General features: G+C 37.4%; 51 protein-coding genes (1 of these 51 running past the window's edge). 27 read left to right on the forward strand and 24 right to left on the reverse strand.

Annotated elements, in window-relative coordinates; translation table 11 throughout:
- Positions 1–49 precede the first annotated feature (49 nt).
- The 7 genes from H3Z82_RS11005 to H3Z82_RS11035 form a co-directional block, all read right to left on the reverse strand.
- The gene (locus H3Z82_RS11005; RefSeq protein ID WP_182205565.1) at positions 50–1,216 is read right to left on the reverse strand and encodes an acyl-CoA dehydrogenase family protein; all 1,167 of its coding nucleotides are present in this window, start codon (positions 1,214–1,216) and stop codon (positions 50–52) included.
- A 16-nt stretch (positions 1,217–1,232) separates the two neighbouring features.
- Entirely contained in the window at positions 1,233–2,120 is an 888-nt protein-coding gene (locus tag H3Z82_RS11010; RefSeq protein ID WP_182205566.1) for a ComEA family DNA-binding protein, read from the reverse strand.
- Between the two features lie 8 nt (positions 2,121–2,128).
- On the reverse strand, positions 2,129–4,201 hold the full coding sequence (locus H3Z82_RS11015; RefSeq protein WP_182205567.1) for an amino acid carrier protein: 2,073 nt from the start codon (positions 4,199–4,201) through the stop codon (positions 2,129–2,131).
- A 294-nt stretch (positions 4,202–4,495) separates the two neighbouring features.
- Positions 4,496–4,723: a PspC domain-containing protein gene (locus tag H3Z82_RS11020; RefSeq protein ID WP_129016647.1), complete on the reverse strand. Its 228-nt coding sequence runs from the start codon at positions 4,721–4,723 to the stop codon at positions 4,496–4,498.
- A 39-nt stretch (positions 4,724–4,762) separates the two neighbouring features.
- Positions 4,763–6,079, reverse strand: coding sequence for a DUF2851 family protein (locus tag H3Z82_RS11025; RefSeq protein ID WP_317172448.1), 1,317 nt, complete (start codon positions 6,077–6,079; stop codon positions 4,763–4,765).
- 41 nt (positions 6,080–6,120) lie between these two features.
- On the reverse strand, positions 6,121–6,303 hold the full coding sequence (locus H3Z82_RS11030) for a CPXCG motif-containing cysteine-rich protein (protein ID WP_182205711.1): 183 nt from the start codon (positions 6,301–6,303) through the stop codon (positions 6,121–6,123).
- Positions 6,304–6,310: 7 nt separating this feature from the next.
- Positions 6,311–8,218 carry an ABC-F family ATP-binding cassette domain-containing protein gene (locus tag H3Z82_RS11035; protein ID WP_182205568.1) on the reverse strand — a complete coding sequence of 636 codons (1,908 nt, stop codon included), beginning with the start codon at positions 8,216–8,218 and terminating at the stop codon, positions 6,311–6,313.
- Between the two features lie 182 nt (positions 8,219–8,400).
- Between H3Z82_RS11035 and H3Z82_RS11040 the strand changes: the two genes are divergently transcribed.
- Positions 8,401–8,706, forward strand: coding sequence for a DUF983 domain-containing protein (locus H3Z82_RS11040; protein WP_394368108.1), 306 nt, complete (start codon positions 8,401–8,403; stop codon positions 8,704–8,706).
- Positions 8,707–8,750: 44 nt separating this feature from the next.
- On the opposite strand, the gene H3Z82_RS11045 is transcribed toward H3Z82_RS11040, so the two are convergent.
- The 8 genes from H3Z82_RS11045 to H3Z82_RS11080 form a co-directional block, all read right to left on the reverse strand.
- Positions 8,751–9,791: an NAD(P)/FAD-dependent oxidoreductase gene (locus H3Z82_RS11045; protein WP_182205570.1), complete on the reverse strand. Its 1,041-nt coding sequence runs from the start codon at positions 9,789–9,791 to the stop codon at positions 8,751–8,753.
- Between the two features lie 252 nt (positions 9,792–10,043).
- Positions 10,044–10,943 (reverse strand): type IX secretion system ring subunit PorN/GldN, encoded by a 900-nt coding sequence (gene porN, locus H3Z82_RS11050; protein WP_182205571.1) that lies wholly within the window; start codon positions 10,941–10,943, stop codon positions 10,044–10,046.
- A 69-nt stretch (positions 10,944–11,012) separates the two neighbouring features.
- Positions 11,013–12,551, reverse strand: a complete 1,539-nt coding sequence (gene porM, locus H3Z82_RS11055) for a type IX secretion system motor protein PorM/GldM (RefSeq protein WP_182205572.1) — start codon at positions 12,549–12,551, stop codon at positions 11,013–11,015.
- A 50-nt stretch (positions 12,552–12,601) separates the two neighbouring features.
- Complete coding sequence (gene porL, locus H3Z82_RS11060) at positions 12,602–13,246, reverse strand: type IX secretion system motor protein PorL/GldL (RefSeq protein ID WP_182205573.1); 645 nt, start codon at positions 13,244–13,246, stop codon at positions 12,602–12,604.
- 62 nt (positions 13,247–13,308) lie between these two features.
- A complete protein-coding gene (gene porK, locus H3Z82_RS11065) occupies positions 13,309–14,679 on the reverse strand; it encodes a T9SS ring complex lipoprotein PorK/GldK (RefSeq protein WP_182205712.1) in 1,371 nt (456 codons plus the stop codon).
- 171 nt (positions 14,680–14,850) lie between these two features.
- Positions 14,851–16,017 (reverse strand): formimidoylglutamase, encoded by a 1,167-nt coding sequence (locus tag H3Z82_RS11070; RefSeq protein WP_182205574.1) that lies wholly within the window; start codon positions 16,015–16,017, stop codon positions 14,851–14,853.
- A 3-nt stretch (positions 16,018–16,020) separates the two neighbouring features.
- On the reverse strand, positions 16,021–18,522 hold the full coding sequence (gene topA / locus H3Z82_RS11075) for a type I DNA topoisomerase (RefSeq protein WP_182205575.1): 2,502 nt from the start codon (positions 18,520–18,522) through the stop codon (positions 16,021–16,023).
- 484 nt (positions 18,523–19,006) lie between these two features.
- Positions 19,007–19,789 carry a hypothetical protein gene (locus tag H3Z82_RS11080; RefSeq protein WP_182205576.1) on the reverse strand — a complete coding sequence of 261 codons (783 nt, stop codon included), beginning with the start codon at positions 19,787–19,789 and terminating at the stop codon, positions 19,007–19,009.
- A gap of 165 nt (positions 19,790–19,954) precedes the next feature.
- Between H3Z82_RS11080 and miaB the strand changes: the two genes are divergently transcribed.
- The 7 genes from miaB (at position 19,955) to groL (ending at position 26,734) form a co-directional block, all read left to right on the forward strand.
- Positions 19,955–21,397, forward strand: coding sequence for a tRNA (N6-isopentenyl adenosine(37)-C2)-methylthiotransferase MiaB (miaB, locus tag H3Z82_RS11085; RefSeq protein WP_182205577.1), 1,443 nt, complete (start codon positions 19,955–19,957; stop codon positions 21,395–21,397).
- 68 nt (positions 21,398–21,465) lie between these two features.
- On the forward strand, positions 21,466–22,737 hold the full coding sequence (locus H3Z82_RS11090) for a sigma-54 interaction domain-containing protein (RefSeq protein WP_182205578.1): 1,272 nt from the start codon (positions 21,466–21,468) through the stop codon (positions 22,735–22,737).
- Between the two features lie 28 nt (positions 22,738–22,765).
- Positions 22,766–23,272 carry an LPS assembly lipoprotein LptE gene (gene lptE, locus H3Z82_RS11095; RefSeq protein WP_182205579.1) on the forward strand — a complete coding sequence of 169 codons (507 nt, stop codon included), beginning with the start codon at positions 22,766–22,768 and terminating at the stop codon, positions 23,270–23,272.
- Between the two features lie 9 nt (positions 23,273–23,281).
- Complete coding sequence (locus tag H3Z82_RS11100) at positions 23,282–24,229, forward strand: tetratricopeptide repeat protein (protein ID WP_182205580.1); 948 nt, start codon at positions 23,282–23,284, stop codon at positions 24,227–24,229.
- 3 nt (positions 24,230–24,232) lie between these two features.
- Positions 24,233–24,583, forward strand: a complete 351-nt coding sequence (gene secG / locus H3Z82_RS11105; RefSeq protein ID WP_182205581.1) for a preprotein translocase subunit SecG — start codon at positions 24,233–24,235, stop codon at positions 24,581–24,583.
- A 170-nt stretch (positions 24,584–24,753) separates the two neighbouring features.
- Positions 24,754–25,029, forward strand: a complete 276-nt coding sequence (locus tag H3Z82_RS11110) for a co-chaperone GroES (protein WP_182205713.1) — start codon at positions 24,754–24,756, stop codon at positions 25,027–25,029.
- A 73-nt stretch (positions 25,030–25,102) separates the two neighbouring features.
- On the forward strand, positions 25,103–26,734 hold the full coding sequence (groL, locus tag H3Z82_RS11115; RefSeq protein WP_182205582.1) for a chaperonin GroEL: 1,632 nt from the start codon (positions 25,103–25,105) through the stop codon (positions 26,732–26,734).
- Between the two features lie 173 nt (positions 26,735–26,907).
- On the opposite strand, the gene H3Z82_RS11120 is transcribed toward groL, so the two are convergent.
- From H3Z82_RS11120 to xrtF, 5 genes are all read right to left on the reverse strand, one after another.
- Positions 26,908–27,270, reverse strand: coding sequence for a heavy-metal-associated domain-containing protein (locus tag H3Z82_RS11120; protein ID WP_182205583.1), 363 nt, complete (start codon positions 27,268–27,270; stop codon positions 26,908–26,910).
- Positions 27,271–27,425: 155 nt separating this feature from the next.
- Complete coding sequence (locus tag H3Z82_RS11125) at positions 27,426–29,678, reverse strand: TonB-dependent receptor (RefSeq protein WP_182205584.1); 2,253 nt, start codon at positions 29,676–29,678, stop codon at positions 27,426–27,428.
- A gap of 217 nt (positions 29,679–29,895) precedes the next feature.
- Positions 29,896–30,336, reverse strand: a complete 441-nt coding sequence (locus tag H3Z82_RS11130) for an HYC_CC_PP family protein (RefSeq protein ID WP_317172449.1) — start codon at positions 30,334–30,336, stop codon at positions 29,896–29,898.
- Positions 30,337–30,349: 13 nt separating this feature from the next.
- Positions 30,350–30,787 (reverse strand): exosortase F system-associated membrane protein, encoded by a 438-nt coding sequence (locus H3Z82_RS11135; protein ID WP_182205585.1) that lies wholly within the window; start codon positions 30,785–30,787, stop codon positions 30,350–30,352.
- The gene (gene xrtF / locus H3Z82_RS11140) at positions 30,787–31,332 is read right to left on the reverse strand and encodes an exosortase family protein XrtF (protein WP_182205586.1); all 546 of its coding nucleotides are present in this window, start codon (positions 31,330–31,332) and stop codon (positions 30,787–30,789) included. Before xrtF ends, H3Z82_RS11135 begins: the two co-directional genes overlap by 1 nt.
- A gap of 90 nt (positions 31,333–31,422) precedes the next feature.
- Between xrtF and H3Z82_RS11145 the strand changes: the two genes are divergently transcribed.
- The gene (locus tag H3Z82_RS11145; protein ID WP_182205587.1) at positions 31,423–31,881 is read left to right on the forward strand and encodes a GAF domain-containing protein; all 459 of its coding nucleotides are present in this window, start codon (positions 31,423–31,425) and stop codon (positions 31,879–31,881) included.
- An 80-nt stretch (positions 31,882–31,961) separates the two neighbouring features.
- Here the strand turns inward: H3Z82_RS11145 and H3Z82_RS11150 are convergent, their stop codons facing one another.
- Complete coding sequence (locus H3Z82_RS11150) at positions 31,962–33,212, reverse strand: ABC transporter permease (RefSeq protein WP_182205588.1); 1,251 nt, start codon at positions 33,210–33,212, stop codon at positions 31,962–31,964.
- Between the two features lie 206 nt (positions 33,213–33,418).
- Between H3Z82_RS11150 and purH the strand changes: the two genes are divergently transcribed.
- The 6 genes from purH to rodA all read left to right on the forward strand — a co-directional run bounded on the left by purH (position 33,419) and on the right by rodA (position 40,680).
- Positions 33,419–34,948 carry a bifunctional phosphoribosylaminoimidazolecarboxamide formyltransferase/IMP cyclohydrolase gene (gene purH / locus H3Z82_RS11155; protein WP_182205589.1) on the forward strand — a complete coding sequence of 510 codons (1,530 nt, stop codon included), beginning with the start codon at positions 33,419–33,421 and terminating at the stop codon, positions 34,946–34,948.
- A 148-nt stretch (positions 34,949–35,096) separates the two neighbouring features.
- Positions 35,097–36,125 (forward strand): rod shape-determining protein, encoded by a 1,029-nt coding sequence (locus tag H3Z82_RS11160; RefSeq protein ID WP_182205590.1) that lies wholly within the window; start codon positions 35,097–35,099, stop codon positions 36,123–36,125.
- Positions 36,126–36,134: 9 nt separating this feature from the next.
- Positions 36,135–36,959 (forward strand): rod shape-determining protein MreC, encoded by an 825-nt coding sequence (mreC, locus tag H3Z82_RS11165; RefSeq protein ID WP_182205591.1) that lies wholly within the window; start codon positions 36,135–36,137, stop codon positions 36,957–36,959.
- Entirely contained in the window at positions 36,952–37,458 is a 507-nt protein-coding gene (locus H3Z82_RS11170; RefSeq protein WP_182205592.1) for a rod shape-determining protein MreD, read from the forward strand. The genes mreC and H3Z82_RS11170 overlap by 8 nt, the downstream gene beginning before the upstream one ends.
- The gene (gene mrdA, locus H3Z82_RS11175) at positions 37,455–39,398 is read left to right on the forward strand and encodes a penicillin-binding protein 2 (protein ID WP_182205593.1); all 1,944 of its coding nucleotides are present in this window, start codon (positions 37,455–37,457) and stop codon (positions 39,396–39,398) included. The genes H3Z82_RS11170 and mrdA overlap by 4 nt, the downstream gene beginning before the upstream one ends.
- 4 nt (positions 39,399–39,402) lie before the next feature.
- Positions 39,403–40,680 carry a rod shape-determining protein RodA gene (rodA, locus tag H3Z82_RS11180; protein ID WP_182205594.1) on the forward strand — a complete coding sequence of 426 codons (1,278 nt, stop codon included), beginning with the start codon at positions 39,403–39,405 and terminating at the stop codon, positions 40,678–40,680.
- Between the two features lie 419 nt (positions 40,681–41,099).
- Here rodA and H3Z82_RS11185 read toward each other — a convergent pair whose 3' ends face one another.
- Positions 41,100–43,730, reverse strand: a complete 2,631-nt coding sequence (locus tag H3Z82_RS11185) for a valine--tRNA ligase (RefSeq protein WP_182205595.1) — start codon at positions 43,728–43,730, stop codon at positions 41,100–41,102.
- A 190-nt stretch (positions 43,731–43,920) separates the two neighbouring features.
- Between H3Z82_RS11185 and H3Z82_RS11190 the strand changes: the two genes are divergently transcribed.
- On the forward strand, positions 43,921–44,346 hold the full coding sequence (locus H3Z82_RS11190) for a DUF1573 domain-containing protein (protein ID WP_182205715.1): 426 nt from the start codon (positions 43,921–43,923) through the stop codon (positions 44,344–44,346).
- Positions 44,347–44,394: 48 nt separating this feature from the next.
- Here H3Z82_RS11190 and H3Z82_RS11195 read toward each other — a convergent pair whose 3' ends face one another.
- The gene (locus H3Z82_RS11195; RefSeq protein WP_317172450.1) at positions 44,395–45,582 is read right to left on the reverse strand and encodes a PDZ domain-containing protein; all 1,188 of its coding nucleotides are present in this window, start codon (positions 45,580–45,582) and stop codon (positions 44,395–44,397) included.
- A gap of 263 nt (positions 45,583–45,845) precedes the next feature.
- Between H3Z82_RS11195 and H3Z82_RS11200 the strand changes: the two genes are divergently transcribed.
- The 11 genes from H3Z82_RS11200 (at position 45,846) to H3Z82_RS11250 (ending at position 57,310) form a co-directional block, all read left to right on the forward strand.
- On the forward strand, positions 45,846–47,036 hold the full coding sequence (locus H3Z82_RS11200) for a pyridoxal phosphate-dependent aminotransferase (RefSeq protein WP_182205596.1): 1,191 nt from the start codon (positions 45,846–45,848) through the stop codon (positions 47,034–47,036).
- The gene (gene murB, locus H3Z82_RS11205; protein WP_182205597.1) at positions 47,036–48,049 is read left to right on the forward strand and encodes a UDP-N-acetylmuramate dehydrogenase; all 1,014 of its coding nucleotides are present in this window, start codon (positions 47,036–47,038) and stop codon (positions 48,047–48,049) included. Before H3Z82_RS11200 ends, murB begins: the two co-directional genes overlap by 1 nt.
- Positions 48,050–48,273: 224 nt before the next feature.
- Positions 48,274–48,801 (forward strand): RNA polymerase sigma factor, encoded by a 528-nt coding sequence (locus tag H3Z82_RS11210; RefSeq protein WP_182205598.1) that lies wholly within the window; start codon positions 48,274–48,276, stop codon positions 48,799–48,801.
- 24 nt (positions 48,802–48,825) lie between these two features.
- Positions 48,826–49,629, forward strand: coding sequence for an anti-sigma factor (locus H3Z82_RS11215; protein WP_182205599.1), 804 nt, complete (start codon positions 48,826–48,828; stop codon positions 49,627–49,629).
- 394 nt (positions 49,630–50,023) lie between these two features.
- Entirely contained in the window at positions 50,024–50,227 is a 204-nt protein-coding gene (locus tag H3Z82_RS11220) for a membrane or secreted protein (RefSeq protein WP_182205600.1), read from the forward strand.
- A 6-nt stretch (positions 50,228–50,233) separates the two neighbouring features.
- Positions 50,234–51,346 (forward strand): glycosyltransferase, encoded by a 1,113-nt coding sequence (locus tag H3Z82_RS11225; RefSeq protein ID WP_182205601.1) that lies wholly within the window; start codon positions 50,234–50,236, stop codon positions 51,344–51,346.
- A complete protein-coding gene (locus H3Z82_RS11230; RefSeq protein ID WP_182205602.1) occupies positions 51,337–51,882 on the forward strand; it encodes an RNA polymerase sigma factor in 546 nt (181 codons plus the stop codon). Before H3Z82_RS11225 ends, H3Z82_RS11230 begins: the two co-directional genes overlap by 10 nt.
- A 2-nt stretch (positions 51,883–51,884) precedes the next feature.
- Complete coding sequence (locus H3Z82_RS11235; protein ID WP_182205603.1) at positions 51,885–53,099, forward strand: Nramp family divalent metal transporter; 1,215 nt, start codon at positions 51,885–51,887, stop codon at positions 53,097–53,099.
- 52 nt (positions 53,100–53,151) lie between these two features.
- Entirely contained in the window at positions 53,152–54,030 is an 879-nt protein-coding gene (lipA, locus tag H3Z82_RS11240) for a lipoyl synthase (RefSeq protein WP_182205604.1), read from the forward strand.
- Positions 54,030–55,025 (forward strand): type I glyceraldehyde-3-phosphate dehydrogenase, encoded by a 996-nt coding sequence (gene gap / locus H3Z82_RS11245; RefSeq protein WP_182205605.1) that lies wholly within the window; start codon positions 54,030–54,032, stop codon positions 55,023–55,025. Before lipA ends, gap begins: the two co-directional genes overlap by 1 nt.
- Before the next feature lie 50 nt (positions 55,026–55,075).
- A complete protein-coding gene (locus H3Z82_RS11250) occupies positions 55,076–57,310 on the forward strand; it encodes an ATP-binding protein (protein ID WP_182205606.1) in 2,235 nt (744 codons plus the stop codon).
- Here H3Z82_RS11250 and lpxK read toward each other — a convergent pair.
- A protein-coding gene (gene lpxK / locus H3Z82_RS11255; RefSeq protein ID WP_317172451.1) for a tetraacyldisaccharide 4'-kinase crosses the window boundary here: on the reverse strand, positions 57,303–57,671 show its end. Its footprint extends 639 nt past the window's final position; only the last 369 of its 1,008 coding nucleotides appear in the window; its start codon lies beyond the right edge, outside the window — the gene reads right to left on this strand; the stop codon is at positions 57,303–57,305. The two genes, H3Z82_RS11250 and lpxK, sit on opposite strands and share 8 nt — an antisense overlap.

The following is a 57,671-nucleotide window of genomic DNA, read 5'->3' on the forward strand; positions in this document are numbered from 1 at the left end:
TTTTGGCGCAATTGGAATGAATTTTCGCCAAAAATGCTGATCAATATAGTTACGTGGCCGGTTTATAGTCCTTTTTATCAATCACCATTTTGGCGATGATTTCTCTCAAAATCTCAGAAGTGCCGCCTCCGATGGGGCCCAATCTGCTATCTCTAAGCAATCGCGCCATCGGATAGTCTTCCATATACCCATATCCACCCAAAAACTGAAGACAACCATATATCACCTCATCAGCCATTTTGGTAGAATGCAACTTGGACATTGTGGCTTCTTTCACCATATATTCTCCTCTGTTTAAGCGATATGCTACAGAATAATTGAATTCTTTGCATATTTCCATATCGGTATAGAAATCCGCTACTTTATGGCGTAAGGCCTGGAATTTATCTATGGTTTTACCAAAAGCAGTGCGTTCAGACATATACTGAACGGCATATTCGAGTGCAAATTCTGCTCTTGCATGAGAATTGATTCCCATAATTAATCTTTCCAAAGCAAAATGTTGCATGATGTACGGAAACCCTTTACCTTCTTCTCCCATAAGTTGATTGGCAGGAACAATGACATTGTCAAAGGCAATTTCTCCAGTGTCAGACGCTCTCCATCCCAATTTATCCAGTTTGGTAGCTGAGATGCCTGGCGTATCTCTATCCATAACAAAAATACTCATACCATTATGGCCAGCCTCAGGATCAGTTTTAGCAGCAACGACTAAATAATCACTATAAATACCGTTGGTGATAAAAGTTTTAGAACCATTAACCACATAAGTATCTCCTTTCTTTTCAGCTGTGGTCCGCATGCCTGCAACATCACTTCCTCCAAATGGTTCCGTAATACATAAACAGCCAATCTTATCTCCTGTAATACTTGGTGCTAAATATTTTTCTTTAATTTCATGACTACCTTCTTTATTGAGATGCGTCATAGCAAGATATGCATGTGCCCACATGGCCGCTGCAAAGCCACCAGAATTAATTTTTTGTAACTCTTCAAGAAAAATTACAGTGTAGAACAAATCGAGATCCATACCTCCATAAGCCTCAGGGTAGTTGATTCCGAAGAAGCCCATGTCACCAAATTTTTTCCAAATAAAGCGCTCAATGGTGCCTGTCTTTTCCCACTTATCAATATGAGGAACGACTTCCTTCTTTAAAAAATCCTGTAAACTTTGTCTAAAAAGTTGATGTTCTTCGGTGAAGTACATGCTGTTCATATATTTTCTTTTTCATTTAATTTAGGGTCAAATATAACTTAATTATCTCGAATTTTCGGATTGGGAACTTTTTAACTTTCAATAGTTCATCAAATGATTTGAATCCATCTCTCAAGGTTCTTTGCTCAATGATATAATGTGCAATCTCATAATCAATATGCTGAATTGTAACCAGTTGGTCTCTTGTAGCAGTATTAAGATCTATCTTTTCTACATGTCGAGGTGTTTTTACTGCAAAATCATTGGTGATACGCTCTATCACTTCTGGTGTTAACCCGTAGATATCCTGGAGTTGGATTTCAGAAATAAATCCTCCGTTAAACTTATTTCGATATTTGACGATATTATCAGATAGTCTTTCACCAATGCCATTGACCTTTTGCAATTCTTGGGCTGAGGCTTTATTTAGGTCGATTTTTTGGTCATACGTTTTAGGGCTATCTCCTGATGGATTCTTAGAATTATCTGACCAATTCATTTTAGGCTTTGGATCGGTCACCCAGTCTGGGAATTGAAATAATGGCGAAATAACATCCAGTAAAGAATCTGAAACTCTGGTCACCTCTTGAAATTGTTGGACTGAATTGATCCATTGTTCTTTTTCCCTAAATTGCAATAAGCGGTCAATCTCTTCTGTAGTCATCCCGAGCGTGTAACCTTTAAAATCAGTGATGAAATTTGGATTGAACGGATAGACTTTCGGGGTGTTCTTATCTATCTCTGCTCTTTTTAGCGAATCGACTTGTTGTCGAAACCTTTCCAAAGCTATTTTATCAGCCTGTACGCTTTCCGAAGAAAAATCGACAAAAGCGTAAATACACTGAAAAACAATGATGAGTATGGCCAACAAAAAAATCCCATTCCGTTGACTGTTAGAAAACTTGAAATGGGACTTATATGCCATATTGTTTTTTATTTATTAGGCTCCTGCCTTTTAAAAAGCAAATTTGCTTTTAGTTTTTTAACATAAGAATCTAAATCAATCCTGACTTCTTTTGACATAATGTACAATCCGATAATATTAGGAAAAGACATAGCAAGAATCATCATATCAGAGAAATCAAGAACGGCACCTAAACTAACGGAAGCACCAATGACCACAAAAACCAAGAACAACATTTTATAAATGAATTCGATTCTTTTACTTTTTCCGAATAAGTAAGTCCAGGCTCTCATACCATAATATGACCATGAAATCATGGTTGAAAAGGCAAATAAGAAAACGGCCAAAGCCAACACATAAGGGAACCAGGAAATTTGGCTTCCAAAAGCGTCAGAGGTCAATTGCGCACCAGCCATACCTTCCACTTCGTGCATACCAGTAAATATCAACACCAAGGCGGTTAACGTACACACCACCACTGTATCAATAAATGGCTCTAATAAAGCGACAAATCCTTCTGATGGCGGATGATTGGTCTTTGCTGTACTATGAGCTATTGCTGCCGATCCAACACCGGCCTCATTAGAGAATGCCGCACGTTGAAATCCAATAACTAAAACACCAATGACTCCTCCCTTTAGGGCTGATGCATTAAAGGCGCCGTCATAAATAGCAGCAAATGCAGGACCTACATTTTGAATGTTCATGATAATAACGGCTACTGCTGCAATAATATATATAGAAGCCATAATAGGAACTACCTTACCTGTTACTTTAGCAATACTGCTAATTCCACCAATAATTACCACACCTACCAAAATAGCTGTTACGATTCCAAACCAAAAACCCTGACCTGCCAACATTGGAAATTGACCAGCCAATTGTTCAAAAGATTGGTTGGCCTGAAACATGTTGCCACCTCCAAAAGAGGCACCAACAGCTAAAACTGCAAACAATCCAGCCAGAACTTTACCAAGACCTTTCATTTGTCTCTTTTCAAGCCCATATCGTAAATAGTTCATCGGACCACCAAACACGCGGCCATCGGGTAAGATATCTCTATATTTTACACCTAAAGTACATTCCACAAATTTGGTGGACATTCCTAACAGCCCACAAACAATCATCCAAAATGTTGCTCCTGCTCCACCCAACGAGACTGCAACTGCCACTCCGGCAATATTACCAAGACCCACCGTACCTGAAACCGCTGTAGCCAAAGCCTGAAAGTGTGTGACTTGACCGGGCGCTTCAGGATCGTCATATTTACCTCTCGCCAAATCAATAGCGTGTCTGAACCCTCTAAAATTGATAAAACCCATTCTCAGAGTAAAAAACAAAGCTCCTAAAACCAACCATATAACAATAAAAGGTATTGGTTTTGTCAAAGGATCACCATTAGGGTGTGTTAAAACCAAAGGCTTATCATAAACAATTTCACCAAAAAAATGGGCGCCTTGCTCAATCACATGCTTTTGATTTTCAGAGTTATAAATTACTTGGCCTTCAGCAGTGAGATGTTTCAAAGATCCTCTTGCAGAAGCGTTTACGGTAATTTCATTTTGATTTTTGTCTGTTATAATTGCAATGGGCGTGTCCTTAGTTACATGAGCCCCCTCTGCTTGAAGCCATTTTTTAAGAATATATTTATTATCTACTTCGTTGGACCAATCCGGAACACCAATTGGCTTAACATCCGCATAGACAACAGGGTCATAAATTCCGACCGTGGCAAATGGGTCCCAAAATAAAACGGCCCCTAAAGTAGCTACTGCAGGGGTCATTGTACCATTAAACACTTCGGTTATTGCTTGGGTCTTTACCGTGTATACCACTGTTTTTGTATCCCCTATTGCATCCGTTACGACAACCGAGTATGGAATTCCCTCAGTTAACCCAGTAGCTTCATTGGAGTTTAAAGGTGTACTCTGATTACTCCATCGGTAAGAGTAAGGTGGAACACCGCCGGAGACAGTTACTTTAATAATTCCATCATTAATATTGTCAGATGGATTAAATGCCTCTCCTTTTATCTCAAAATCTTGGGCGAAAAATAAAATTGGCAATAATGTACTAAATAGGGTAAGAAGATACTTCTTCATAAGTGGATTTTAGTTAGTTAATAATACGTGGTCAAAAACCATCACAAGATGCTAAAAAAAAATGATTTTATAAAGATTTGGTTGTTAAAATGAAAACAGAACCATCTATGTATAAGTTTATATTCTCGATATAAATCTCAATGGTTGATGAATAGACGGTTCCAAGAATCGAGAATCTGTAAGAATTAAAACCTACTGACAGAAATAAAAACGAATTTCAACTGCGCTTCAGTCATGAAATATCATAAAAGGTAGTGTGCTATTTGGAAGGGTCAGCTTCAAGCTGAATCTCAATTATAGGTCAAAGACAGAAGAACGCTTGGTATAAATCAAATCTTTAATTCGCATCCAGAAGGCGATAAATAGATAAAGGGCAAATCCAAAACCGAGTGTTACAAAGGTGAGGTACATAAACGACGTTCTAACCACTTTGGCCCTAATCCCCAATCGGTCTGCAATACGTTGACATACGTAATAGCCTCGCTTCTGAAAATACAATAAAGACCTATAGAAAATGTTCATGCTGCAAATTACTGATTTTTTATCTAATAAACTTAGTTGTTATTTTACTAAAAGTGAATTGCCAATGGCGCAACTCATACACCGATTCTTGTCACAATACTCTGTTTTAAGTTGAATCAATGCCTGAGAGGTCAAGGCAGAATCTGAAACAGGTTTCAAATTATTAAAAGCTTTGATGATTGAATTTTGTTCTGAAGCAATTGCTCGGGCCATCATCAGACAAGATTCCGAAGCATTTTTACCTTGATGTTGCAGATAAGAAAATCTTAATGGAAGGACGGTATTGATCAACAATAAGTCAATGAAGTTTTTAGTTAACGGTTTTTTTCTATCGTGCGATGATTTCTCAAAAGTGAAATGTGATTGCCAAAATTCAGACGTGCTAACTTGAAATAATCTGTATAAATCCTCAATGGTTTCTGCAGTCATTAATTTTGTAAACAAGTTAGCGTGTTCGTAATATAGCATCGCCAATTGCGACAATCTGATAGTGGGAAAATTTGGGGGTCTCAACCTGAAAAACTTTAGCGGAATGACTTTCATATTAGAAAGATTGAATTTTTGTTTTAGAAATTGATATTGATTGGATAGACTCTGAAAGTAACCATTTTCGACCTCGACATCCAACAATCCACATTGCCCAAAAAACAAGGCTTCCAACTGAAGCGGTTGCGATTGTATTTTTCTGACCACTGAAAAATCGAAAGAAGTGGCCATACTGAAAAATGCTTCTCCGTTTACTTTTAGTCCAAAGTTTTTAGCCAATAGTTTAAACAACACGCCTTCCCAATCGTTTTTTGACGACATTAACAAGCTCTCAATGCCACTTGATTTTCGCTCAAGCCGCTCAATATAAAGCCGTTCCAGCCAATTGGAAATCAGAAAATCATCAACCTCAGCAAAATCAGGTTCGCATTTGATCCATTTATGTGGTGACATTAGGAGCTTTTGATAATTTCTGAACACATTGTCGTGGATCACATGCTTCAATTCCAAAGTGGGAATAATGGTGTTATTCTTTCTAAAAACATTTGTATCATGCTCAAACACTACGTGTAAGATGACATTATCGTACGCGGCATCCACTTCATGATTATGCACATACCAATCACTTGACTTTATGTGGATTTCAACGTTGCCCGCCCATAATTGGCCATCTATTTCAAGTTGTGCATTAAAAAAATCTGGGCCGCTATTTAAATTATGCTGCCCGTTGTTATGCAATATAATAGCCTCCCCAGCCGTTGTTTTCAACTTTGCGGTATCAAACTTTTTAAATTGCCAAACATAATGTAGAAAAGCCTCTTGCATATCCCTAAAAATAAGACATTTACGCATCACTTTAACATGTAACACACTGAAATTTTTAGACGGAAGAAGTGGCGATTAAAAAAAAGTTACTGTTCAATATTTTCTGCATTGAAATCTACGAGTTCACCCTCAGAAATCGATAGGGTTACTTGAATCGGATTACAGCATACCTCACAATCTTCCACATAGCTTTGATGTGGCACGGAGTAATCAATAAGCATTGAAATAGCTTCCCAGCAATATGGGCATTGAAAAAAATGTTCTTCCATGATCTTTTTAGCCCAATGCTTCAAGTTCTTCATGTACAGATTCCCACTCGGTCATCAACTTGGATAGTTTTTTCTTTTTTGTTTCGTAATGTTCAAAAAACTTAGGGTCAGCAACTGTTTTATCATAATCAGTAGCAAGCGCAACATCCATCGTTTTGATATCCTTTTCGTGTTGACTGATCTTGGCTTCGACATTGCTCAATCTATTATTCAAGGATTTTAATTTCCTTTGATCTTCATAAGACTGCTTATTGGTTTCTTTAGGTTCAACTTTAACCACATCGCGTTTTTCTACCTCTCTCAAGTTTTCAACATTACGCTGATCTAAATAAAAATCGATATCTCCTAAATACTCCTTGATTTTCTGATCCTTAAACTCATACACACTTTTAGTTAAGCCCTGAAGAAAATCTCTATCATGGGATACTAAAATTAAAGTCCCTTCAAATCGTTTTAAGGCTTCCTTCAAAACATTCTTAGATTTGATGTCAAGGTGGTTGGTAGGCTCATCCATTACCAGAACATTAAAAGGTTGCAATAACAATTTGGCCAGCGCCAAACGGTTGCGCTCACCTCCTGAAAGGACACGCACGTATTTTTCAGCCTCCTCACCTCTAAAAAGAAAAGATCCTAAAATATCACGTACTTTACTCCTATTCTTCTCATTGGCGGCATCAATCATGGTATCTAATACCGTTTTGCTCCCATCTAGATATTCTGCTTGATTTTGCGCAAAATATCCGATTTGCACATTATGGCCGAGTTTTAAATGACCTTCATGTTTCAATTCGCCTACGATAATCTTGGCTAAAGTGGACTTTCCCTGTCCGTTCTGTCCAACAAATGCAATTTTGCTACCGCGCTCAACACTCAGGTCTATATTTTTAAGCACTTGTAAATCGCCGTATTTTTTTGAAATTTGGTGCGCTTCAACCACTACTTTACCAGGAACCACTGAAACTGGAAAGTTCAGAGTCATCACACTGTTGTCATCCTCATCTACTTCAATCCGGTCCATACGGTCCAATTTCTTTATGAGCGATTGGGCCATAGTTGCCTTGGAAGCCTTAGCCCGAAATTTTTCAATAAGCTTTTCAGTCTGCTCAATCTGCTTTTGTTGATTTTTTTGCGATGCCAATTGCTGAGTCTTCAGTTCATTCCGAAGTACTAAATATTGAGAATACGGCTTTTTATAATCATAAATTCGGCCAAGAGAAATTTCAATAGTACGGTTGGTCACATTATCCAAAAACATTTTATCGTGCGATACAATAACTACCGCTCCAACATAATTCTTTAAAAAACTTTCGAGCCATATAATGGATTCAATATCCAAATGGTTGGTAGGCTCATCCAAAAGTAGGATGTCATTATTTTGAAGTAATAATTTGGCCAGTTCAATCCGCATACGCCATCCACCTGAAAAAGTATCGGTCAGCTTATTAAAATCCTCCCGTTTAAAACCTAAACCTTGAAGAATCTTTTCAGTTTCTCCTTGATAATTATAACCGCCGTTAATTTCATATTGATGCTGTATGTCACTTACATCTACCATGAGTTGATGATAAATGTCGCTTTCATAATCGGTGCGCTCCACCAATTGATGGTTGATATCCTCCATCTTAGCCTCCAACTCTTTAATTTCCTTGAAGGCTTCATAAGCCTCTTCAAGAACAGTTCTGCCTAAAACGAAATCGATGTCCTGTTTCAAAAACCCAATACTTAGACTTTTATCAGCAGCAATTTGCCCAGAATCTGGTTCCATTTCCTTTGATAGAATTTTAAGCATGGTCGATTTACCTGCGCCATTTTTGCCGATAAGTCCAATTCTGTCGCCAGCACCGAGCATGAATGTAAGATCTTCAAAAAGGTATTCGCCCTGAAAAGAAATAGAAAGATTGTGTACGTTGAGCATTATTTGTAGGATTGTTACAAAACATTGGTTTTAAAAACCTTAATTTTGTTTTTTATTTCAAAATGCAAAAGTAATCAATTACCATGATAAAAAAAGGAAGTAAGTTGTATAGTGTTTTAACTGGTACCTGTCCTAAATGCCATGAAGAATCTATGTACGTTAACCCAAACCCTTTCGCTTTAATGGACATCTTAAAAATTCGTGAAAGGTGTAGTAATTGCAATACCAGATACCGTATGGAACCTTCATTTTTCTTTGGTGCTATGTATGTCAGTTACGGGGTTGGAGTTGCTTTTTCAGTCGCAGCATTTATCATCAGTTTTCTAATTCTGGGATTGAGTTTGACCACTTCATTTATTGTCATCATAGTGACGCTTATTATTTTTATGCCTTTTATTATGCGAGTTTCACGTAATATATGGATAAACCTATTCATGAATTATGACGAGAGGTTGGCTAAAAAACAAGATTCAAAAGACCGTGTTTAACCTTTCTGATGTATTTGTGACGTCCAATTTTGGAGTGTCTTACATTAAAATCGTTTGATATCAACTTCGGCATCCAATAGCCCACCTCTTTCCAAATGTTGATAGAGCTGTTTAGCTACATAAGGGCCAATCATAACACCACGAGTTCCCAATCCATTCAGGATGGCCACGTTTTTATGCTCTGAATGTGTACCAACAAGCGGCCTTCTGTCTTTAACCGTCGGCCTAATACCTGCTACCTGATTGACAACCTCATAATCACAAGTAATAACGCTTTTTAATTTATTGAGTAGTTCGTTTTTGGCGTCTTCTGTTATATTTTGGGTCTTGTCTTCCCAATTATAAGTAGCGCCCACCGAATAGCAATCATCAAGTTCTGGAACCACGAATACGGAGGATTTTAGAATGAACTTCATTTTTAAATCAGGTGCTTTGATGGTCAACACCTCACCCTTTGCTACGTTAAGTGGAAGGATTTTGAAAAAAGGATTGTTAACCATCCCGAAGCCCTCGGCAAAAACAATATATTTAGCGTTAATGTTTTTATAACATACCTGATCTTCTTGAATGGACATTAAAGAGTAATCAAATGTTTCTTGACTATAGCTATTGATAGTTTTTAACAATAGTTTATAATGTTTTAGCAATTTTGCTGTATCAATACGACCGGTGTCGTGGACTTCTCCAAATCCATAAGGTGCATCAATTGCGGCGTTTTTATTTTTAATGAGTGTTGAAGACAAGAAATTTGTCAGTGCTGGTTTGTCAGAGGCATTGAACCAATCATTCTGTTCTTCAATTGAAGCAAACCTTCTATAAACAGGCAATTTATAATCTAATTGAACGCCCAATAGTTTTTCCAAGCTCGCATAGAATGCCTCCGCCATATCTAACTGCTCATCAGCTTTCCAGACGCCCGTAAAACGTTTCAAAACTACGGGATTATACAATCCTGCTGCAACTACTGACGATTGCTGAGATTGGTCGTCAAATACCACAAATGATTTCTCATGAGTCCGCAGTTCTTCACAAAAAGAAACTCCTGCCAAACCGCAACCAACAATTATATAATCGACTTTTTTCATAATATCAAATAAGGATGATTTAAGTATTATAAACAACTTTAATCCGTTAAACACGCTTAACCTGATCTCTTTTTAGAGATCAAGAATGTTGTAATTAGATAGTTAAGCCCATTTCTCACATCAAATTGATGGACCACTCAGGACTTGATGCGTTCAGGAATCAGGAAGCTCAATCTAAAAATAGCCACTAATGGGAATAAAAAACGCCCACTGTTAAAAAGTGAGCGTTATATTTATATGACTGGCCATTTTTTAGTAAGCCCACATATCTTGTTCAAAGTCTCTAATCTTATCCTTGATCCGATCAGATTCCAAGAGCTGCATAAGTGCATTATCAGCAACGTAAGTACTGACTTCTCTATCGCCATAAACGTTTTCTTCTTTATACATATAACCATTGAAACGTCTTGAGTTTAACAAGTGGTCAAACGAAAACGGCATCGCGCTATTTTTGTTATTAAACGCTTTTGCTTCGTGCAGAATATTTCTAGCTTCTGGATAAAACACCCAGAACAATGCAATAGGCTCTTTATTGGCTTCGTCATCAGAGTCAATAAAGTTAACATCAGGTGCCGCTGGTGCGATACCTAAAAGTCTGTATTTTAATTCGCCTTGACGTTTATCAAAGTACCATAATCCCTTTATAAGGTATGCCGTGATATCATAAGATTGAATATCTCTTTTGATAATATATTCTGGAGATACAAATCCTTCTGAATTGTATTGCTGGTACCCAATATCCAAAGTGTCCACTTTTGACATGATGGATTGAATATCTCTTGGTTGACGTTTAGTGGTAAAATAAGAATCGTCATAAACATTTTCAATTTTACCTTCTCTTACGTTTTTCCAAAGAACGTCAAATAAGGAACGTCTATTGGCGCCTATATTATTGGTATCGATTGGATAGTAGAGTGGAAAATTGACACGCTCATCAAGAACAACTTTTTCCCAAGTCATTTTTGAAAACATGATATCCCTATCATCAACATAACCGTATTCAAGCGGTCTGTCATTATCCAATGCTTTTTGGGCTTCAGATTTTACCCCAATTTCATCAGGTGTCTTTGCGTTGAGCAAATTGGTCTGACCAACTGAACTCATTGCCAACCCTATACTTAAAACGGTTAATAAACAATATTTTAATTTCATCTTTTTAATTATTATTTGGGACATCAATATCTTGATGTATGTAACGTGATAACTGTTCCTAAATTATATTTAGTTTGATATTTCTATAAATACTGGTGATGCAGGGAGTAATTTAATACTGCTATTTCCTTTTATCTCCGACTTAATATCAAAGATCTGCACGCCATCACCTCTGGACGCCTTACGTAATGCGCTTCTTGCTTGATCATTCATTCTATTCCCGTTAACGGTTACGGTTGGTTGACCAGGGACCTTAATCTTAAATGAGGTCACATTGATATCTAAATCGAAATCAAAATCGAATAGTTTAGCGTTGACCGTGGCTATTTCCACATTGGATTTTGGTAAGCTAATATTATCAGCTTGTCCCGCAATGGTACCCGATGGTTTAGGAATATCCTTGATTCTGAATGATGCTTTATCATTTACAGGAGAACCATCTGGAAGTTTACCATTAACATTAATGGTTACCTCTTTTCCAGATCCAGGTCTCATCACATATTTACCAACACCTGATCCTTTTCTCAATCCTGGTGCAGTAGCAGTAACATTATTATCAGAAACACCAGCAAATGAAATAGTCATTGGGTTATCAACACCTCTATAGACCACATTCATCTTATCGGCTGAAATAGTAGCAGAGTTTGGCTTTGGCACTACAGCGTATTTACTGGTAATAGGAATTTCAACAATCTCGTCACCTTCCTTAAATTGCATTGTTCCAGAAATATCACGCTCACCTACAGCACCTGCCGGAAAATCGAGCACGACTGATCCTTGTTCAATATTATCCAATTCTCTACCATTGATCACAATCTTCTCAAAATTAAGCGTATTGTCAAAACGACCCAATACCACTTTACCTTTGAAGTTTTCGCCACTAAAGAATGCCGTTTTATCAGGAATTACGATTGCCGAATAATTTTTCATTGACAATTGTTTTACCTGCTCGCCTGCCAACATGTTGGATAGCACCTCAGATTCAATGGTCTTAACATCGGCTTGCATTTGCGTTAGCTTAGTTAACGAAGCTACCATTGGGAAGCCTTCAAAGTGATACGTCAACCATCCTTTTTTGATACCTTCATTAGTTGTTTCGTCATTGGTTGAGAACTTCTTAACAATATCATTCTGAATATCTTTATTGTCCTCACCCAAAATCTGAGTCACACCTTCTCTATAAGTTTTGATTTTATCTATAAACTCCTGACCAGCTTTCGTCATTTTGTCTCCGGTGAACCATTTCTCATCAAGAAAATCAGTTCTATCCATCTCCTCGTAATTCTTAGGATCTTTAACGGATTTCAATAAGTCAGCTTTAACAGATTCTATATAAGAATAGAAATCTGTTGAAAGTTTATCAATAGCATCTGCTTTTGCTTTAATTGGTTGATATTTAGCGGGCTGCTCTTCAGCCTTTGCCGCTAAACCTTCCATAAATGCAGCGTTACGAACTGTTGCCGATGCATTAGAATCAGTAATTCTTTCGTTCATTAACCCAAATGCGGATAGCACTTCTTTAGACATATTAAGCGCCATCATTGCGATAAACACCAAATACATAAGGTTAATCATTTTTTGTCTTGGGGATAATTTTCCTCCTGCCATTTCTAAATAGTTTTTAGTTGTTGATTTGGTTAAATTTAACTAACTACTAATTAGTTTGTTCTGTTCATTGCAGAAAGCATTCCACCATACACACCATTTAATGATGATAGGTTTGACGCTAAGGATTCCATTTGATCTTTTAGCTTAGTAGCGTTTTCAACAGCTTCTTCATTAATTGCCGCTTGACGACTCGCAGAGTCCATTTGAACCTTATAAAGACTGTTCAATGATTCCATTTGTGCAGCAGCCAATGACATTTCTTCACCATATTTTCTTGTAGCTGCCATAGAATCAACTGTTGGACTGATTCCTTTTGCCGCACCTTCAAAGTTTTTAATGCTGTCTCCTAAACTTGCCATTAGCTCGCCATCAATTTTTGCATCTTTAAGTAATTCATCCAATTTTTTAGATAAAAGACCTTCAGCATCTTTTGGTTGCTCACTCTTTAAGTTTAAGGTTTGACTTTGACCACCTGCCAATTCAGGATATACCAACGACCAATCGAGATCGTCATCAATAGGTTCGAAAGCTGAAACTGCGAATACGATGGATTCGGTTACTAACCCTATGATCAGCATTTCGTTTCCGAAAGGCCAGTGCATGATTTTAAAAAGTGCACCAAGGATTACAACTGCAGCACCTAAGCCGTAAGTCATAACCATTATTCTTTTCCGTGTTCTTGATGATTGTGCCATAATGTTTGTTTTTAGTTAAGTTAAAATAAGTAGATTAATATTTAGTTTTGGTTGTTAAAATTTTAATTATTGTTAGTTGCGGCATTCGCGGTAATATCTGTACCCATATAATCCTGAACAGTTCTAAAACCGATATAACTACGGGCCGAATCAGCATACTCATAATCTCTTGAACTTACCTGTAAGAAATAAGCAACATCTTTCCAAGAGCCACCTCTCACAACTTTACGCTGGTTATTTGGATCATTGACATTAGGGTTGATGGTGGACATATACTCATAAGACGCTGGGTCATAAGAGCCTTGTACCCATTCTGAAACGTTACCAGCCATATTATATAGGTTATAATCATTAGGCTCATAAGATTTTGCCTCAACAGTATACAACGCCATATCCGCAGCATAATCACCACGTAATGGTTTAAAGTTTGCTAAGAAACAGCCTCTATCATTCATAGCGTAAGGACCACCCCAAGGGTATGTTGCACCTTGCAAACCACCTCTAGCGGCATACTCCCATTCTGCTTCTGAAGGCAGTCTGAATGAATTCACGTTAGGTTTACCTTTACTTTTCTGATGCGCATTCTTATACAATGTTCTCCAATTACAGAAAGCATTGGCTTGTTTCCAAGAAACACCTACAACTGGGTAGGCACCATAAGCCTCGTGCCAGAAATAATCATTGTGCATTGGTTCATTATAGGAATAAGCAAAATCTCTAATCCAAGTGGTTGTGTCTGGATAGATTTCAACCTCCTCCGTAATCAATACGTCTTTACGTTTCAAGTTTCTATTCTTGGCCGCTTTTTGGATATCCATATAAGTGTATTGGAACTTGAATTTTTTGACATCCCAAGTACGTTGTCCATTATAAGACTCCTCCAAAGGCAGATACATTGTATCCATAACTTCAGCATAGTACTCATCCGGATATTTGTTGGTATCAAAAATCAACTTCACATTTTTGTTCAACGGTCGACCTTCATAACCTGTAGGGCCTAAACCACTATAGTTATCATACATGTACTTTTCATAAACAGTCATGTTGTCTGGGTCAGCATCTTTAAATGCAAATTCTCCCGTTCCTCCATCTCCAGGAGTCAGACCAAAATCATCTGCGATGATCGCTAATTTTGTTCTAATTGTAGAATCTCTCACCCAATTGACAAACTGACGGTATTCACTATTTGTGATTTCAGTTTCGTCCATGTAAAAGGCTCTTACTGTGGCAGTCTTGGTTGGGGCATCTTGAATTCCAGCCAAATCATCATCAGATTTACCCATAATGAAAGATCCACCAGGGACAAGTGTCATTCCATAAGGTTTTTCTGGATGCCATTTCTTTCCTTTAACTCCTACTAGCTCTCCTCTGTCTCCAGAATTACAATTAGCCAATAGAGCTAAAACAGCGGTTAATAAAGCGAACTTCTTCATATTCATATAAACTCGAGGTTAAATTATTTAGTCTTAAATGTTCAGTTAGATATTTTTGAGGGAGTAAACATATCTATATATTTTTTAAAAAACAATCTTTTTTTCATTTTTTTTGCATTTCATCCCAAAAAGGATGCGTTTCATCGAGGAAACGAGCGTTTGTGAAACCAATTAAAAACTATTCTTTCTGTAGGCTTTATACCATCTCTCGGGCGTTTTCCCTTGTGTAGCCTCCTTGTAATCCTCATGCATACAAGGTAATAACGTGTGTTTTTTTAATTTATTATTGACCTCTGGTAAAAATGGAATTTCGATCCACCAGCGACCTGTTTTAATACTTTTATAAAAAATGAGCTCATCATCATCAATTAGAACGCTAAACTTCTGATAATTTATAGCATCATTTAAAGGATCTTCATGAACCCTACAGTTAACACCTTCAATAAAATACCATAACATTTGCGCCACAAGCATTGCCGTAACATGATCTTCTTTTGAGTGCTGATATTCATAAACGCCAAAAGATGACACCTTATTACTTATCCCTGCATATCTTGCAATGGCACATATCTCCTTTCCATCCAAACCGTTTGGCGAAAACTTTTGTTGTGAAGACAGTTCTGAAGCTTTTACCGACTTCAGATCCACACTCACAATGTGGGCATCTCTCATAACAGGCTCCACTAAATTTATGGCATTTGAGACTTCTCCTAATCGATAAGCTTCAAAATGCAGTTTCTCCATCAAGTCTATTTCGTCTTGCGAATTGAAATAGGTTTGGTAACCTACGGTTGAATAGTTGAACAAGTTATAAGGTTGCTCTAAAATGATCTTCCCTAAATAACTATTGTTCTTAATAGGTAGGGCAGAATCTCCTAAATCAAAATTACTATCTACATTCACGATGTTGACCATGGGCAATACACCATCATAAGCTCTATAATTAGGATAGGTCAAATCTTGGCTTCCACCCAAAATAACCGGTATGATCTGCTTCTCGAGCAAAATATTAATTGTGGTACGAAGGGCAAAATAAGTGTCTTCAACACTATCGCCCTTTAGTATATCACCTAAATCAGCCAAATTGGTATGCCAATTGCCCGGAAACAAATTGTACAAGACCTTTCTTATATTATCCAACTGTACGTCAGAACCCATATAATTGACATCGTTTCTATTTTCAAGAACGCCAATGATGGCAATCTTTACATTATCGAGATCGGGAATACCATTCTGGTTGGAATGGATTCTCAACTTCTTACCTAATGCTTGTGGAGACAATAGCTCATTATGAGCTAAAACCTCATCAGAAACTGGCGACAAAAAATTAAAGGCCATGGATTACTTCTTTTTTGTGGTTGTTTTTTTCTTGGTCGCTTTTTTGGCTACTTTCTTTTTGGGCGCCTTTGCTTCAATCATCTTCTTTGCATCCTCCAAAGTCAATTTTGAAACGTCCACGGTTTTTGCCAATTCAATTTTGGTTTTACCCTTAATAATATTGTGACGTCCCCAACGGGCCTTTTCAACACGAATACCTTCGTCCTCCCAATTATGAATAACCTTGTCTATTTCCTTTTGAATTTTATCTTCTATCAATTGTACGATGTCCTTCTCAGATAGGTTATCCCAATCATATTTTTTATTAACGTTAATGAACATATTGTTCCATTTAATATAAGGCCCAAAACGTCCTTTACCTTTTTGTACCGGTAAATCTTTATACATATATATAGGAGCGTCTGCTTTTTCCTTCTCCTTAATAAGATCAATTGCCAAATCAAGCTCAACGTTTAAAGCTTCCATGCCTTTAGGAAGCGATACGAAATTATCACCATATTTAACATAAGGTCCATAACGGCCGTTATTTACTTCTACCGTCTCTCCTTTATATTCTCCCAATGTTTTTGGCAGCTGAAAAAGATCCATCGCCTCTTCATAGGTGATGTTGGACAGCTGCTGATCGGGAGATAAACTCGCAAACAACGGTTTTTCTTCATCATCAACGGTTCCAATCTGTACCATTGGCCCAAACTTACCCAAACGCACACTCACCTGTCGTCCTGTTTTTGGATCTTTGCCCAGGATGCGTTCACCAGATTCTCGTTCAGCATTTTCCTGTACATCCTTAACCTGCGGGTGGAAGTCTTTATAAAAATCCTTCATCATTTTTTTCCAATCCTCTTTCCCTTCAGCTATTTCGTCAAAATCAGCCTCCATTTTTGCCGTAAAATTATAATCCAAAATACTTCCAAAATGGTTCACTAAAAAGTCGGTAACAATCATTCCAATATCAGTTGGAACCAACTTCCCCTTATCTGATCCAACTTTTTCAGTCAGCTCCTTATCTTTTACTTTACCACCCTTTAGGGTCAATTGCGTATAATTTCGTTCAACACCTTCTACAGCCCCTTTCTCAACATAATTTCTATTCTGAATAGTGGATATGGTTGGCGCATAAGTAGATGGACGTCCGATACCCAGTTCTTCCAATTGCTTTACCAAAGATGCTTCCGTAAATCGGTATGGCGGTCTGGTATAGCGTTCAGTGGCTGTAATATAGGAGTTCATGAGAGTTTCATTCGTTCTCATTGCTGGCAACATCCCGTCTTGTTCAGAGTCTTCATCATCGGTGCCTTCCAAATACACTTTCAAAAACCCATCAAAAGTGATGACTTCACCATTAGCAGTAAATAACTCCTTATGGGTTGATGCACTGACTTTCACATTGGTGCGCTCCAACTCTGCTTCGCTCATTTGTGAGGCGATGGCACGTTTCCAAATCAAATCATAAAGTCTGGCCTGATCTCTATCTATTGTAACGTTATGTACGGAAAAATCAGTAGGTCTTATAGCCTCATGCGCTTCTTGGGCTCCTTTTGATTTACCCTTATAATTACGTGGTTTGCTATATTTAGAACCATAGGCTTCCTTAATTTCTGCTTGTGCACCTTTACGCGCTTCATCAGATAAATTAACACTATCTGTTCTCATATAAGTAATCAAACCGGCTTCGTACAAACGTTGCGCCATGGTCATAGTCTTGGAAACCGAAAAATAGAGCTTACGCGATGCCTCCTGTTGCAAAGTAGACGTTGTAAATGGTGCTGCCGGCGATTTTTTAGCTGGTTTTTTATCTAATTCAGCTACTTTAAAGCTGGCTGATGCATTCGATTCCAAAAACTTATAGGCTTCCTCCTTAGTCGCAAAATTTTTAGGGAGCTTAGCTTTGAAGCTTTGTCCTTCCTCATTGGAAAATTCAGCGTCAATCCTGTATGATGCTTCAGGTTTGAATTCTTGAATATCTCTTTCCCGTTCTACGATAAGCCTTACTGCAACCGACTGTACACGACCGGCTGAAAGTCCGCCTTTAACCTTGCGCCATAATACGGGAGACAGCTCATAGCCCACAATCCTGTCCAATACCCGACGTGCTTGTTGTGCATCTACGAGATGGTAGTCAATATCACGCGGATTTTCAATTGCTTTCTGAATGGCTGTTTTGGTAATCTCATGAAAAACAATACGTTTGGTTTTTGCTTTATCCAACTTCAAGGTTTCCGCCAAATGCCAGGCTATAGCCTCACCCTCCCGATCCTCATCACTCGCCAACCAAACCGTACTGGCTTTTTTTGCTAAGTCTTTCAGTTTTTTTACAACTGCTTTTTTATCTTTAGAAACTTCATATTTCGGATTAAAATTGCCATCAACATCAACGCCCAACTCATTTGAAGGTAAATCGGCAATATGTCCAAAACTGGACTCTACCTTATACTCTTTTCCTAAGAATTTTTCAATAGTTTTAGCCTTCGCAGGGGACTCGACAATTACTAAGTTCTTCACCATATTAATTTTTTTGTGGGTACAAATGTATATGAAAAATAATTATTCAACCTAGTTTAATAAATTTAACCCTATTTATCTGCGGTTAAACGAGAAAAAAAAGAATAAGAAAAGCCTGAAGATTCAATCAATTAAGGCATGCAATATAATTTTGTAACACCTCCTATAAACAGGCAAGCGGCCTAATTGCAAGACATGAGCTTCTTTGAAACTTCAATATAACTCACCTATTTGCGATGATCTTGGCATGTATAAGATTATTTACGCCATCACACCATAATAACGGCCAGTAAAACAACTCATTCATTAAACATCAAATTTATAGTGTCATGCTGCATAGAACCTTATTCATTGCCCATTTTATAGGCCTGTTTATAAATCCTACCGCGAAAATGATACAAATTAATCATAGGGTTAAATCACAATAAAGCTAAAATACTTGCTGCGTGGCATTATAACATTGAATAGGTATGGTATAGGTGACGGTTTAGAAGATTTCACCTTGTCCAATCTTGTCCAATTCACGCAATTGGTCAAAACCGACGACTCCTTTATATATATAATAGGTAGGATGATACATGAACGACGCAACAAAGAAACTTCCGAGTCCGCAGGTCATCATCGTCAACATCATGATTATTACATATGACACTAGAAACAGCCCAAATGTCAATATCCATTTTTTATTCCCCAGTCGGAAAGCGGATCCAATTATGTCGCCAATAGACCATTCTGGATTGAAAGCGAAGATTATTGTAAAAAACGATATTGGCACAAGCACATAGATCAACGGGATATAGAAGAATAAGCCTGCGGGGATTGCAATTAAAATGGCAACTAGCATTAATAATACTATTTTACCAAAGTATTGCCCTTTCATAAAGTAAAATAAATCAGAAGTTTTCACTTCACGACCTTCATCCAAACTTTTCAAAATCCTAAAAAAAGCTGCATGGAGTGCCATTTGAATGGCTGCAATGACCAATACACCTGCCATAAAGAAAATAACATAAACTATTGAAAACCCTGCAAAAAAACCATCCATTAAATTTGGATCCAATTGTCCCGAATCTGATTGATTAATAAGCGTGAGGATGAACGGCACATATAATATGATCATAAATGGCAACATCATGATCATGACAAACAATTGCATCAGGAAACCTTGTAGCCAACTTTTCTTAAATAACTCAATAGATTGATTAATAATAGTTCCAAAATCCAAATCTTTCGCATTGTTTACTTTTGCCTTAAATTCTGAAACTGTCATTGGTTGTATTTTTAGTAGATTCAAATCAAAGAAACCATAAATTTTTAACATAATCAAAACATTTTTATACACTGTCACTTTGTCACAATGATTAAATTAATCTTATCTTTGCAGTTGCTTTTTGAGCTAAGATAAAAACCCAGCAACAGACGTTTCAAGATACTTATGGAGAAAATTATTGACGAAAGCCAGCAAGGAAAAACTCTCGTACTCGAACAAAAATCAGAAAACACACGGAAACTTTTTATTGAAAGTTATGGCTGTGCCATGAATTTTAGCGACAGTGAGATTGTGGCTGCCATCCTTTTTAAAGAAGGCTACAACACGACTCAGACTTTAGAAGAGGCAGATCTGGTTTTGGTAAACACCTGTTCAATTAGAGATAAAGCAGAGCAAACCGTTCGTAAAAGACTGGAAAAATACAATGCGGTAAAACGCATCAACCCAAAAATGAAGGTTGGCGTTTTAGGCTGTATGGCGGAACGTTTGAAAAGCAAATTACTGGAAGAAGAAAAAATTGTAGATCTGGTTGTTGGCCCTGATGCCTATAAAGATCTTCCTAATCTATTGTCAGAAGTGGAAGATGGCAGGGAGGCCATTAATGTTCTCTTAAGTAAAGACGAGACTTATGGAGATATTTCACCGGTCAGATTAAACACTAATGGTGTTTCTGCATATGTTTCAATCACCCGTGGTTGTGACAATATGTGCACGTTTTGTGTGGTACCATTTACTCGCGGACGTGAACGCAGTCGTGATCCACAAAGTATATTAGAAGAGGTCAATGATCTTTGGAACAAAGGCTATAAAGAAATCACATTATTAGGTCAAAATGTTGATAGTTATTTATGGTATGGCGGCGGATTGAAAAAGGATTTTGAAAAAGCCAGCGAGATTCAAAAAGCTACAGCGGTTAATTTTGCCAAACTATTGGAATTATGTGCAAAAGCACAGCCTAAAATGCGTATTCGTTTTTCAACATCCAACCCACAAGACCTGACCTTGGATGTTATTGAAACCATGGCAAAATACAATAATATTTGCGACCATATTCATTTGCCAGTGCAAAGTGGCAGCAACCGAATTCTAAAGGCAATGAACAGGCTGCACACGCGTGAAGAATATTTCGAACTGATTGATAATATCAGACGCATTCTTCCAAACTGTGCAATTTCTCAAGATATGATAGCCGGTTTCCCAACAGAAACCGAGGCAGACCATCAAGACACCTTAAGTTTAATGGAGTATGTGAAATATAATTTTGGTTATATGTTCACCTATTCAGAACGCCCTGGAACTTTAGCCGAACGTAAAATGGAAGATGATGTTCCTGAGGCAGTCAAAAAAAGGCGCTTAGATGATATCGTCCAACTGCAAAGACAGCACAGTGAGATAAGAACAAAAGCTTATTTGAATACTACTGTTGAGGTTTTGATTGAGAGAGAATCGAAAAAATCAGATGCCGAATGGTCTGGAAGAACCTCACAAAACATAGTGGCGGTTTTCCCTAAAGAACATTATAATATTGGTGACCTGGTAAATGTAAAGGTGACGGATTGCACCAGTGCCACCTTGATCGGGGAGGCCATTGGTTACGCGGTCAATTAACAACAATCTTTCAGTTCCTATGACAAATATAACACCCTCTTTTTTAACACTAAATATTTAATTCTTTAATGGAATCAATTCAAGCCATAAAACAACGTTTCGGAATTATTGGGAATGACCCAAAACTCAACCGATCCATAGAAAAAGCGATTCAGGTTGCACCAACAGACATTTCCGTATTGGTCACTGGCGAAAGTGGCGTGGGTAAGGAGAGTATTCCAAAAATCATACATCAGCTATCACACCGTAAACACGGAAAATATATAGCGGTAAATTGTGGCGCGATACCTGAGGGAACGATTGATAGTGAACTTTTTGGTCATGAAAAAGGTGCATTTACAGGTGCTACAAATACGCGTGAAGGCTATTTTGAAGTGGCCGATGGTGGAACGATTTTTTTAGATGAAGTAGGCGAACTCCCATTAACTACTCAGGTCCGGTTACTCCGTGTCTTGGAAAATGGCGAATTCATAAAAGTAGGCTCCAGTAAAGTCCAAAAAACAGATGTTAGAATTGTAGCTGCAACCAACGTCAATATGTTTGAGGCTATTAAAAAGGAAAAATTTCGTGAAGATCTGTATTACAGATTAAGCACTATAGAAATCCACTTACCACCATTACGCGAGCGTAAGGACGACATTCATTTATTGTTTCGGAAATTTGCCAGTGATTTTGCTCTTAAATATAAGATGCCAACCATCAAATTGACAGATGAAGCGGTAGATGTTCTATTAAAACATCGGTGGAATGGAAATATTAGGCAGTTGCGAAACGCTGCGGAACAAATATCAGTCTTGGAACATACCCGAACCATAAATGCTACAACCTTAAAAGGGTATTTACCAAGTCAAGGAGATAACCTTCCAGCGGTGATCAGGACTTCAAAAAGTGATAGCGATTTTAGCAGTGAGCGTGAAATCCTCTACAAAGTACTTTTTGACATGAAGAGCGATTTGAACGATTTGAAAAAACTCACCATGGAACTCATGAAAAACGAGAATGCTCATGACGTTCAAAAGAAAAATGAAAGTTTGATCCAGAAGATTTATGGCGATGATGAAGCGGAAGATTACGAAGAGACCATTGAAGATATGGAAGTGTTGTCCATTCCTGAAAAAATGAGTCAGCTTTCTGACGCAATTGATGAATCGGCTGCAACGGATAAGTACCATTTTGCAGAAGAAGTTGAAGAAGAAGAAACTTTATCCTTACACGACAAGGAGCTGGAATTGATTAAAAAATCATTGGAGCGTCATCAAGGAAAACGTAAATTGGCCGCTGCCGAACTTGGTATCAGTGAGCGCACTTTATATAGAAAAATCAAACAATTCGATTTATAATCCAACGTTATACAATAAAAACACCTAAGTGAAAAAGTTCAAAATTTTAATACTTATCTTTAGTCTTGGTTTATTTTATAATTGTGGCTATTACTCATTTACGGGAATCTCATTACCCGCCGGAACCAGAACCTATCAGGTGAATTATTTTCAAAATGAGGCGCCTTTAATTGAACCAGGTTTAGAGCGCACGTTTACAAATTCATTGGCTGATTTAATTCAAAATCAAACCAGTTTGCAATTAGTCACTTCGGGAGGAGACATAACCTATGAAGGTGAAATCACAGAATACCGTATTTCCCCAACCACTGCCACAGCTGACAATACTGCTGCACAAAACCGTTTGACCATTGGTGTACGGGTAAGATATTATGAGCGGAACAATCCAGATAACGATTTGAACCAACAGTTTTCTTTCTTTTATGATTATCCGGGACAGGCGCAATTGGTAGGTGCACAGAAAGACACAGCCATTGCTGAGATTCTTGAACGGATAACACAAGATATTTTAAATGCCACCCTCGGCAAATGGTAACTTTATAAAGTGAACAAACAGGAATTTACATATCTACTTGCCCACCCTGAGCACCTTACCGACGGGCATACTACCATGGTAGGAGAGATTGTTGCGGAGTATCCATATTTTCAGTCAGCACGAGCATTGCATTTAAAAGGTTTGAAATCTAAAGGAAGTTTTAAGTACAATCAAGAGCTAAGAGTTACTGCGGCCTACACCACCGATAGAAGTATTTTATTTGATTTTATAACTTCAGAGGAATTCAACCAAAACGAAATATCGAATCTGATCAAGCAGAATACAGAATTACTGAAAGGGATTGAGGTCAAGGATGCTGATGATATTTCCGTTCATAAAAGCGTAACAATAGATGACGCCCTAAAACAGCACATTAAAGACACTGAAGGCGTTTTGGATCCTGAGTTATTTCAAGAGAAAACACCAATTGAGGCCACTACTCCTCTAGAGAAAGGGGCTGAAATAATTGACGTGGATGTCAAAAACATTCAACCCACTCCTGAAGAGCAATTGAATATTGGCAAACCTTTGGATTTTGACAAAAACGAAACCCATTCGTTTGCGCAATGGTTAAAGATGACCAGTTTTAAACCCATAGAACGAACGGCGGAAGACCCCATATCAGAAACACCATCTGAACACCTCGTTAGCCAAGCGCCCAAACCGGAAACTGGACTCGAGAAAAAATTAGATATTATAGATAAGTTTATAACGGCCAACCCTAAAATCTCTCCGGTTAAGCAAAAGACCTCTTCCATTAACTTGGCACAGACCCAGCTGGTAAAGAACGATAGCTTAATGACAGAGACCCTAGCCCGTATTTATTTAGAGCAGAAAAACTATGAAAAAGCAATTCAATCTTATAAGATTTTAATTTTGAAATATCCAGAAAAAAGTAGTTTCTTTGCAGACCAAATTAAAGCAGTAAAACAATTACAAGAAAATAATACCAAATAGCACATGAGTACGTTTACAATATTTTTAGTTCTTATCATCATCGTATCATTTTTATTGGTGGTAGTCATCATGGTTCAAAACCCTAAAGGAGGTGGCTTGTCTTCGTCTTTTGGTGGCGGTGGCAATCAGCAATTAGGTGGTGTTAAAAAAACAACCGACTTTTTGGATAAAAGTACTTGGGTTTTGGCAACAGTGCTATTGGTTTTGATATTAGTATCAAATATCACTATAGATGGTGCAACCGGTACAACAGAATCTAAGGCTTTAGACACTGAAGCTGCCACAAGTATTCCTGCACCAACTGCGCCTGCCACAGATAATGCAGTAACGCCAATTGACACGACGAACAATTAAATAAGTTCGACTTAAAATACTTAAAATGCCAACAAATTTTGTTGGCATTTTTTTGTTACTGAAACTTTGTCAGTCCGCAGCCCGTGGCACATTTTTCGCATCTACCTAATTCAATAAATAAAATTAATTAACCCTCATGCTTTGGCATGATTAAAACAAAAAATACAACTATGGGATTAAACATTAAGCCATTGGCAGATCGTGTTCTTATTGAGCCAGTTGAAGCTGAAACAAAAACTGCTTCAGGAATTATTATTCCAGACACCGCTAAAGAAAAACCTCAAAAAGGCAAAGTTGTGGCCGTTGGTGCTGGCACCAAAAAAAATCCAATGACTGTAAAAGTTGGAGAAACCGTTCTTTACGGTAAATATGCGGGAACAGAGTTAAAGCTTGAAGGCAAAGATTATTTGATCATGCGTGAGAGTGATGTTCTTGCAATCATCTAATTATTTAAGTCATTTCCGCAAAGGTGGAAATCTCATTTAAAATAAATCAATTACAAAACAAAAAATTATAATTATGGCAAAACATATATTATTTGATATTGAAGCACGAGACGGTGTTAGACGCGGTGTGGATGCATTGGCAAATGCAGTAAAAGTAACTTTAGGCCCTAAAGGCCGCAACGTTATTATTGGTAAATCTTTTGGTGCACCACAAGTCACTAAAGACGGTGTAACTGTTGCAAAAGAAATAGAATTAGAAGACGCTCTTGAAAACATGGGCGCTCAAATGGTAAAGGAAGTTGCTTCCAGAACCAACGATTTAGCTGGTGATGGTACAACTACAGCCACCGTTTTGGCACAAGCTATTGTTAAAGAAGGCTTACGAAACGTTGCTGCTGGTGCAAATCCTATGGATTTAAAACGCGGTATTGACAAAGCGGTTGAAGCTATTGTTGCAGATCTTGAAAAGCAAACCAAACAAGTTGGTGACTCTTCAGAAATGATCAAACAAGTGGCTTCTATTTCTGCCAACAATGATGATACTATTGGCGAATTGGTAGCCAAAGCGTTCAATAAAGTTGGAAAAGAAGGGGTCATTACTGTTGAAGAGGCAAAAGGCTTAGATACTTATGTTGATGTTGTTGAAGGTATGCAGTTTGACAGAGGGTACCTGTCGCCATATTTTGTTACCGATGCTGACAAAATGATTGCTGATTTAGAAAATCCTTATGTTTTACTGTTTGACAAAAAGATTTCAAATCTACAAGAAATCCTTCCAATTTTGGAGCCAGTTGCACAGTCGGGCCGTCCACTATTGATTATTGCTGAAGATGTTGAAGGCCAAGCCTTAGCTACTTTAGTGGTAAACAAACTGCGTGGTGGTTTAAAAATTGCTGCTGTTAAAGCTCCAGGTTTTGGTGACAGACGTAAAGCGATGTTAGAAGATATTGCCATTTTAACTGGCGGTGTCGTGATTTCAGAAGAAAGAGGTTTCTCTCTTGAAAACGCCGATTTATCCATGTTAGGTTCTGCTGAAACCATTACTATTGATAAAGATAATACCACTATTGTAAATGGTGCAGGTGAAGCAGCTAACATCCAAGCTCGAGTAAGCCAGATTAAATCACAGATTGAAACAACAACGTCTGACTATGACAAGGAAAAACTTCAAGAACGTTTAGCTAAGTTAGCAGGCGGTGTTGCAGTACTATATGTAGGTGCCGCAAGTGAAGTTGAAATGAAAGAAAAGAAAGACCGTGTTGATGATGCATTGCATGCCACAAGAGCAGCTGTTGAAGAAGGTATTGTTGCCGGTGGTGGTGTTGCACTTGTCAGAGCAAAATCAGTATTGGAGAAATTGACCACTGCAAACTTAGATGAAACAACTGGTGTTCAAATAGTAGCACGTGCCATCGAATCACCTTTACGCACCATCGTTGAAAATGCTGGTGGAGAAGGTAGTGTTGTCGTAGCCAAAGTTATGGACGGCAAAAAAGAATATGGTTTTGATGCAAAGACAGAAACTTATGTGGACATGCTGAAAGCTGGAATTATTGATCCTAAGAAAGTAACACGAATTGCATTGGAAAATGCAGCTTCTGTTGCTGGTATGATTCTGACTACAGAATGTGCTTTGGTAGACATCAAAGAAGATGAGCCATCAATGCCTCCAATGGGCGGCGGCGGCATGCCAGGCATGATGTAAGTCAAAACTTTAGACATCCCTATTATAGAAAACGCCTCGATTGAATCGAGGCGTTTTTGTTTTTCATGGGTGTTTCTTTAAAAGCCGGCCTTAAATAAGCTGAATTACAAAAGGTCATTATATACAGACCAAATGTAACACTTCATTTAGAGCATAACCATATTGATAAACTCCTATTGCTTGTCGTCTTTATGATCATCTCTTACCGCTTCATCTCTATACAAGCAACATTTGTGCAAGCTATGATAAGCTTCATCGGATGCTTTAATTTCTTTGGTATCATGACCCGCATCAGCAATACTTTGCTTAATGGTTTTCATACTGGTCTTTCTTTCGTCATAAATTAATTTCAGTTCGTGGGTATTGACGTCCCAATTGGCAATTTTTACACCTTTCGCCTTTATTGCTGCCTTTTCAATACGCTCTTTGCACATATTACATACACCATCCACTTCAATAGTGGCTTTAGCATTTCTATTCTGTGCGTAAGTGACACTTCCAACTAATACGAGTACTACGAATACTATTTTTTTCATAATGTTTGATTTTCATGCCCACGACGGTGAGCGTTTATTAATTTTTATTTTTTGCCTTCAAAGGAAGGAATTTATTAATAATTGTTTGATTCTTGAAATTTGCCACGAATACACAAATGTTTTCTAAAAAAATAGTGGTGAATTCGTGGCTAAAATTACTTAATTTTAAATCTCAATCCCGCATAGTACATACTTCCAAAGATAGGACCATAAACAAACGTTGTATCAAAATTCGCTCCAAAAGGATCATCTGCTCCTAAAATTGGTTGGTTCTGTCTCACATTGGTCATGTTTTCCCCACCTAAATATACTTCAAACTTCTCAGAAAACACTTTTGTCACTTGCGCATTAATTGTGCCAACGGTTGGTGTGTGCTCGGGTAATTGGTACGCCATAGGATTTGATGCTGTAGAAGTGAATCGCTGTTCGCCCAACCAGTTGTAGGTCACATCAAATTTCCAATGAGAAAAGCGCTCAGTCTTCTTCGTTTCATAAGAAACATTCCCAAAAACACGATGCTTAGATATCAATGGCTTTTCTAACTTTCCAGAATTGTATTGGGTCTTGATGTCATAAAATTTATAGGCAGTTCTTAAGTCAAATCCTTCAAAAACATTATAATTCAATTCCACTTGAAAACTGTTGGCATAACTTTCACCATCAAGATTATAAAAATTCACCTGCTGTGGGTTTTCATAATCTACCACAATCTGATTTTTGAAATCCGTTCTGTAGTAATCAAAGGTGATATCGGCTTTGTTTCCAAAGAGGTTAAAACCTTGCAAAAATGACATACCATAGTTCCACGCAATTTCAGGATCCAAACCATAGGCGCCTTTCAAACTGCCCAACGGTGTAGACCCGTCTATCAACAGTGTTCTTGAAGTGGCAAACACATTCTGATTCTCGGCAAAAATACTCGCGCTACGCTTACCGCGCCCAAACGACGCTCTCAATGCCGACTTCTCCCATGGCGTATAACGCGCATGAAATCGTGGAGTGACAAATGTTCCTAGCACATTATGCCTGTCAATACGGAGACCAGCGGTTAAATTTAAATCTTCAAGATTATCAAAATTATATTCCAAAAAAGCACCTATAGAGTTTTCTGTACGTTCAAAATCCTCATTAATCACCAATTCGTCATAATGATCATACGTATAACTGATTCCCGTTTTTATCTTATGCCTGGAATCACTGATAATGGAGTTGTATATTCCGTTAATATATAAGCTGTTGTGAAGAATATCATAAAGGCTCAACCCGAAATAAGAATCCTGTTTATGACTGCTAAAAGCGGTCTGAAAACTAACGGTTTGCCACGGAATATCTGGATTGACATAACCTGATTTCAAAGAAACATCAAATCTTCTGGTATCAATTTCACTTCCCCAGGCATTGGTTGTCAATTTATCTGTATCAGGATTAAAATTAAGCTGACCAGTTTGTTTTGAATCGTCCAAGAAACTGAAGTTAATGAAGCTCACAAAACCTTTCTCAGGATTTGTATATTGCCAACGGTTCATCACGTTGATTTGCTTATAAATAGGCATATCCATAAAGCCGTCGTCATTGACATCATGCTTTTTATTGTGTGTATTTCCGTGGACATATAAACCCGTGCTCCATTTTTCACTGACCTTGGTGTTCAAATGCACGTTAGCCTCCATCCGTTCGCTACTTGCACCATAAAGATTAACAAAGAGTCTGTTGTCGGTTGTCGGTTTGACCAACTCTGTATTGATCTGTCCGGCAATACTTTCAAACCCATTGACCACACTCCCGGCACCTTTGGTAATTTGTATGCTCTCAACCCAGGTGCCTGGTGTAAAACTCAGTCCATAAGCTTGAGAAGCTCCGCGTATCGTAGGGATATTTTCTGCAGTAATCAAAATATAAGGACTGGTCAATCCTAGCATTTTTATCTGTCGGGTGCCCGTTACGGCATCGGCAAAATTGACGTCAATTGACGGATTGGTTTCAAAACTTTCCGATAGGTTACAACAAGCTGCCTTCAACAATTCATCACTACTCACAAAGGTGACGTTGGCAGATTGCATATACGATTTTGAGGTAGCTTGTTTACGAGAGGTAACGGTAACTTCATCTAATTCGCTCGTCGATTTTAACGCGTGTTTAATGTATTTGGGAGCGCTGACCGTTAAGGTATCAGTTTTATATCCCACATAACTGATTACCAATTTAGTGAATCCTTTTTGGTATGGAATATTGAATTTCCCATCAATGTCTGTAGTTGCACCTACCGCTGAGTTCAGCCAATACACATTGGCACCCGGTAACGGAATGGCGTTATTTTGTTCTGTAATTTCAACTATGATTCCTTCAATGTTTTCCTGAGACCAGACAAGCATTGGTAGGAACATGAGGATATATAATAAATTTTTCATTGATAAATTAAAAGTGTTGTTATTTTGACCTAAAGCTCTTTAATTTGAAAGAATCTTGAAACAAACATGATTTTCTTAATTCGTTGATACGTGTAGCACCGGCATGAATAAAGAAGCCATAAGTCTAAAATAAGATTTGAGATTTTAAAGTAACTGAGATTGAACTATATAAAAAAGGAGCACAAGCATGCACTACACCTTCTTAAAAGTTTTGGAATCAAATTATAAAAACTTGATCCAAAATTTGGATGTCAGTAACCAATAGTGGTGGAGAATAATTCTTATGCGGAATGAACTGTACTGGCAGTCCTTCAAAAAGATTATAATAAGAATAATAGAATGTGACCAGAACAATTTGCTGATCATTGTGCAGGTCTTCAAATATTGCTTTTTTGAGGCTATCTTGACCTCTGATCACTTCAACCTCCTCTTTACAGCAAGATTTCTTTTCTGCCATAGCCAGAACTTCAAGATTGCAGCAAGACTCAGCCTTAGAAAAAATAGCAGTATCAATCAAAACATCCCCACAGAAATGCTTTTCCAGTGTAAATGTAATCGTGGACAACAGCACCAACCATGCAATGGCCATTGAAAAACCTTTATGGATATTTTCTTGATACATAGATGCAAAATTACAAAATATTGTCATCTTTTCCATAAAACGAAAAAACTTAACTTTTTTTCGATTTCAATTGCTGATAATAAAAAGCCGGCAATAATAACAGTAAAAGTAATGGCTGTATCAAGAAACGTCTGATATTGAAAAAGATATAATAGTCCTCTTGTCTTGGGTTCACTACAAAATACAAGAAAAACGTCAAGAGTATAAAAAATGAAACAACATAGATAAGTGCTGAAAATTGGACCACACCCCAATCCTTAAAAAATATATAGATAATGCTCAGTGAAATTACCGAATTCAGGAAGTATCTAAGCGCCGTGAAGAGTGTCAATTTTAAAACTTCGCGACGCGGATTATCGATGTACAGGTAATCATTCTTAAAAAACGTCAAATACGGGTCGTAGAATAATTCGTTCTCAAAAGCACGTATGAGGATCAAGAACCCAAATAGTACCAAAAGCGCAATCATTTTTACAACATTACTCATTACGTCTTGCTTATATTTGAAAATCTATTGACCCAAAACATCCATAGCAGAAAAACCATTCCATAAATGATCAACGGAAAAATGACTGTATGCAGCTCCTCTCTTCGCCATGGATAGTGATATAAGCCAATCGATAAAATCACAATTCTTAAAAGATTTACGATATATATAAGTACACTGCCTCCTAAAATATAGAAAAAGGTAGTTTTAAACTTTCCTGCAAATGCAATTATAAAGGAAGCAAACAAAATAATAACGCTTATAGAATTGCACCCCTCAACCACACGCGCCAAATATTTGCCATTGATTATAAGCTTCATTGAGGGCTCATCAGGATGTTCTGCAATTTGCGAATCATAGCCAAAGGTATGCAACAATTCATTGCTTTGTTTGGCAACCAAATTAGTTAGATAATCAGGGTAATACACTGAGCCTTCAGATAAATCTAAATACAGCATATAGGCAAAAGTCAATACGCCATAAACCAACAGAAAGGTCAGGATAAACTTAATAACCGATTTGTACTTTATGATCAGATCCTTCAAGAATTCAAAATTTACTTTAGGTTGTTAAAAATATACAAAAAGCCGATTGAAGCGGCACATTTTAAATACTTTTACCAAAACTTTTAAACAATGACCTTAAACGAACTCAAACCGCAAATAAACACGATAATTTCTGACACCAATACATCCGTTGATAAACAGTTGTTAGCTATCTGTGAAGTTCTTGAATCGAACGTTCCGTATTATAACTGGGTTGGATTTTACTTTAGAAATGGAAATAAGGAAGAATTAAAATTAGGGCCTTATGTTGGTGAGCCTACAGACCATACCATAATTCCGTTTGGAAAAGGCATTTGCGGACAGGTGGCAGTGAGCAATGAGAATTTCGTAGTTCCAGATGTCTCCGCACAGGACAATTATATTGCCTGCAGCATCACGGTAAAGTCTGAAATTGTTGTTCCGATATTTGTCGATGGCCACAATATTGGTCAAATTGACATTGATTCCAATACCATAGACCCGTTTACGGAAGCTGACGAGCGATTTTTAGAATTTGTATGTGCTCAAGTGGCTTCAATTTTATCATAGATAGCCATGTAAATGTGCCAAACGCCGATAAATTATGCTAAATCTGTTGGCGTATGGTATTTACAATTGAGGTTTTTGAATTACATCCCCGTACGGATCGCTTCAACAGGATCTAACCTTGATGCCGAAATAGCAGGAATTACTCCAGAGATCAATCCGATTATTGTTGATAGGATAAACCCTAAAAACATATTTCCTGCAGAAAGCACAAATTCGAAATCGCCCGTAAATTGCGAGGCAATCAAAGATCCAATCCAAACAAAAAACAGTCCTACAAGTCCGCCAATGACCGCTAAAATGACCGCTTCAAATAAAAACTGAAATAAAATAAATCGGTTTTTGGCACCGAGCGATTTTTGTATCCCAATAAGATTTGTACGTTCCTTTACGCTCACAAACATGATATTTGCAATTCCGAAACCACCAACCAATAAAGAGAAACCACTAATAATCCAACCCATGATATTCATTGTCCCGATGATCCCATCAATAGCGTCTGTAAACCCCGACATCTTATTTACAAAAAAGTTATCAGGCTCTCCTGCTTTTAAGCCTCTATAAATTCTAAACCTTTGTTTCAAAATCCCTTCAAATGCTCCCATGTCCACACCTTTTTTCGGTTTAATAATGACTGCTCCAGGGATACCGTCAACCCCACCGGTTTGAAAACGACGGACAAAATTAGCGGGAACATAGCCCTTATCATCTGGACTGCCTCCAAGCCCTGCACCCATTTTTTTCATCACACCAATAACCGTCAGCCTCCGTCCGTAGACCCTAATCTGCTTGCCGATTGGGTTTGATTGTCCAAACAAATTTTCTGCAATGGAGTGCCCTAAAACTATAACAGGAGCTCCATTTATTGATTCTGACTCTGTATAAAAGCGGCCCTCTTCAATTTTAATGTTCTCAATCTCATAAATTTCGTTAGACACAGGTGAAATATCTACTCCAGAAATCGTTTCTGCACCATATCTTACCGTTTGTGGGCTTCCAAAAATAACGTATGCAGAAGCAGCAATATCTGGCACATTTCGTCTTATAAAATCAAAGTCGCTGTATTCAGTTTGAGGAAAGTTATCGCGTTGCCATCTTGGAACATCAGTGGGGCCAAAGGAAAATTTCGTTAGATACATGGTGTTTTTATCCAAACCCGAGAGTTGATCTTGAATATTTCTATCTAACGAATCTACCGCTGCCAATACTGCAATAATTGAAAAAATACCAATTGTAACACCCAATAATGACAAGAAAGTACGCAGCTTATTATTAGTAAGTGCATTTATGGCAAATGAAAAACTTTCTTTAAATAAGCGTAAGTAAAGCAGCATGTAATTTTAGTAGTTTTAAAACGATTTTAAAGATAGGACGTTTGCGACAATAATTTGTTACAAAAAACATAAATAAACTGCCTCTGGTTACCTCAAATTGTCTTCAATAATATGTACTTTTGCGCTTTAAAAATCAGTATTTCATTAAATTATCATTATTCCATCGCCTTCGTTGGATTATGAGGCCAAACCAAACACACAATACAATGCACAACAAAACCATTTCATCTGCCTTGATCTCTGTTTTCAGCAAGGACGGATTAGAACCTATTGTTAAAGAATTAAACCAGTTAGGCGTTACTATTTACTCTACAGGTGGCACTGAAAAATTCATAAAAGATTTGGGTGTCAACGTCATTCCGGTAGAAGATGTAACCTCCTATCCTTCCATCTTGGGCGGTCGTGTCAAAACTTTGCATCCTAAAGTTTTTGGTGGTATTTTAAACCGTCAGAACAATACTCAAGATGTGGCTGAATTGGCTGAATTTTCAATTCCTCAAATTGATTTGGTCATTGTTGATTTATATCCATTTGAAAAAACGGTAGCTTCAGACTCAAGTCATGAGGATATCATCGAAAAAATTGATATAGGAGGTATTTCCCTAATCAGGGCGGCGGCAAAAAACTATTCGGATGTGGTTTGTGTTTCTTCGGTTGAAGATTACAGTGAGTTTTTGGAACTCTTAAAAAGTAAAAAAGGAGAAACCTCAGATGACGACAGAAAACGTTTTGCAGCTAAGGCTTTTAATGTATCCTCACATTATGACACAGCCATTTTTAATTATTTCAACAAGAATCAACAGGAAACGGTTTTTAAAATCAGTGAGACCAGCGGTAAAGCGTTACGTTATGGAGAAAACCCTCATCAAAAAGGTTTTTTCTATGGAGATTTTGATGCCATGTTTACCCAACTTCATGGAAAGGATTTGAGCTATAACAATCTGCTGGATGTGGATGCGGCGGTAAATTTGATGAATGAATTTAAAGGCGAAGCGCCAACCTTCGCTATTTTAAAACATAATAATGCTTGCGGATTTGCGCAAAGAGACACGTTGCATCAGGCCTATGTGGATGCTTTGGCGGGTGATCCTGTTTCGGCTTTTGGTGGCATTTTAATTGCAAATACAGAAATTGACAAGGCAACCGCAGAGGAAATCCACAGTTTATTTTGCGAAGTGGTCATAGCGCCTAGCTTTTCCGCGGAAGCGAAAGAAATTTTAGAAGGTAAAAAGAATAGAATCCTATTGATCCAAAAAGAGATAGCGCTTCCAAAAACTACCGTAAGAACGTGTTTAAACGGGGTGCTGGTACAGGATAAAGACAATAAAACAGATGCTATATCTGATTTAAGTTATATGACCAACAATAAACCTTCGCAAAACGAGTTAGAAGACTTGATCTTTGCTTCCAAAATTTGCAAGCACACCAAATCCAATACGATTGTATTGGCAAAAAACAAACAATTACTTGCTAGTGGAACTGGGCAGACCAGTCGTGTGGATGCTCTTAACCAAGCCATCCATAAAGCAAAATCTTTCAACTTTGATCTGAAAGGTGCTGTTATGGCAAGTGACGCATTTTTTCCGTTTCCTGACTGTGTGGAAATTGCAAAAAATGCAGGTATTACTTCAGTAATTCAACCTGGAGGTTCCATAAAGGATGAGTTGAGTATTGATTATTGCAACCAGAATAATGTGTCCATGGTATTTACCGGAACACGGCATTTTAAGCACTAAACCGGATCAAACTGAAAAGCCATTATAACTGACATTGAAAATGAACAAATACCAATGTAATATAACCTTTGATATTTATGAAGTTTTACTACATTTACAACAATATCAACAAACAAACTAATATCAACCTAAATAATCAACAATATAGATGGGATTTTTTGATTTCTTAACCGAAGAAATAGCCATAGATTTAGGAACCGCAAATACCTTAATTATCCACAATGACAAAGTTGTTGTCGATAACCCTTCAATAGTTGCAAGAGACCGAATTTCAGGAAAAATAATTGCTGTTGGAAAAGAAGCCAACATGATGCAAGGGAAAACGCATGAAAACATTAAAACGATCAGACCACTGAAAGATGGGGTTATTGCTGATTTTGATGCCTCCGAACAAATGATCAGTTTGTTCATAAAAAACATTCCTGCTTTAAAGAAGAAGCTCTTCTCTCCTGCTTTACGTATGGTGGTGTGTATTCCATCAGGAATTACTGAAGTGGAAATGCGCGCCGTAAAAGAATCCTGTGAGCGCGTTAACGGTAAGGAGGTTTATCTGATACACGAACCCATGGCCGCAGCTATTGGTATTGGCATTGACATTATGCAACCAAAAGGGAACATGATAGTAGATATAGGTGGCGGAACTACAGAAATTGCAGTCATTGCCTTAGGTGGTATTGTTTGCGACAAATCTGTTAAAGTTGCTGGTGATGTATTTACCAATGACATTGTATATTATATGCGTACACAGCACAACTTATATGTTGGTGAGCGTACTGCCGAAAAAATTAAAATACAGATTGGTGCCGCTACTGAAGATTTAGAGTTACCTCCAGAAGAAATGAGCGTTCAAGGGCGAGATCTTTTGACCGGAAAACCTAAACAGGTACAAATTTCTTACCGAGAAATTGCAAAGGCGCTTGACAAATCCATTTTACGAATAGAAGACTCTGTCATGGAAACGCTATCTCAAACCCCGCCAGAATTGGCCGCAGATATTTACAACACTGGTATTTACCTTGCAGGTGGAGGCTCCATGCTTAGAGGTTTGGATAAACGTTTATCTCAAAAAACAGATTTGCCGGTGTATATTGCTGAAGATCCTTTAAGAGCCGTAGTTAGAGGAACGGGAATTGTATTAAAAAACCTTCCTAAATTCAAAAGTATATTGATAAAATAGTAAGTTTAAATGCAACAAATCATAAACTTTGTACTTAGGAACAAAACTTTTTTGGTGTTTTTGTTGCTTTTTGGCTTGTCTCTATTTTTTACAATCCAATCGCATTCCTATCACAAAAGTAAATTCATAAACTCTTCCAATTTTGTGACGGGTGCGGTTTATCAAACCGCCAACGGCATAGGCCAATATTTTAATTTGATCAAGGAAAACAAAGCCTTGCTTGAGGAAAATCGAATGCTAAAGTCCATAGTTCATAATTTGGATGTAGACACCATACGATCTGACTTTAAGGACAGCTTAAAATTGGATGCGCATTTCAAGTTTCGGACTGCCAATGTTTATAAAAACAGCTACTCACAATCCGCTAACTATCTGACCATTAACAAAGGGAAAAAAGATAGTATTGAAGTTGATTATGGGGTGATCACGTCTCAAGGGATTGTTGGTATTGTTGAAAATACATCTCAAAATTACGCATCAGTATTATCAATTTTAAATACCCGCAGCCGTATCAATGCCCAATTAAAAAAGACCAATCATATTGGTTCGTTAGTATGGAATACGGAATCTCCTGAGTTTGCGCAACTCATTGATATTTCAAAGTTTGCGCCCGTTGCCATTGGCGACACGATCATGACCGGCGGGCAATCTACCATTTTCCCGAAAGGTATTTTAATTGGTACGGTCAACTCGTATAATATTGACAGTGGCGGCGACTCGTATATTGTAAACGTCAAATTGTTTAATGACATGACCAATATTGGCCATGTGTATGTGATTGAAAACTTACAGGCCGCTGAATTAAAATCGCTTCAAAAGCCAAAAAATGACTAAGTTAACTTTAAATTTAGCCGCTAGGTTTATCGTATTGGTTTTGGTTCAAGTTTTGATCTTTAACCATATCAATTTTTTGGGATACATCAATCCGTATATTTATATCCTATTCATCATACTATTTCCTGCAAACAACAACCGAACCTTATTTGTTTTCTTAGCATTTTTATTAGGTTTTAGTGTGGACGTTTTTTCAGATTCAGGAGGAGTCCATGCCGCTGCCTGTGTCACCTTGGCCTATATAAGACCTATCTTCTTGAAGTTTTCTTTTGGAACGATCTATGACTATCAATCCATAAAATTCAACCAAACCGATTTTAGCAGTAAATTCACCTATTTCACCGCATTGATATTGATCCATCATTTAATTATGTATTCCTTAGAAATTTTTAACATTTCTAAAATAATTTTAATACTTCAAAAAACGTTATTCTCAGGGATTTTCACTATAATACTTTGTTTGATTATCACCATACTTTTTAGCCCTAAACGTAAATGAGAAAATTGCTACTGCTTTCAACGATTACTTTGGTAGGGTTGATTTTTATTGCACGCTTATTTTATTTACAAGTGTACAATGAAGACCCTTACAACTTGCTGGACGACAATGCCATCAGGAAGGTTTATGACTACCCTAAACGTGGTTATATCTACGATAGAAATGGCAAACTATTGGTAGCCAATCAACCATCTTACGATGTGATGTTTATTCCGCGGGAAGTAAAACCATTGGATACTCTGGAGTTGTGCAACCTGTTAAATATCAGTAAGGAAGATTTTATTAATTTTTATAATAAGGCGTATCGGTATTCACCACGGCTACCTTCTGTTTTTATTCCACAACTTTCTAGAATGGAATATGCGGTTCTGCAGGAAAAAATAAGGAAATACGAAGGGTTTTATATTCAAAAGCGATCGTTGAGAGATTATCAAACAACTATTGGAGCTAATGTCTTGGGAGATATTGGAGAAGTCAACAATTATATTATTCAAAACGAACCCTATTACAAAAGTGGCGATTTGATTGGCAAACAAGGTGTTGAATTATCTTACGAAGAGGAGTTGCGTGGTGTTAAAGGGATAAAATTTATACAAAAAGACCGCTTCAATAGAGATATTGGCCCCTATAAAGAGGGCATTTATGATACTTTACCAGAACCAGGAAAGGATATTAGTATTACCATTGATTCTGACCTTCAGGAATACGGCGAGCTTTTAATGCGGCATAAACACGGTGGTATCATTGCTCTTGAGCCAAGTTCCGGTGAAATTCTTGCCATGGTATCAGCTCCTTCCTATAATCCCAATCTATTGGTTGGACGCCAACGATCTCGAAATTTCACCAAACTTTACAATGATACTATTGCAAAACCTTTATATGACAGAAGCCTAAAGGCGCAATATCCTCCTGGATCTCCTTTTAAGGTGATGAGTGCTTTAATAGGCCTCCAAGAAGGAGTAGTGACTACGCAAGATCAATTCTCTTGTAGACACGGTTATTATTTAGGCAGCAGACGGTTGACGGCATGCCATAGCCATGTGAGTCCGATATCCATGAATCAAGGTATTGCCCAGTCATGTAATGCATATTTTGTTAATGTCTATAGACGTATTATTGATAAGTATGATAAACCTTCTGAAGGGATGGATGTATGGAGCAACCATGTGAAAAGCTTTGGACTTGGCGACTATTTAGGCTATGATCTGAAGATTGGAAACAAAGGCCGAATTCCAGATGGAGCATTTTATGATAAGTGGTACGGCGAAAACCGCTGGTCTTCTACCTATAATATTTCTAACTCTATTGGACAAGGTGAGGTGGAGACTACACCCATTCAACTGGCAAATATGGTGGCCGCCATTAGCAATAGAGGCCATTATTATACGCCTCACATTATAAAAAGTATTGAAGGCGATACCATAGACGAAAAATACACCACGCCTAAGCACACCACTATTGATAAAGCGCACTTTGAACCTGTGGTACAGGGTATGTTTGATGTTTATAACACCGGTACTGCATATAATCTTCGCGTGCCTGGAATTGATATTTGTGGTAAAACAGGAACTGCCGAAAACTTTATGAGGATAAATGGGAAACGAACTCAATTGACCGATCATTCCATTTTTGTGGCCTTTGCGCCTAAGGACGATCCTAAAATTGCTATTGCTGTTTTTGTTGAAAATGGTTATTGGGGCAGTCGGTTTGCAGGGCGTATAGCAAGTTTAATGATTGAAAAATATATTAGAGGCGAGGTCACGATGGAAGCCATGGAAAATTGGATTCTCACCCATAGTTTGGAAAACGAATATGCAAAACCATATTCAGGAAAAGAATTTGGAATTAACAGACAATCCGCGCTGCAGGTTATTGACAGGATAACCAAAGACACTGTTATAAATCCGGTAAGCACGCGTAAATCACCATTTAACCAATAAATAGATGCAGAGAGATTTTAGAGGGTTGGATTTTGATTGGATCACCATTGCTTTGTTTTTATTGTTGGTGGGTTTTGGATGGCTTAACATTATGTCTGCATCACATACTGGTGAGGTTGTGAGCTACTTTGACATGAGCCACCCTTACGGCAAACAATCTATATTTATTATTTTCACTTTTGTTTTAATCATTCTCATCCTCGCCTTAGACGCCAAGTTTTACGAACGTTTTGCCAGTATTATCTATATTTTGTCCATGATTTCTTTACTGGGGTTATTTCTTTTTGGAAAAAATGTCAATGGCGCCTTAGGTTGGTATGGCATAGGCGGGATGACCTTACAGCCCAGCGAATTCGCAAAATTTGCAACATCTTTGGCTGTAGCGAAATATATAAGCGACCTTCAAACCAATATGAAAACACTGAAGGATCAGGTTAAGGCAGCGGGTATTATTGCACTTCCTGCTATTATAATCGTGTTGCAAAACGATACAGGAAGCGCTCTGGTTTATGTTGCTTTCTTCTTTGTATTTTACAGAGAAGGGCTGCAACAGATATACCTTGTCGTTGCTGTTTTTCTTGTTTTATTGGCTGTATTGGCCCTTAAATTTAATGTAGTTGTTGCTGTGCTTGTCGCTGGATTATTAATATTTGGACATCACTTTTTTGGACAAAAGAAGCGACCACATATTGTACAGCCTATCGCCATTCTTTTACTCTGTTTGGCAGTGTCTTTTGGTATAAAATATTTTTACAATAACATCTTACAATTTCACCAAAAAGACAGAATCAGCCTATGGTTACGCTTGGAAAATGATCCTCAAAAGCTTCGTGAATTAAAACAGACAATTTTATACAACTTGCACGAATCAGAAAAAGCAATCAGCTCTGGAGGATTAACAGGCAAAGGTTTCATGCAAGGTACAAGAACTACTGGTAAATTTGTACCCGAACAGCATACAGATTATATTTTTAGTACTGTTGGTGAAGAATGGGGCTTTTTGGGAAGTGCACTTCTAGTGATACTTTTTGTGGCATTACTGCTCAGGATATTATATTTAGCCGAATTACAAAAATCACAATTTAGTAGGGTTTATGGCTATTGTGTAGCCTCCATTCTGTTTTTCCATTTCTTGATCAATATAGGCATGGTGATGGGCCTGATACCGACCATCGGGATTCCACTTCCGTTTTTTAGCTATGGGGGCTCTGCACTTTGGGCATTCACCATTTTACTGTTTATTTTTATAAAATTAGATTCGAATAGGATTAATGAATGGTAGATTTTGACGGTTCAATTTTCTATGTTCTAACTTATAAAGCACCAAATTTCAACTCTTAACACCCACAAGCTATTCCACGATGGCTCACCGAGATGAGAAGTTATGAGTGGTTGACTGAGCGTTTATTTTGATACTTCCGCATGAATTTTTAATTTGAACGATAGGCAACCGGCGAAGCAAATTTACGGGAAAATCATCAGTAGTTTTTACACAGAATTTCACAGAGATTTTCTTGACAAATCTTTGCGTCTATCCGCACGATCCGCGATGAAATCATTAATAAAGTCTACACAAATCAACAACTAAAATTCACAAGCATCAGTTTGCAATTTATAGATCTTACCATATCAATAAGATCACGAAGTCTTACCAAGAAATGATTTGCGTCTAAATAATTGATCTTCCAATATGAATCTCATCTACTTCAAATTGGCCAAGCTCGACTTAATGGTTTCTATTTTAGCCAAAGCGTCTGCTTCCTTGTTGCGTTCATTTTGTAATACCTGGGCAGGTGCATTGTTCACAAAACGCTCATTGGATAGTTTCTTTTGTACCGATTTCAGAAAACCTTCGGTATAGTTTAATTCGCTATTTAATTTTTTGACTTCTTCTTCCACATTGATAGCCCCCGAAATAGGAATAAAATACTCGTTGGAATGCACTCTAAAGCTTAAGGCACTTTCCACAGGATTGGTCACTGAATCCATTTTGGAAATATTACCCATCTTTTCAATCACAAAATTATAGCGTTCCGATAATTTCTCATTATTGATGACTGCTAATTCAATACTATCCTTAAAAGAAATATTTTTATCTTTTCTGATGGTTCTAATTCCCGAAACCACCTCTTTGACCATTTCGAAGTCTGCAATTAAATCAACATCATAAGATTCAGCTTTCGGATATTGGGCAACAATCAGGGCCTCTTCTGGACGTCGTTGCGCAATAAATTGCCAAATTTCTTCAGTTAAAAATGGCATAAAAGGATGTAAAAGCTTCAAATTGGACTCAAAAAGTTCAATAACACTTTTAAATGTTTTCGAATCGATGGGCTGTTGATATTCTGGTTTGATCATCTCTAGTAACCAAGAACAGAAATCATCCCAAATCAACTTATAAATACCCATTAAGGCGTCAGACAAGCGATATTTACCATAGTGATCTTCGATCTCAGCCAAGGCTTGTTGAAACTTGGCTTGGTACCACTCCACCGCAATTTTAGAGGCTTCCGGCTGCTCTATTTCTACCACTTCCCATCCTTTGACTAATCTAAAGGCATTCCATATTTTATTTGCAAATCCTTTTCCTTGGTTGCACAACTCTTCATCAAACATTAAATCATTTCCAGCAGCCGAACTCAACAACAATCCCACACGTACCCCATCAGCGCCATAATCGTCAATCAATTTTAAAGCATCAGGAGAATTTCCTAAAGATTTACTCATCTTCCGACGTTGCTTATCACGGACTAACCCTGTGAGGTAGACATTTTCAAAAGGTTTTTCATCACGGTATTCGTAACCAGCAACGATCATTCGCGCGACCCAAAAAAACAAAATATCCGGACCTGTCACCAAGTCATTGGTTGGGTAATAATATTCAATTTCAGGGTTGTTCGGATTCCTAATACCATCAAAAACAGTTATTGGCCATAGCCACGATGAAAACCAAGTGTCCAAAGCATCTTTATCTTGCCTTAAATCGGCTTGTGTGAGTTGGGAGTTATCCGATTTCTGCTGAGCTAATTTAAGTGCTTCCTCAAGACTTTCGGCCACCACAAAATCATCTTTTCCATCGCCGTAGAAATAAGCAGGAATTTGCTGCCCCCATAGTAACTGACGTGAAATATTCCAATCGCGGATATTTTCCATCCAATGACGGTAGGTATTATTGAATCGTTTTGGAAATAACTTTACCTCTTCATCTTCCAAGACCGCTTTAATAGCCGGTTTAACAAGATCTTCCATTTTCAAAAACCATTGATCAGAAAGTCTTGGCTCTATCACTGCTTTGGTACGCTCACTGGTTCCAACTTTATGAGTAATATCTTCTGTTTTGTCAAGAATACCCAAATCTCGCAATTCTTGGGTCACATCTTTTCTTGCCACTTCTCTATCTTTCCCTTCATGATGAAGACCAAAACTATTTAAAGTTGCATCATCATTAAGAATATCCACTACCATCAAATTATGTCTATCTCCAATCTCCTTATCATTGATGTCGTGTGCTGGCGTTATTTTCAAACATCCCGTTCCAAATTCCATATCCACATAATCATCGGCAATTATTGGCACAATTCTGTTACAAATTGGCACAATGACGTTTTTGCCGATTAAATGCTGAAAGCGTTCATCATTAGGATTCACACATACCGCAGTATCGCCCAAAATCGTCTCAGGGCGTGTTGTAGCAATGGTTACAAAATCATCCTGATTTTCAATCTGATACTTAACGTAGTACAATTTGTCAGTGCGTTCTATATGAATAACTTCTTCATCCGACAAGGTTGTTTTAGCTTCCGGATCCCAATTGACCATGCGATAGCCACGATAAATTAAACCCTTGTTATAAAGGTCAACGAAGACTTTAATGACGGATGCACTCATCTCATCATCCATAGTAAACTTAGTCCGGTCCCAATCGCATGAACAACCCAGTTTTTTTAGCTGCTCTAAAATGACCCCACCATATTCATGGGTCCAATCCCAAGCATGGCTTAAAAATTCTTCTCGAGACAATTTATTCTTGTCTATGCCCTGTTCTTTCAACTTGGCCACGACCTTAGCTTCGGTGGCGATTGAAGCATGATCTGTGCCCGGAACCCAACATGCATTTTTACCCTGTAGTCGGGCACGGCGAATCAAGACATCCTGTATGGTATTATTCAGCATATGTCCCATGTGCAAAACCCCGGTAACATTTGGAGGTGGAATAACAATGGTATAAGGCTCTCGCTCGTCTGGAACGGATTTAAAATACTCGTGTTCCATCCAATAGGAATACCACTTGTTTTCTACTTTGGTTGCGGAATATTTTGCTGGGATCTGCATACTTTGGTACTGTTTTTGTATAATAACAGGCAAAGTTACTTATATTTCTGTTTTTGTGAAATTATAAAAACTAATTTTAACCCAAATGTAGATTCGCATTAAAACAGAATCATACCGTTCAACTAATATATTTTGTGAAATGGTGAAAAGTAACTAATTTTGACCCCTATCAATTTTAAAAATTAAAATGATGAAAAATTTAATAGCATTTTTATTTGTGGGAATGTTAAGCATTTCTGCTTTTGCACAAGAAAAAGTAGCCAAAATTGAATTCAAGACTGATGTTATCGATTATGGTACCGTTGAGAAAGGTTCTGATGGTGTTCGTGTTTTCGAATTTACAAACACAGGTAATGCCCCGTTAATTATAACAAGAGTTAACTCAACTTGCGGTTGTACAGTGCCTAAAAAACCTGAAGGACCAATTTTACCAGGTCAAACTGGCGAGATACAAGTAAAATATGATACCCAACGTGTTAATCCGATTAGAAAGACTATTACGGTTTTGTCTAATGCCGATACCCCTACTGTTGCCCTTAAAATTAAAGGCGAAGTTGTTGATCCTGCCAAAACGAGTCTTTTAGAAAAAAGAGACCGAAGCATTATGGAACAATAGGTATTCCTTTACAAATTAAAAAGCTCTCATTTTATGGGAGCTTTTTTTTTACAACAAGCTTTCCAGTTTAAAGAGAAAGTTCATAATCACGTCATCCCTGTTAATTTTGAGTTTAATCCGTTTCCCTGCCTCACCTCTAAAAAACGTATTGACCTCTTGCAATTTTAGGCTATGGGTCTCCTTGTTATTGATGGTTAAAATAATATCGCCCAACATCAAACCTGCTCTTTCGGCAGGTGATCCAGGTCTCAACTCTACAATTCGGAAGGCGGGTTTAAGCGTAAATTTATAAGCTGCCACTACGGTAAGCCTCGATAATTCTTCTTTAGATTGGTTAGGATTAAATTGGCCGAGCTGTTCTCTTTCCTTGACAATCCTAACCCCATCTTGCTCTAACACAATGCCACTTTTATTGTATTCAAATGGGGCTTTAAAATGTTTGTTCTTTTTAAAAGAAACCTTTGTATTTGGGTAATCCATAATAATATTAAAACGCTTTAATAACTCCCCACCCATACTACCACTCCTTGCCTTGTACTTTCTTGCAAAACTTACTGCCGCCGAATCTGGATAAGTCACGTTTAAGTTGCTTATGTGAAAGTCATTAATTGAAAACCGTTTTAATTTTGACCGTTTTCCATGAACACTGCCACTTAGTCCTTTTCCTAAAAAATCCATAAAGTAAAAGCCATCTTCTGGCACCAATCCCAACGAATCATTTTCAAACAACCACAGCGCATCACTTCCACCAGAATCCATCAATAATTTTACGGGAACACGTTCTCCTTTCACTTCTACCATGGCGTCAATAAATGGCTTGTTGTTATAAAGTGTGAGATTTAAAGATTCACAACGCCTACATTGTTTATACTTATAGATTTTAGGATCATTTAACCGGATAAATTTTGATCCATAGTTTATTTCAACAATAAAGTCCTTAAACAGATCATAGCCAATAATTCCATGGACCGGAATGCCCAACCTGGGGGTAAAGTTAATGGTCTCATCGGAGAGTATAAACACATCCTGATTCTCATTTATGGCGGCACCAATTCTAAAATTGTTTTTTGATGATTTTAGGGCTATTGTCGACGCTCCATCTCCCAAGCCTCTGAGATAAATACTTTCTACGTTCTTAAATTTCAGGGAGTCTGAAGAATTGACAATATTGAATAAAATTGGTTTGCTAACCCCCGAATCTAAAATAAAGGAAAATTGTGCTCCGTTAATTTCCACGGGAATAATAATGAGGTTGTCAATAAGTTCAAATTTGATCTTTGAACGTTTCGTTTGATCCAGACGAAAACCGCTCTGCGAGATGGACGGTCCACAGAAAAATAGGATGCATAAAAAAGTAATAGAGCTCTTAATCATCATCAATGACGCTAGCGTAATTACAATTTACAAATCTTTAAGTCCAAATTCCTATTTTTTAGATGATGATTTTCAAAATTCTTTGAGATAATTTTCAGAACTTTACCCTCTTAAACATTAAGCTCATGCCAAAAATTTCACAAAAAGGACAGATGATGCCATCATCTCCAATTAGAAAGTTAGTTCCATACGCCGAACAAGCCTATAAAGAAGGAAAAACCGTCTATCATTTAAACATTGGACAACCTGACATCAAAACACCAGAAATAGCCCTAGATGCTGTTAGGGTTCATTCTTTGGACATTTTAGCATATACCCGTTCAGAAGGATCTGAAGAATACAGAAAAAAAATAGCACAATACTATGCCAAAAACGATATCCATGTTGACCATAGCGATATCATTGTCACCACAGGAGGAAGCGAGGCCTTGTTGTTCGCCTTTGGCAGTGTGATGGATTCGGATGATGAAATCATCATCCCAGAACCTTTTTATGCAAATTATAACGGATTCTCTACAGCTTCCGATATAAAAGTGGTTCCGGTAATTTCAAAAATAGACGATAATTTCGCCTTACCGCCCATAGAAGAATTTGAAAAACTGATAACAGATAAAACAAAGGCTATTTTAATTTGCAATCCAGGAAATCCCACCGGATACCTTTATTCTAAAGAAGAAATTAAACAATTGGCCGCCCTTGTAAAAAAGTACGACCTCTTTTTGATAGCGGATGAAGTTTACAGAGAATTTGTATATGATGGCAATGAATTTTACTCCATCATGCAAGAAGAAGGTCTTGAAGACCACGCCATTATAATTGATTCAGTATCAAAACGCTATAGCATGTGTGGTGCGCGCATTGGGTATTTGGTTTCTAAAAACAAGGAGTTCATCTCAACGGCTTTAAAGTTTGCACAGGCACGATTAAGTCCTCCAACATTAGCACAAATTGCAAGTGAAGCTGCGTTAGAAACGCCGCAAAGTTATTTTGATAATGTTATTGAAGAGTATGGTAAAAGAAGAAACATACTCATCAGAGAATTGAAAAAGATTGAGGGTCTAAAAATTGCAGAGCCAAAAGGGGCGTTCTATTGCATTGTGGAATTACCCGTAAAAAGCGCCGATCATTTTGCTCAATGGCTTTTGGAAAGCTATGACTACAATAAGGAAACGGTCATGGTAGCTCCTGCCGCAGGATTCTATTCGTCGCCCAATGTAGGGTTGAATCAAGTTAGAATTGCCTACGTGCTCAATGAAGAAAGTCTAATTAAAGCAGTTTTTATCTTAGGTGAAGCCTTAAAAGCATATCCAAACTAGTGCATATTCAAGAAAACATATCGTTAAAGCCCTATAACACTTTTGGACTGGATGCTCGTGCGACATATTTTGTGCAGGTTAATAGTATTCAGGAATTAAAAGACGCCTTAAGTTTGGAGAATTATCCTAATAAATTTATTCTAGGCGGTGGCAGCAACATGTTGCTTACAAAAGATTTAGATTGCTTGGTCATTCATTTGGCTCTCAAAGGCATTGAAATTATCAACCAAGATGAAGACGAAGTTCTTGTAAAGGCCTGCGCTGGTGAAAACTGGCATCAGTTTGTGCTATGGTGCTTGGCGCAGGATTTTGGTGGCATTGAAAACCTGTCGCTCATTCCAGGCAATGTCGGGACTGCACCCATTCAAAATATTGGCGCCTATGGCGTTGAACTAAAAGATGTTTTCGAATCTTGTGAGGCGCTGAATATAGAAACTAAAGCAATTGAAACCTTTACCAAAGAGGCATGCCAGTTTGGATATCGGGAATCTGTATTTAAGCAAGACAAGAAAGGTCGCTACGTTATTGTAAGTGCCACGTTGAGATTGCGTAAACACCAACATCAGTTACATACAGAATATGGTGCAATTACAAATGAATTAGAAAGTATGGGCGTAGTTGACCCCACGATTCAGGACATTTCAAAAGCCGTAATTGCCATTAGGGAAAGTAAGCTTCCTAACCCTAATGTAATTGGAAACAGCGGCAGTTTCTTTAAAAACCCAGTGATCTCCAATATCTATTTTGAGAAACTTAAAATCAATTTCCCCGATATGCCTTCTTATGTGGTATCTCAAGATGAAGTGAAAGTACCCGCAGGCTGGTTGATTGAAAAGTCAGGCTTTAAAGGCAAAACTTTTAACAATTATGGGGTTCATAAAAAACAAGCTTTGGTATTGGTCAATTATGGAGGTGCCCAAGGCTCTGATATTTTTGATTTAGCGAAACTCATTCAAAAAACGATAAAACGGATTTTTGGAATTACCATAGAAACTGAAGTAAATATCATATAAAAAGGCTTCAACAAAGATGTTGAAGCCTTGAAATAATTACTGCAGCGTCAAATGAATAAGCTATTAATCAATTTTCTAAGAAGAAGAAATTCCGACACTACCGATATAAATACAATATTCTAATAATAAAGTAGTTTATTTGTAATTTTACTATCTTAATATGATATACGTCCAAAATACAGATTTGGACTATTTAAACCTTACATTAAATTAAATTTTAACTTTTGAGCTATTCCTTAGAAGAACATATTGTCCAGCTTCTTGAAAAAGAAGACAAAGCTGCCATTAATTTACTTTATGAGAATTATTCAGATAGCCTCTACGGTGTTATTTTAAAAATAACCAAGAATGAAGAAATCGCTCAGGATGCCTTGCAGGAAAGCTTTGTAAAGATTTGGAAAAACGCAAAAAAATACGATTCCAAGAAGGCAAAACTTTTTACATGGCTCTACAGAATTGCACGCAATACAGCTATTGACAAACTTAGAAGTTTCAATAATCGTTTTAATAAAGAAGTCCAAATTGACAAATCAGACGTATATATTCTACCAACCTCGACTTTAAATCAAGATGTTATCGATTTAAAAGAACACGTTGGCAAACTAGAAGAGAAGTATCAAATAGTTTTAAATGCCTTGTTTTTTGAAGGCATGACTCAACAAGAAGCTAGTGATGAATTAGACATTCCATTAGGTACTATAAAATCTAGGTTGAAAATTGGTTTGAGAGATTTGCGTAAACTCTTCAACTAAAGGACACTTTAAAGGATGGAAAAAATGGAAAAAAATTTACAAATTTTTATGGAATCGGGCCTATTGGATAGTTTTATCTTAGGTACCACAACTCCTAATGAAAATTTAGAAGTTGAAAGTTATATTGCTGAATTTCCTGAAGTACAAGCTGAGTATGAGAGACTACAGGATAATTTAGAAATTTTAGCGAAAGCAAATGCGGTAGAAGCTCCAAATTATGTTTTGAATGCCGTTATTAGAGATATTACTGAAGATGCACCTGTTATTCAAATGCACTCAGCTCCCACTCACAACCGAACGCCATGGTTCAGTATTGCAGCAAGCATTGCTGCTTTTATTTTTGCTGGCACGGCATTTCTACTTCACGAACAAAACGTTTCCCTCAATCATGAAAATCAAGTGGTTGTAGAAGAAATTTTTGATCTTAGAAGTGATATTGAAGCCAACAACAAAAGACTTGAGAGCGTGATGCTTGAATTTATGAAACTGAATAACCCTGAGACGGAAAAGTATGTTTTAAGAGGAAATTCAAGAGCTAAAGACCTTAAAACCGTAGCCTACATTAATGCGGTCGATAAAACATCTATGATTGATGTGGTCTCATTGCCCAAACTCCCTGAAAATCAAACTTATCAGATTTGGGCTGAATTACAGGACAGAATGGTCAACCTTGGTATTTTAGATGAGTCAGAGCGTAAATTAAAAACAATCCCTTATATGGAGAACGCACTTGGCTTAAGTATTACAATAGAACAAAAAGTAGGCTCTAAAATCAATAAGGCGCATGCTGAAAACTCTGTTGCGGAAATCACCCTAAAAAACAAATAGAGCTTGTGAATGCTTAATTCAAAATCAATTGGATGTTTGTACCACATTTAAAGAGGCTACCTGAAGAGGCAGCCTCTTTTTTTGTATTTCATTTTTTGGTTAGCAACAACAGGTCATAAAGATCGGCTGTAATGCTTGCGCTATGGAACTTTGCCAAGCAAAAATGCGCTGAACAAAGGCCTTTCCTGTCAATAGACACAATTTTCGAAATATTAAAACCCGTTGGTACGGATTAATTTTCTAATCCAACATAGAAGCTTCCACCCTAAATATGTTACCAATCAAAATCCTAAGGAATTAAACCTTATTAGATGAAGAAAACTTATACAAGATGAAGCATTAGATACCTGAAAATATCCCAAAAAACCTGTATCTTTGTACAAATTTTTAACTGATGAAACTTATACTCATTACACTCATTCTTTTAGGTCTTGGAATTGCCGGTATTACTATAAAAATATGGGCTAAAAAAGACGGTAAGTTTGCTGGTACTTGTGCGAGCCAAAATCCGATGCTAAACAAAGAAGGCGACTCTTGTGGGTTCTGCGGAAAAACACCTGATCAATTTGAAAACTGTAACGAACCTCAACACTCTTAGCAGTTAATGATTGTTTTTCAAGTGCTTTTCTACATCTTCATTGTAGTCATTTTTGTTCAATTATTTTTTTACGCATACGCTTTCTCTAAGGTCAATCAGAAAAACCATGGCAACACTCCCACCGTTAAACCTTTTATTTCGGTAATTGTCTGTGCCAAAAATGAAGCCAACAATTTAGAAACGTTTCTACCCTCCATTTTAAATCAAGAGTATCCAAACTTCGAGGTGGTACTGATCAACGACAGCTCTACTGACACTACTTTAAAAGTTATGGAGCGTTTTAAGGCGAAACATAGCAACATCAAAATTGTCAACGTCAAAAACATTGAAGCGTTTTGGGGCAACAAGAAATATGCGCTTACCTTAGGCATTAAGGCGGCAACACATAATCATCTTTTATTTACGGATGCCGACTGCAAGCCAGTCTCCAACCAATGGATCAAGGAGATGAGCAATTGCTTCTCAACTGAACACCAGATTGTTTTGGGATATGGAGCCTATGCAAAAGTCAAAAATTCATTTTTAAATAAATTGATCCGTTTTGAAACTTTAATGACCGCTGTCCAATATTTCTCTTATGCCAAATTGGGTCAGCCTTATATGGGTGTGGGAAGAAACTTAGCTTATACCAAAGACTTGTTTTTTAAAGCGCGAGGTTTTATGGATCACATGCATATCAAATCAGGAGATGATGATCTTTTTGTGAATCAAATTGCCACAGCAGAAAATACCGCCATTTGTTTGTCTAAAAACAGTTTTACGGAGTCTGTTTCGAAAAAATCCTACAGTGAATGGATCATTCAAAAGAGACGACATATCTCAACCGCTAAGCATTATAAAGCCAAACATAAGGCCATGTTATCGTTGTTTTACGTATCTCAGTTTTTGTTTTTTGCCTTAGGTATTACTCTGATTAGTACACTTTTTAATTGGGAAATTGTAGTTGGACTTATAGGCTTAAGGTATTTGGTGTTGTTTATCAACTTGACTTTAGCTGCTAAGAAATTAGAAGAGAAAGATTTAATTCCTTTCTTTCCCGTTCTCGAAATATTTTTAATTCTGACCCAATTTTCTATCTTTATAAAAAATCTCATCTCAAAACCTAATCGTTGGAAGTAAAGGAAATCATCAAAAAGGCTAAAACAAATGACCAATCTGCATTTAATGCTTTATTGGATTTTTTTTGGAATGACGTCTATGGTTTTCAATTAAAGCGTACCGAAAATGAAAATGATGCCGAGGATATCGCCATCCAGACATTCTCAAAAGCCTTTGACAAAATAGGTACATATAACGAGGATTACGAATTTAAAACATGGTTGATTACCATCTCCAAAAACATCCATATTGATTTATTGAGGAAACGAAAATCCTCCATTCAAAATAGATCAAACCAGAATGACACCGATCATTTTCAATATATTATTGATGAATCACCTTCGCCAGAGGATAAACTGATCACTGAACAGAATTTGGCAAAATTGCTTCGGGATATCAAGAAGTTGAAACCGCATTATCAAGAAGTCATCAATTTGAGATACTTTCAAGAATTAACTTACAAGGAAATATCCGAAGAACTTAATGAGCCTATAAACAACGTCAAGGTGAAGCTTTTAAGAGCAAAAAAGTTGCTGGCAGACATTATTACGAAATAGCAGTGAAAATTAGTTTCAAAAAATTAGGTCCCGGGTTATTGTTTGCCGGTGCTGCCATTGGTGTTTCTCATTTAGTACAATCCACACGCGCGGGTGCCGATTTTGGTTATGGTTTGATTTGGGCCTTGCTCTTAGTCCATATTTTTAAATACCCGTTTTTTCAATTTGCGCCAAGATATGCTTTGGCAACAGGAGAAAGCCTTTTAGATGGCTATAAAAAAATGGGGAAGCCTGTATTGCTGATTTATTTCCTGCTGACTTTTACTACCATGTTCACCATCCAGACTACGGTAACTATTGTGACTGCGGGCATAGCTTCCATGCTCTTTGGAAGTTTCCTTTCACCAGAAATATGGGCCGTCATTATTCTTTCCATCTGTGCGCTTATTTTGATCAAAGGCAAGTACAGTCTACTTGATCAAATAATGAAAATCATCGTAATAACACTTACAATAAGCACCATAATTGCTGTTGTGCTTGCGGCAAACACGAGCCCACAGCCACTTTCATTTATCCAAAAATTACCAGAGAACACTTTAGAAATTAGTTTTTTAATTGCATTTATGGGATGGATGCCAGCGCCATTGGACATTTCAATATGGCAATCATTATGGGCATTGGAAAAACGTAAAACAAACAAAAGTTATGATTTAAAGTCCTCGTTATTCGATTTTAATGTTGGCTATTTAGCTACCATTATCATTGGCCTCGGATTTATGGCACTCGGTGCATTGGTAATGTTTCAAAGTGGCACCACTTTTAGTGACAAAGCCAGTGTGTTTTCTAATCAGCTGATTTCTATGTACACTAAAAGTTTAGGAAACTGGTCCTATCTTGTTATCGGTATTGCCGCATTTACCACGATGTTCAGCACTACCTTAACCACTTTGGACGCCTCACCACGAACAATGGCTAAAACAACCGAATTACTTTTTGGCCATTTTTCAAAACGCAATTATCTGTTGTGGATTTGTGTTTTGATTGTCGGAACTGTTTCAATATTTTTCTTTCTCGGGTCAGAAATGGGCTTCCTCATTAAAGTGGCCACCATCATATCATTTTTGACCGCTCCATTTTATGCCATTATAAATTACAAGCTCATCAGTAGCAAACACACCCCTGTTGAATGGCGACCGTCTTTGAAAATGCACGTACTTAGCTGGTTAGGAATTCTATTTTTAATCGGCTTCAGCATTTGGTATCTGACCACGCTATAATATCTATTTTCAAATTTACTTTGTACCTTTGTAATTGTAAACTTCCTAATAAATGAGTGCAGAAACTATTACAAAAGCAATTCCAGAACGTCAACCAAAACCGAAATGGTTAAGAGTAAAACTCCCTACTGGTAAAAAATATACAGAACTTAGAAGTCTGGTAGATAAATATAGCTTAAACACCATTTGTGCCTCAGGCAGCTGCCCAAACATGGGGGAATGTTGGGGCGAAGGAACCGCTACATTTATGATTTTAGGTAATATTTGTACGCGCTCATGTGGGTTTTGTGGTGTAAAAACTGGACGTCCGGAAACCTTAGATTGGGATGAGCCAGAAAAGGTAGCGCGCTCCATAAAAATCATGCAAATAAAGCATGCGGTTTTGACCAGTGTAGACCGAGATGACTTAAAGGATATGGGAAGTATCATGTGGTCGGAAACCGTGAAAGCTGTACGACGGATGAATCCTGAAATAACCTTAGAAACATTGATTCCCGATTTCCAAGGAATAGAAAAACATATTGATCGGATTGTGGAGGTAGCTCCGGAAGTGGTATCGCATAATATTGAAACCGTTAAAAGACTGACGCGAGAAGTAAGAATACAAGCAAAATACGACCGTAGTTTAGGCGTTCTTAAATATTTAAAAGCTCAGGGACAACGCCGAACAAAATCGGGTATCATGCTAGGATTAGGCGAAACGCGTGAAGAAGTTATTGAAACCCTTCACGATCTAAGAGCAAATGACGTGGATGTAGTCACCATTGGGCAATATCTGCAACCTAGTAAAAAACATTTGCCAGTAAAGCAGTTCATTCTTCCTGACCAGTTTAAGGAGTATGAAAATATCGGACTGGAACTTGGCTTCCGTCACGTAGAAAGTAGCGCCTTGGTAAGATCTTCTTACAAAGCTCAAAAACACATTCACTAATGATCAGGGTCGCTATCACCGGCTTTGGACGAATTGGTCGACGCGTTTTCAGGCTTATTCAAGAGCGTAATGACATTCAGGTGGTTGCCATTAATGATTTGGCTGATGCCAAAACATTGAGCCATCTCTTAAAATACGACAGTATTCATGGCGTTTTAAAAAATAAAATTTCTTCTGAAGAGAACTGCATTATTTTTGATGAGCAATCAATTCCTTTGCTCAATCACAAAACGATCGAGAATATTGACTGGACACCTTATGATGTTGATGTTGTTATTGAAGCCACAGGGAAGTTCAAGACTTTAGACCATTTACAAAACCACATTAAAAACGGCGCAAAAAAGGTCATTTTATCTGTTCCTCCAACAGATGATTCCATAAAAACCGTCGTATTGGGCGTTAATGACCATATCTTAACAGGAACGGAAACCATCATTTCCAATGCGTCCTGTACCACTAATAACGCTGCTCCTATGCTGGCCGTGATCAATGATCTTTGCGGCATCAAACAGGCGTATATTACCACCGTGCATTCCTACACTACAGATCAAAGTTTACATGACCAACCGCATAAAGATTTAAGACGTGCCCGGGCCGCTGGGCAATCTATCGTTCCAACCACTACTGGAGCAGCAAAAGCCCTGACCAAAATTTTTCCTAATCTCAGCGATGTTATTGGCGGTTGCGGCATTCGGGTTCCTGTCCCGAATGGCTCCTTAACGGACATCACTTTAAATGTTGAAAACACAGTCTCGATTGACGATATCAACGAAGCCTTCAAAAAAGCCTCTGAAACAAGCCTTAAGGGTATTTTGGAATATACGGAAGACCCTATAGTATCCATTGATATTGTTGGCAATCCGCACTCCTGTATTTTTGATTCCCAAATGACTTCAGTAATCGGCAACATGATAAAAATAGTGGGCTGGTACGATAATGAAACTGGATATTCAAGTAGAATTATAGATTTAATTTGCGATATGTCGAAGAAATAGTCGCTTTTGTCGAATAAATAATTATATTTGTTTTTACAAAGTGACCCAAAATGTCCCAACCTAAATACTATATAGTTGCTTTTCTTGTCTTTTTTTCTCTGACATTATTTTCTCAAAATAATGCTACCGAAGATATTGACGTTCTTGAGATGCGCATTCAAAACTACATTACACAGTCCGGTTTTGAAACGGAGCGTGGTGATTACTATAACGCTAAAGAAAATCTTGAAAAAGCCTTAACTATTGCTAAGCAAATTGGTGATAAGAAAAGTGAGGGTAGCATCCATACCAAGATCGCAAAAGTCCAATTTATTGTTGAAGAACCAGAAAATGCATTAGTCTCTTTAACTAAAGCCGCTGAATTGCAGAGAGAGACCAACGATTATGCCAATTTGGCTATTACCTATAATATACGTGGCATTCTACATACCAGCAAAAAAGAATATCCAATTGCTTTGGATTACTTTAATTCTGCCAAGACCAAATTTGAAGAAGAAGGCCTAGAGCGTCTCATTGCGGATGTTAACCTTAATGAGGCCAAGGTATATATTGAATTGGAAGACTATAAAACCGCCAAGGCAAAACTTGAAAAAGCAATAATTTTAGCCAAAAAACATGACCAAATTGGGGTATTAAGTAGTGCCTACATTAACAGTGGAAAAGCACTAAACAAATTGGATAATGAAGATTTAGCGCTATCTATGGCGAATAGAGGATTGGAACTTGCTAAAACCAACAACATTCCCGAATACATCAATGATGGCTATTTGACCTTGAGTGATATTTATCAAGCCAATGAAGACTACAAGCTTTCCAATGAATATTTAAGAAAGCACATTCAATTATCAGATTCGCTATTAGATATTAAACGTGAAAATTTATCACCAGAGAAAAAAGCACAGTTTATAACAGAATACAAAGATTCTGAACGCAAGCAAATGGAAGTAAAGCTTGAAGAAGCTGATGCTTCCAACAATCTGACTCGGATTACCACTATCTTAAGCATTGCACTAATTACCATATTGTCATTGTTGACCTTATCGCTTTACAAAAACAACAACATTAGGCTTAAAACCAACAATATGCTCCATAAAAAAAATGATGAGCTTATTGTGGCTAAGGAAAAAGCTGAGTTAGCTTCTAAAACCAAAGCCAACTTTCTATCAACCGTTACGCACGAATTACGGACGCCGCTCTATGCCGTAACGGGCTTGACCAATATGCTTTTGGATGAGGAGCCAAAACCTGATCAGCTCCCTCATTTAAAGTCGCTAAAATTTTCTGGTGATTATCTTTTAACATTTATCAATGATATTTTACAGATCAATAAAATTGAAGCCAACAAAGTTGATTTAGACCCTGAAGTTTTCAATTTGCAGAAAAAGGTGGAAAACGTGGTTTCAGCGTTGAGCAATTCTGCCATGGATAACAATGTTAAACTTCATTACGAATTTGACAATGCGTTACCTACCACATTTATTGCAGACCAATTAAAGATTTCCCAAATACTGATCAACCTCATCGGCAATGCCATTAAGTTCACCAAGGATGGTGATATTTGGGTGCGACTAAAGAAGCAATCACAAACAGGAGACAATTATATTGTAAGGTTTGAAATAGAAGATAATGGTATCGGAATTACTAAAGAGAAACAAGAAAATATGTTTGAAAGCTTCTCTCAAGGTTCCATCCAAATCAACAGAAAATATGGCGGCACAGGACTTGGGCTTTCCATTGTAAAAGGACTTATTGAAATTTTAAAAGGAAAAATTTATTTAAAAAGCGAACTCGGAAAAGGATCAACCTTCATTTTTGAAATCCCTCTACTTTATGCACCTGAACCAGTAATCACTACAAAACCTAAAACCCTTAACGAATTTAATACATTGGACTTAACAAATATCAAAATTTTGGTTGTTGAAGACAACAAGATCAACCAAATGATAACCCGTAAGATTTTAAACAAGATGAACCTTTATTGTGATGTTGTCGATAATGGTGAAGATGCGGTGGATCGTGTCCAACAGGAACAATACGATGTTGTTTTGATGGACATCCACATGCCTGGGATAAGCGGAATTGAAGCTACTAAAATCATTAGAACCTTTGACAAGGATCTTACAATTTTTGCGCTTACAGCCGTTACAATAGAAGATAAAATGCAAGAGTTTGATGATGCTGGATTTGATGATATTATTTCAAAACCTTTCAAACAGGAAGATTTCGAGAAGAAACTTTACAACGAATTAAAATCAAATCATAAAAAACCAGCAACGTCTATTTAACAAAATTACCTATCAAAGTATCAAATTCTGATGGTCTATCAATTCTTATTTCAATAGGCAAATAATATAAGACTCCGCTTTCTTTAAAACGGGGCTGCAAGCGTACCATATCTTTTTCGGTGGTCACAATTAATGGTTTTTGTTTTAAGCCAATAATATCAGTCTCACTGAAATCATGATGGTCTTTATATTTTAAATGCTCAAATTCCAATCCCAATGATTTTAAATAAACCACTAAAGGCTTCGGATTGGCAATTCCAGTAACCAATGTAAACGGTCTGTTTTTAAGTGTTCTCAACTCCAACTGATCGCTATTATTTCTTACACTGGTGGCATACACAATACTCGCAAAAAAAACATG

This window comes from Gelidibacter maritimus (assembly GCF_014062315.1).
Taxonomy (GTDB): Bacteria; Bacteroidota; Bacteroidia; order Flavobacteriales; family Flavobacteriaceae; genus Gelidibacter; species Gelidibacter maritimus.

Bases quoted from the DNA above. Each gene is read 5' to 3' on its own strand.
- porM (WP_182205572.1), bottom strand. From the start codon at position 12,551: ATGGCAGGAGGAAAATTATCCCCAAGACAAAAAATGATTAACCTTATG.
- H3Z82_RS11070 (WP_182205574.1), bottom strand. From the start codon at position 16,017: ATGGCCTTTAATTTTTTGTCGCCAGTTTCTGATGAGGTTTTAGCTCAT.
- H3Z82_RS11110 (WP_182205713.1), top strand. From the start codon at position 24,754: ATGGGATTAAACATTAAGCCATTGGCAGATCGTGTTCTTATTGAGCCA.
- H3Z82_RS11015 (WP_182205567.1), bottom strand. From the start codon at position 4,201: ATGAAGAAGTATCTTCTTACCCTATTTAGTACATTATTGCCAATTTTA.
- topA (WP_182205575.1), bottom strand. From the start codon at position 18,522: ATGGTGAAGAACTTAGTAATTGTCGAGTCCCCTGCGAAGGCTAAAACT.
- H3Z82_RS11225 (WP_182205601.1), top strand. From the start codon at position 50,234: ATGATTGTTTTTCAAGTGCTTTTCTACATCTTCATTGTAGTCATTTTT.
- lipA (WP_182205604.1), top strand. From the start codon at position 53,152: ATGAGTGCAGAAACTATTACAAAAGCAATTCCAGAACGTCAACCAAAA.
- H3Z82_RS11020 (WP_129016647.1), bottom strand. From the start codon at position 4,723: ATGAACATTTTCTATAGGTCTTTATTGTATTTTCAGAAGCGAGGCTAT.
- H3Z82_RS11010 (WP_182205566.1), bottom strand. From the start codon at position 2,120: ATGGCATATAAGTCCCATTTCAAGTTTTCTAACAGTCAACGGAATGGG.
- purH (WP_182205589.1), top strand. From the start codon at position 33,419: ATGCACAACAAAACCATTTCATCTGCCTTGATCTCTGTTTTCAGCAAG.
- H3Z82_RS11170 (WP_182205592.1), top strand. From the start codon at position 36,952: ATGACTAAGTTAACTTTAAATTTAGCCGCTAGGTTTATCGTATTGGTT.
- H3Z82_RS11090 (WP_182205578.1), top strand. From the start codon at position 21,466: ATGGAATCAATTCAAGCCATAAAACAACGTTTCGGAATTATTGGGAAT.
- porN (WP_182205571.1), bottom strand. From the start codon at position 10,943: ATGAAATTAAAATATTGTTTATTAACCGTTTTAAGTATAGGGTTGGCA.
- H3Z82_RS11040 (WP_394368108.1), top strand. From the start codon at position 8,401: ATGGACATCTTAAAAATTCGTGAAAGGTGTAGTAATTGCAATACCAGA.
- porL (WP_182205573.1), bottom strand. From the start codon at position 13,246: ATGGCACAATCATCAAGAACACGGAAAAGAATAATGGTTATGACTTAC.
- porK (WP_182205712.1), bottom strand. From the start codon at position 14,679: ATGAAGAAGTTCGCTTTATTAACCGCTGTTTTAGCTCTATTGGCTAAT.
- H3Z82_RS11030 (WP_182205711.1), bottom strand. From the start codon at position 6,303: ATGGAAGAACATTTTTTTCAATGCCCATATTGCTGGGAAGCTATTTCA.
- H3Z82_RS11130 (WP_317172449.1), bottom strand. From the start codon at position 30,336: ATGGAAAAGATGACAATATTTTGTAATTTTGCATCTATGTATCAAGAA.
- H3Z82_RS11080 (WP_182205576.1), bottom strand. From the start codon at position 19,789: ATGACAGTTTCAGAATTTAAGGCAAAAGTAAACAATGCGAAAGATTTG.
- rodA (WP_182205594.1), top strand. From the start codon at position 39,403: ATGCAGAGAGATTTTAGAGGGTTGGATTTTGATTGGATCACCATTGCT.
- H3Z82_RS11045 (WP_182205570.1), bottom strand. From the start codon at position 9,791: ATGAAAAAAGTCGATTATATAATTGTTGGTTGCGGTTTGGCAGGAGTT.
- H3Z82_RS11005 (WP_182205565.1), bottom strand. From the start codon at position 1,216: ATGAACAGCATGTACTTCACCGAAGAACATCAACTTTTTAGACAAAGT.
- miaB (WP_182205577.1), top strand. From the start codon at position 19,955: ATGGAGAAAATTATTGACGAAAGCCAGCAAGGAAAAACTCTCGTACTC.
- H3Z82_RS11220 (WP_182205600.1), top strand. From the start codon at position 50,024: ATGAAACTTATACTCATTACACTCATTCTTTTAGGTCTTGGAATTGCC.
- H3Z82_RS11200 (WP_182205596.1), top strand. From the start codon at position 45,846: ATGCCAAAAATTTCACAAAAAGGACAGATGATGCCATCATCTCCAATT.
- groL (WP_182205582.1), top strand. From the start codon at position 25,103: ATGGCAAAACATATATTATTTGATATTGAAGCACGAGACGGTGTTAGA.
- H3Z82_RS11185 (WP_182205595.1), bottom strand. From the start codon at position 43,730: ATGCAGATCCCAGCAAAATATTCCGCAACCAAAGTAGAAAACAAGTGG.
- H3Z82_RS11160 (WP_182205590.1), top strand. From the start codon at position 35,097: ATGGGATTTTTTGATTTCTTAACCGAAGAAATAGCCATAGATTTAGGA.
- H3Z82_RS11250 (WP_182205606.1), top strand. From the start codon at position 55,076: ATGTCCCAACCTAAATACTATATAGTTGCTTTTCTTGTCTTTTTTTCT.
- H3Z82_RS11120 (WP_182205583.1), bottom strand. From the start codon at position 27,270: ATGAAAAAAATAGTATTCGTAGTACTCGTATTAGTTGGAAGTGTCACT.
- H3Z82_RS11135 (WP_182205585.1), bottom strand. From the start codon at position 30,787: ATGAGTAATGTTGTAAAAATGATTGCGCTTTTGGTACTATTTGGGTTC.
- secG (WP_182205581.1), top strand. From the start codon at position 24,233: ATGAGTACGTTTACAATATTTTTAGTTCTTATCATCATCGTATCATTT.
- H3Z82_RS11125 (WP_182205584.1), bottom strand. From the start codon at position 29,678: ATGAAAAATTTATTATATATCCTCATGTTCCTACCAATGCTTGTCTGG.
- mrdA (WP_182205593.1), top strand. From the start codon at position 37,455: ATGAGAAAATTGCTACTGCTTTCAACGATTACTTTGGTAGGGTTGATT.
- H3Z82_RS11035 (WP_182205568.1), bottom strand. From the start codon at position 8,218: ATGCTCAACGTACACAATCTTTCTATTTCTTTTCAGGGCGAATACCTT.
- H3Z82_RS11145 (WP_182205587.1), top strand. From the start codon at position 31,423: ATGACCTTAAACGAACTCAAACCGCAAATAAACACGATAATTTCTGAC.
- gap (WP_182205605.1), top strand. From the start codon at position 54,030: ATGATCAGGGTCGCTATCACCGGCTTTGGACGAATTGGTCGACGCGTT.
- H3Z82_RS11150 (WP_182205588.1), bottom strand. From the start codon at position 33,212: ATGCTGCTTTACTTACGCTTATTTAAAGAAAGTTTTTCATTTGCCATA.
- mreC (WP_182205591.1), top strand. From the start codon at position 36,135: ATGCAACAAATCATAAACTTTGTACTTAGGAACAAAACTTTTTTGGTG.
- H3Z82_RS11190 (WP_182205715.1), top strand. From the start codon at position 43,921: ATGAAAAATTTAATAGCATTTTTATTTGTGGGAATGTTAAGCATTTCT.
- H3Z82_RS11215 (WP_182205599.1), top strand. From the start codon at position 48,826: ATGGAAAAAAATTTACAAATTTTTATGGAATCGGGCCTATTGGATAGT.